Raw genomic sequence first — 57671 nt, 5'->3', positions numbered from 1 at the left:
ATCTCGGCTTCGGGTACAGCGGCTTTATCACCGACCTTTTTTAACCAGGAATCCATTTGACCACGCAATTCGGCCAGCCTGGCTTTATAGGCCGGGTTACCTGCCAGATTGGTAAACTCATTTTGATCCGTCTGGGTATCATACAGTTCCTCGGCAGATTTGGTTTTTCGGAACCACATCATCTGGGTCGCGTTCAGCTTTCCGGCATCCCGTAACTGAAGAATTTCCCGCATCATAGGGATACTCAACCGAAACTCGATATCCTGATAATAGGGCTTTTCGGGCATAAAATTCCGGTAGTATTTATACCGCCCATCCCCGATCGCTCGCACCCGATCCAACGGCATGTCCATCCGATCTCGACCGGCAAAGCTGTATTTTCGGGGTGTAGCCGCCTTTTTTTCGCCCAGGAATGCCTGACCCTGCAAGTAGTCTGGGAGAGGAATATTAGCCAGGGAAAGCACTGTTGGAGCTAAATCGACAAAGCTGATGAGTTGGTCGTCGGTCGAGCCTTTCGGTTTACTGCCTTTCACCCGAAATTTCTCTGGAATTCGAACAATCAGCGGCACCCGCAGACCCCGGTCATAGACTTCCCGTTTCACAAACGGCAACCCGTCGCCGTGATCGGAATAGAAAAAGATGATCGTGTTGTCGTAGAGGCCATCATCCTTGAGCTGCTTGATAATCGCACCCGTAATCGAATCCATCCGCATTACATTGGACAGATGACGAGCTATGTCATGGCGGACAGTTTTGGTGTCCGGATAATACGCGGGCACGATAATATCCTCAGGACGAACCAGTAAAGATTCCTTTTCACGCATCCAGATTTGCGATTCATGGGTGATCATCAGGTTGAACACCGAGAAAAATGGTTTACCCGTTCCGTCACTACGGCTGGAGCGGTTTCGCCAGTGCGCTTTTGGGCTGCTTTCATCCCAGACCGTTACCGGCGGTAAAAACTGGTAATCCTGTTTCTCGTTGTTGGTGGTGTAATACCCCGCTTTACGTAGGTACTCCGGAAAGCAACGAACATCCTGAGGGATTACTGCGGAATAGGTCTTTACGGGCGAAAACTTATGAGGATAAGGGTCCGGCTGGAGCGTTCGCATGTGCTGTGTACCGATGGAGTTCTGGTACATACCCGTGATGATTGCCGAGCGACTGGGTGCGCAGACTCCGGCCGTTGTATACGCATGGGTGTAGCGAATGCCCTCGGCCGCTAACTGATCGAGATTTGGCGTTTTCACTACTTTATCGCCGTAGCAGGCCAGATGAGGGGACATATCCTCGCAGGTAATCCAGAGAATATTCGGTTGAGCAGGTGAAACCTGAGCCGATTGTGGAATATTCAGATGACGATGCATGAAGGACATGGCAATCCCACTGAATACCAGAACAAGAAGAGCTAACTTTTTCATACAACGAACTAGTTCGCGCAAGCGCAGATCCAAACGAAAATAGCCTAAACGCAAGTCAATCAGAGCGTTCAAGTAAACCAAAGACGTTTGCGGGGTAGATTTATCCATTATACGTACTAATTATTTCTGCTTTTCTGGAAGAGTCATAACTTCAGGAAAAAAAACGAAATGTTGAAGTATTTGAAGGTTTATTTCAACTTTACAGGCAAATCCTGTCAAAAATGTCCCTGCACCTGTTAACCGACAACGAATTGTTGGCCCTACTCCGAGAAGATGACGAGCAGGCGTTCAGGGAGTTATACGATCGGTACTGGTATAAAATGTATGTGATTGCTCACCGTAAACTTCGCCGTAAAGAAGTTGCCGAAGAACTGGCACAGGAGCTTTTTGTGATGATCTGGCAGAAACGGGAATCCCTTCGGGTCATTAATTTACAGGCGTTTTTGGGCGTATCGCTCAAAAACCTGATGATCGACTACATCCGCCGGAATATTCAGGAAGAGCACTATCTGGATCAACTCCAGCGCTTTTTCCCAGCCAAAACCTTTGCTACGATGGAAGCCGTTCAACTGAATGAACTCTCCGAAGCGATCCAAAGCGCTCTGGCGAAACTGCCCGAAAAAACCCGCGAAATATTCATTCTCAATCGGTTCGAACACCTCACCATTCGCGAGATTGCCCAGCGATTGAATCTATCAGAAAAAACAATTGAGTACCATCTCTCCCGATCCACTACTTTTTTGCGTCAGAATCTGCGCGATTTCATGACGGCCTGGGTTCTGTTTCTGCTCTCCTAGGCATCGAATTCTTTCCGAAATGAAAAATAATCTAAAAAAAGCCTGATTAACCTTAGGGGATTTCTAGAGCTATTCGTCTATACCTTTTGTCGGACCGCCGATACAAACGAATGACTCAACCCGATGGACAGCACCAACTACCAGGAGCTACTGGCAAAATACCTCAGGGGCGATTGCACCGACGAAGAACGGGCACTCCTCGATCAATGGTTTGCATCCCTGGATTCTGAGGTGGAGCTACCCTCAACGGAGGATGAGCAGAAAGAGCTTCTTTCCCAGAACTGGCAGATGCTTGCCGCCCGGACTGTAAAAACTGCTCCCTTCAAACGATTCCGGGCCAGACCCTATTGGGTAGCTGCTGCGGTTGTGCTTCTGATTGGTGGCCTGAGTTGGTATTTCGTCAGTCGGTTAACGCTTGAACTTCCTGGGAAGCTGGAGCAGGTAATGGAAACACAATCGTCGTTTACAGAGCGAATTAACTCCTCGGCATTACCCGAGCGGGTGGTGTTGAGCGATCAGAGTGTAGTTACGTTGCAACCGGGTAGCAGGCTCCGGTACCCGATTGAATTCGCTGGCAACAAACGGGAAGTAACGCTGATTGGCGAGGCTTTTTTTGAGGTGCAAAAAAATCCGCATAAGCCGTTTCTGGTCTACTCGCATGACCTGATCACCAAGGTTCTGGGAACGAGTTTTCGCATTAAAGCGTACCCAACCGATCGGAACGTAACGGTAGCCGTGCGAACAGGGCGGGTGTCTGTTTATTCGCCCCAATTGGCAACCCAGACCAAACTAAAGTCTGATCCGGAAACCATCGGTGTCGTACTGACTCCCAATCAACAGGTAACGTATCTGGGGCAGGAACATCGGTTGGTGAAAACGCTGGTCGAGAAACCCCTTGTCGTGATTCGTAATGAAGAATTGGCTTCGTTCACGTTTCAGAATGCGCCGGTTTCCAAAATCATGGCGGCTATCGAGAAAACCTACGGCGTCGATGTGGTCTATGACGAAGAACTGATGGCTAACTGCTTTATAACGACTTCGTTAGATCAGGAAAATTTGTACGACAAACTGACGATTATCTGTAAGCTGCTGGGAGCTACGTATAAGATCATCGATGCGCAGATCGTCATTAGCGGGTCAGGCTGTTAATGACCGAAAAGAACAATGAATGTTAACCAGAATGCTATGAAGTGAAAGTAACCAGACGCTAAAAAAGAAGGTCGGCGATGGGTCCAAGCATCACCGACCGGAAAAGCCCCATTTCGGTTCGTATTCCGTTGCATCCTCGTCAGATGTGTAGGGGCTAATTTGTCTTTGTCTAAATCCTGTAAACAAAAACAATCAAAGGTATGAAATTACCTCGACTCAGTCACGCCTACGCACGTACCCTTATGCGTATTACCCTTGCCCAACTGTTTTGTATGGTTTTGTTCCTGAACATAACCTACGCCCGGACAGTAAAAGCCCAGGCCTTACTGGAGCAGTCCATTAGCTTATCCGTTGAGGATAAAGAGATTCGTGTTGTGTTATCGACTATTGAAAAGCTAACGAAGGTCACCTTTTCCTATATTCCACAACAGATTCAGGCCGATCGGCGCGTATCGATTAATATCTCGAATCAGCGTCTGTCTACTGTACTGGATCAGCTTTTCAGGAATTTGCCGATCACCTACGAAGTTGTGGGGAAAAAGCAGATTCTGCTCAGTGTGCGCCCGGCTGTTCAGCCGACCACTCCGACCCTACTTCCCCGGAATACGTCATTCGTGCCAGCGCAGGCAGCCGACCGGCAAATCGCGGGTACTGTTAAAAGCGAAACTGGCGAAGGCTTGCCCGGTGTGAGTGTGGTGGTTAAAAACACCACCCGAGGCACGACCACGGATGCTCAGGGAAACTATAAACTCACCATTCCGGACGACGGACGGGCCATCACACTGGTCTTTTCGTTTGTGGGTTATCTGAATCAGGAAATTTCTATCGGTAATCGCACAAACATTAATCTTCAACTTGTGCCAAATGATAAATCACTGGATGAAGTGGTTGTAGTCGGTTATGGTACGGTTAAGAAAAGTGATCTGACCGGCTCCCTGTCTCAGGTCAAATCCAAAGAGATCAATTCATACCCGGCAACGAATGTTTTGCAGGCGTTGACAGGCAGGGCTGCTGGGGTACAGGTTCTGCAAAATACGGGCGCTCCGGGCGCACCAGTCAGTGTGCGAATCCGGGGTACGAACTCCATTCAGGGCAGCAACGAACCGCTCTATGTGGTCGATGGATTTCCGCTATCGGGCAGTAACCCAACAGTACTGAACAATGCGGATATTGAAAACATGGAGATTCTGAAAGATGCCTCAGCTACAGCTATTTACGGTTCCAGGGGTGCCAATGGCGTGGTGTTAATTACCACAAAACATGGCAAAGTGGGTAAAACACGCGTAGATCTTGAGACCAGTTATAGCTCACAAACGCTCAGAAAGAAGCTGGATTTAATGAACGCCCAGGAATATGCGACCTTCTATAATGAACAGGCCACTAATGATAAACAGAAGCCCTACTTTACGCAGGATCAGATCAATGCCTTTGGGCAGGGTTTCGACTGGCAAAACCTTGTTTTTCAGAAGGCTCCAATGAAAACGACAGCACTGAACATCAGCGGAGGTAACGAAAAAACGCAGTTTTCGCTGTCGGGAAGTGCGTTCAATCAGGATGGTATCGTCAAGGGTAGCGACTATAACCGGTATTCGTTGCGGGCCAATATCAATCATGCCGTCAGCAACAAGTTCAGTGTCAATTTTGGCGGGACCTTGACCCGTTTGCAAACCGGCCGAAAAGATAGTGGGGGAGGGAGTCGGGGAAACTCGATGATTGCCGGTGCTATTTCAGCCCCACCTACACTAACACCGTATAACGATGATGGTACGTACCGGACACTGGCCATCGCCTATCCGTTTGTGGCGACTGACCTGATCAATCCCCTCAACTTTATCAACGAACAAAACAACCAGACAAAGGCCAATGTTGCCCTGCTCAATGCATCGTTGATTTTTAAGCCCATTGAGTCGATAACCATCAAAGTATCGGGCGGTGTTGAAAACCGCGACGACCGTAGCGACAACTACACGACACGAAATTTCGTGAATTCGAGTGGAGCCGCTAACGTTGCTACCAATCAATTTACCAGCCTGTTGAGTGAAAATACGATCAGTTACAACAAAATCTTCAATCTAAAGCATACCATTTCGGCCGTAGCCGGTTTCACCTATCAGGATTTTTTGAACACCTCACTGTCGGGGAGTGGGGTAGGCTTTCTGAGTAACACGCCTGAAACGTATGATCTGGCATCTGCTTCAACACCAGGCATACCGAGTTCCAATTATTCTAAATCGGTGTTATTGTCTTACCTGGCCAGGGTCAATTACGCCTATAACAGCAAATACCTGGCAACTGTCAGCATCCGGAGAGACGGTTCTTCAAAATACAGTGAAGGCAATAAATGGGGGTATTTCCCTTCAGCTGCCCTGGCCTGGCGCGTATCCAATGAGGAGTTCATGAAGGACAATACATTCATCTCTGATTTGAAAGTACGGGCAAGCTGGGGACTGACGGGCAGTCAGGCCATTAACGCTTATGCGACGCTGAATCAGCTTTATTCGGGTAAAACCGTTTTTGGCGATGCCCTCTATAACACCTACGGACCGAATACAAACTTGCCGGGTAATCTGAAATGGGAAATGACAGAGCAGAAGGATATCGGTGTTGATTTCGGGATTTTGAATAACCGAATCCTGTTCACGGCTGATTACTACATCAAGAACACCCGCGATTTGCTCAACAACGTAACGCTGCCGACTTCACTCGGCTATACCACGACAATTAAAAATATTGGCGAAATCCAGAATAGTGGAGTTGAGTTAGGGATCGACACCCGGATTTTAACCGGCGCGTTCAAATGGGATGTCAACGCTAACGTCTCCTTCAACCGAAATAAGGTCGTAAGGCTATACGGTGGACAGGATATACTGGGTGGCACAATCAGCGTAGTTGTCATTAATGATGTGACGAATATTCTGCGTGAGGGCCGACCGTTAGGTCAGTTCTGGGGCTTCGTCGAGGATGGGTACGATGATAAAGGGAAAATAAAATACAAGGACACCGATGGTGATGGAAGCATCACGATCAAGGATAAAACGTACATCGGCAACCCGAATCCCAAGTACATTTTTGGCTTTAACTCGAACATGTCCTACAAAAACTTCGACTTGACGCTCTTTCTACAAGGCGTTCAGGGGAATGATTTATTTAACGCCAGTGCAATGGGAAGCACAATCGATTATGGCTTTGGCCTGAACATGCCCCGCGAAGTTTATCTGAATCACTGGTCGACCTCCAATCCGAACGCCAAATACCCAATTATCAGCAACAGTGTCAATGCGCGGGTTTCGAATCGATATGTAGAAGATGGGTCTTTCGTCCGGCTTAAAAACATTCAGTTAGCCTACAATTTTCCGCTTCAGAACTGGGGTGTAAAATGGGTGCGAACGGTTCAACTGTATGCCAGTGGACAAAATTTATTGACCCTGACGAAGTATTCCTGGTGGGACCCCGAAGTGAATTCAAAAGGGGATGCTAACTCGACGACGCAGGGGGTAGACTCCTATAGTTACCCCGTAGCGAAAACGATCACGTTTGGTCTTCGTGTCGGCTTTTAACAAAGGCCATGTTCTCATTCCCATTCGAAAAAACTCATTCTTCTGATTAGATACTACAATGAAAATGTCCCTTATAAATCGGCCAAAACAGCCTCTCGATGGTAAATACTGGGGTATTATCGGGGTCTTGTGCCTTTGTCTGTTTTCTTCCTGTGAGAAATCACTCATTGAAGAACCAAAATCATTGGTTGTTGAATCTTTTTTCAACACCGCCACTGAAGTTGAAACAGCTACGAATCTGATTTACTCACCTTTGCGGAACAACAATTATGCGGTTTACGAAGCAACGCTTGAATGCCAGTCCGATTATGCGAACGGTCGGGGAAGCTGGGCCCCGCTACACGTTTTTCAGGGGTTGGATGATGCCAATATTACGCGCGTATCTGACCTGTGGAGGGCCTTTTATCTAAGCATTCGCAACGCCAATCTGGTCATAAAAAATGCACCCACCGGAAAGTCGATCAGTAAAGCGGATGTTACCAAATACGTAGCGGAAGCAAAGTTCATGCGGGCATTCAATTATTTTCAGCTGGTGCGCAACTGGGCGGGTGTGCCACTGCGTACGGAAAGCACAATGGATGCCATTGACCTGAAAAGAAATACCGCTGATGAGGTTTATGATTTGATTATCGCAGACCTCTCCGAAGCCGAAACAAATCTTCCCGATAATCCGGCTGTAGCCGGAAGGCCCACCAAATGGGCGGCCAAAACCATGCTGGCCGATGTGTATTTAACCCTTGGCAAGTTTGCCGAATCACGGGACAAAGCCGATGAAGTGATTAAATCCAATAAATTTTCGTTTGTGCCCACGACCACAAAAGCTGATTTTCAGACTAAAGTTTGGGGGCCTGATTTAGTATCGACTACCGAGGAGATTTTTTACCTGAAATATGCCCGCCAGGTCAATCAGGGCAATTACATGCTCTGGATAAGCAATCATCCAGACACGAAGTTGTTCAATTTCGGAGGAGCTTACGTGCTTTATCTTGATGTGACGAGTGCCTATTATAAGTCCTGGAATCCGAACGACCTGCGGAAAGGATTGTGGGATTTGATAAACTTTGGCTTGGGTGCCAATACGCTTGTTAGCTCAAAATTTGCCGATCAACTTGCTGTCTCTCAGTCTGGTGCGGGTAATGATGATCCCGTTTACGGGTATTCAGACGTATTGCTGATCTATGCGGAGGCTTCAGGCAGGGCCGGCAACGGACCCACGGCAGCGGGTATGGAAGCACTGAACAAAGTACATCGCCGGGCGTATGGGAAGGCCCCTGCCGTTGCTTCATCGATCGACTTCAACCTGACCGATTACAACGCTGCTACGTTTCTGGATTTAGTATTAACCGAACGGAGCTATGAATTTCAGTTGGGTGGGAAGCGCTGGCTGGATCTCAAACGAACGGGCAAAGTGAAGGAGGCTATCCTGGCAGCAACGGGGAAAACCGTTGCTGATAAACACCTCCTGTGGCCTATTCCGGTTTCAGAAATGAATTACAACAAAGGCCTTGATCCAACAAAGGATCAGAATCCCGGCTATTAAGCATCTATCCATTTTTGACTAGTCAAACGAACTGTTATGGAAAGAAGATCAGCTCTTGCAACGCTGGGCGCTATGTCGCTGGGCGCTGCCTCTCCTACATTAGCAACGGGGGAAATCCTGAAAGAACCCTATAAGCTCACGAAGCAAACTCTAAAAACCGATATTCTGGTTATTGGTGGTGGAACGGCGGGCGTGGTAGCCGCTATTCAGGCAGGCCGGGCCGGACGCAAAACAATACTTGTCGAAAACGGGAGTCAGCTTGGTGGCACCACCACCACTGGCGGAGTAGCTTTCCCCGGTATATTTTTCGCCTGGGGCAAGCAGATTATCAGCGGAATCGGCTGGGAAATGGTGCAGGAAGCGGTAGCCCTCAACGACGATACATTACCTAATTTTTCAATTCCTCATGGCAAAAATCACCCCAAACACCAGGTTCGGCTGAATGGACAATTATATGCTATGTTACTGGAAGAGAAATGCGTAGGAGCGGGTGTTCAGATTCGCTTCTATGAGACGCCTACCCAGATTACCTTCCAAAAAAACAACTGGATCGTCGAAACGGTCGGTAAAGGGACCATGACCCAGATAACCTGTAATCAGCTGATCGACTGCACCGGAAATGCGTATGCTACGTCAATGGCCGGGTTTGATGTACTGCGGGAGTCGGTGACTCAGCCGGGTACGCTGATGTTTAAACTAGGCGGTTACGATTTTAATTCGCTGGATGTTAAGCTGATACAGGCTCGTTATCAGGAAGCCATTCAGAAAGGAGAGTTAGTGAAAACCGATTTTCGGAACAATATAATTGGCTTGTTGCGAAGTGCCGGCGATAACATTCAGCATGTATTAGGGGCCGATTCCACAACCTCTGAAACCCATACCGTCGCGAACATAAAAGGACGGGCTTCCTTACTTCAAACGCTGCGTTTTCTGCGAACCCTGCCCGGTTGCGAAAAAACAAAACTCATCGATGTACAAAACGAAACGGCGGTTCGGGAAACCTACCGGATCGACGGTCATTATAAAATTACACAAGCCGATTACGTGACCGGGAAAGTGTTCGATGATTCGGTTTCCTATTCCTATTATCCAATTGATGTTCATGACGAAAATGGCGTCGTTCCCGATCATTTAGCCGAAGGAATCGTTCCAACAGTTCCACTTCGAGCCCTTGTTCCGAAAAACAGCCGGAATTTTCTGGTGGCTGGCCGGTGTGTTAGTAGTGATCGGCTGGCGAATTCGGCGCTTCGTGTACAGGCGTCCTGTATGGGGATGGGACAGGCAGCCGGAGCCGCGGCTGTTCTGGCCAATTTGCAGAACAAAACTCCGCTGGACGTTTCCATGAGTGATCTTCGGAAATTGCTGGAAGAACACGGCGGAATTGTACCTGGGAACGGCTCAAAAGGTTGATCAGTTTTGTTACTAGTCTGTTTCTTTAGCCTGTATTCTCACAGGCTAAAGAAAAGCTTTAAGTCTGCCGACTTGTGTTAATGTACGCCCTGAAAATCAAAAGATTAGTTGTCTGTTTAGTAACAGCGTTTCTGGCAGTGGTCTATGATAGCGCTGGGCAAATCCGGTATTTACGTACACCAGCAATTACGCTAAAACCTGATACGACGCTGGCATTTATAGCTGCTTCACAAGACTCGATTGCAAACGATACGTTGTTTCAGATTCGGTCAAAAGAGGGCTACCCGATGGCCTATTTTCGGAAAGTCAGGACGAGCGTTTGCTTCGATAATAAGTGCCGGTTGCTGAAGGTTAATCTCTACTGGACAAGCACCGGGCGTTATTTGGGGTTTAATCTTCCGAAAGGTGAATTTTTGAGTAAAGCAGAGCATAAACCATTCACACCGGCTGAGTATGAGCGGATGAGTGAGCTGCTGGCCGACCCGCTTTCGCCCCTGGCAACGTTATCATATGCCGAACTGGCTCCTCAGGCAAAGCCCGCAGACAAGGAAAATGAAGTTGATGGCGTGTCGTCGGCAACGGCGAAGAATGTATTGGAATATGTTGTTGAAGGGGCAGCGTATACCACCTATAAAATGTGGCATGTTGTCTATGGCTCAACTCAGGAGGATGTAGCTCGCTTAACTGAAAAATCATTGTCGCCTGACTTCATCCTGGCGATTTTGGATAGCCCGGACTTGACGGATAAAATCTGGGCATTAAACCATATTCGGGGATTTGTAGCGCTAACGCCAGCGCTACAAAAAGCACTTTTGGGATTGATCAGCACCACCGATTACAACCTGGCCGAGCGCGCTATTTACGCCTTTAGTGCTGGCGATTTGAAATCCGAAGTCATTCAGCGTGCCTTGCTGGCGAAGTTTCGGGAAGCAAATTACGCACTTAAAAAACTTATCATTTCCAAACTTAAGGAAGCGCCACTGCTTGACGTTCAGGTAAAAAAGGCCTTCACCGATGACTTGAAATCGTTAAATACTGAGTTGATAAGCAACGTATTGGATCTATTCAGAAAACACAAAGTTGCCGACATCGACACTTGCCGAACGATAGCTGAACTCCTGACAAATAAGAATGAATTAATTGCAAAAAAAGCGTTTGCCTATTTAGACGCTATAGTGGTCACCGATGTGCTGATCGAAAAGCATATGAAGGAGTATCGAGCGAAAAAGTGATTTACCACTGACGCAACTACTTCGTTGGGCTGATCGAATGTTGGCCGTTTATCCGGCTTCGCTATCCGTCGTCACTCGCAGGTAGCTACAAGACTGCAGGTTGCTCAATATTATTCAAATTTCTGCAAATTTCTGGATTTAACGGACATTGTCTACACGATCCACCAGCCAGATTTAGTGTCAAAGTGGGCTAAAGTCATTTTTCTATTATTTATATAGTTTATCTACCCTAATGCTTTATTTTTAGCCCCCAGCCACCCAATTAGGGTATTATGCCAGTATGTAATTCAAGGGAGTTCCCGGTTTTGATGTCTGTAGTTTAAAGGCTGAACCCCGGCAGGACACTTCTCAGGGATGCATATGGAAGACAAGGGCGTATCTCTAAAACAGTGGTTACAATCATACTTAAAAACCAAAAACATGAGCAAGATCACAGTAGCAGACGGTACCGAGATTTATTACAAAGATTGGGGAACGGGGCAACCGATTGTTTTTCACCATGGCTGGCCTTTAACAGGCGATGACTGGGATGGCCAAATGATGTTTTTCCTGAATAAGGGATTTCGTGTGATTGCTCACGACCGCCGGGGTCATGGACGATCGTCGCAAACGGCAGATGGACATGATATGGACACGTATGCCGCCGATGTAGCCGAATTGGCACGAGTGCTCGATCTAAAAGATGCCATTCACGTTGGCCACTCGACCGGTGGTGGTGAAGTGATTCGGTATGTGGCAAAATATGGACAGGGGCGGGTTGCTAAAGCGGTACTGATCAGTGCCGTTACGCCACTCATGGTGCAAACCGAAGCAAATCCGGATGGTATTCCCATGGCTATATTCGATGAAATTCGGGAAGGTACTGCCACAAAACGACCCCAATATTTTCAGGATTTTACCATTCCCTTCTATGGCTACAATCGGGAAGGTGCAACCATATCGCAGGGCATTCGGGATAACTGGTGGCGCCAGGGTATGATGGGTGGCATAAAAGCCCATTACGATTGTATCAAGGCTTTTTCAGAGACCGATTTTACGGAAGACCTGAAGAGTGTGGATGTACCGGTACTTGTTCTGCATGGTGAAGATGATCAGATCGTTCCATTCCCGCTGACCGCAGTCAGGGCTGTAAAGCTATTAAAAGATGGGAAACTCATTTCGTATCCCGGATTTCCGCATGGAATGCCAGCTACTGAAGCGGCCACAATTAATGCCGATCTGTTAGCGTTTATTAACTCATAATGAGCCAATTGGCTAGAGTATACAGTTAAAATCGGGGAAGCTATCATCGTTTCTGTTGATAGCTTCCTTGGTTGGTTAGTTATTCAAAATCAGGACTATTCGCCGGGCAAGTCAGGATTAGTACAGTTTCCCGGCAATCCATTCTCACTGCCCGACTTCTGCGGCAAAAAAAGTAAGTAAGCCCCAATTTCTGTATCTTCTTTAGGGGTTGCTATGAAATGGCAAGTCACCTTCGATTAAAGCCTTTCTGTATCGACAACCCTACACCTCTTTCCTTTACAATTCATGTTGATCAATAGCGTGTATAACTACTCGTTTGTACTGTTTAGTCAAGCGATTAGATGACTATACGTTAGGTATCTCTACTCAAATTTCCTTACTTGATTGTAAGTCCTCTAGCATGGAAAAATACAATTTTATTGAACTGATTAATGGCGGTTGAAATGACTACTGATCAGTTTGTGTGAAACTATTTTAGACTAAAAAATAGTAGTATATCCTATTCGGCAACGTTCCCGGTAACGATTGCATAGAAATAATTAAACTTATGCTTGGTAAATTTAAGTAAAGTGTGGAGATTAATAGTCAGGGAACAACTAGCTTTACTGATCTACAGTCAGGCTGTTTCTGGGAAATAGTCAAATTCTAGTATACTTGACAGCCGAAAACGAATGAATCTTAAATCGCTACCCGATGAAATATTACTTATTCGTCTTCGAACAGGCGATGAGGCTGCTTTTCGGGAGATTTATCAGCGATACTGGAAACGGTTGTATAGCTCTGCCCGGCGTAAAATCGAATCGCAGGATACGGTTGAAGAACTGGTACAGGATATATTCCTGAAGCTATGGGAGCGTCGTAATGAGCTACGGATTGAACGGCTTGATGCTTACCTCTATACAGCTGTTCGGTATGCAACAATCAATCATATAAAATCGACGCTGATTCACGAAAAATACGCGGACTACGCCTATGTCCATCTACCGGAAGCCATATCGACCACCGAAGAGCAGATGGATCTGGATGAATTGATGGAAGCCGTTGAAAAGCAGTTGAGTGATCTTCCCGAAAAAACGCGTCAGATTTTTAGACTAAACCGTCTGGAATATCAATCCGTCAAGGAAATTTCATCCCAGTTAAAAGTCCCGGAACGAACGGTTGAATATCACCTTAGTCAGGCCATTAAAGCACTGCGGGTCTACCTGCGAGACTACCTGTTACCGGGTATTATCCTGCTACTCTACATCTGACAGCCTACCAACCGACCAATTAAATCACAATAACTATATAGTACTATTTAAATAATATTTGCTCTATTTCTCCTTAAGTGTTGTAATTTTCTACTATTCAATAAAACTATTTGCGGCTTTAGGTGTGGTTGTTTGACTTAGGTACTGTAAACCCACTGCTACCGAGTCATGAGCCGAAAAAAATTTGGGCAACTCTTACAGAAATACCTTCGTGGAGAATGTACACCCGCAGAAAAGGCTTTTGTAGAGCACTGGTATGGCTTGATTGAAACCGAAGAGTCGGGGCAGGAGCTTGACATGAACGAGCTGGAAAACCGTCTTTGGGACCAGATTCAGAGTAAGATGCCTCAGGACGAACCGGGGCGTGTTATTCCGTTCAGGAGCACTTCACTTCGATGGATCGGTATTGCGGCATCGCTGCTTTTGATCGGTTGGTTGTATTTTGCACAGCGTCAGAGTAGCCCTGTCAATCCAGCAGATTCACTGATTTCACTTGTCAAGGGCGACTGGATTGAACGAACCAATAATTCCACTCATCCGCTAGTAATCCGCCTTGAAGACGGGAGTGCAGTCAAATTAGCTGCTCATAGTTCACTACGTTTTCCTGCCCATTTTGCGACCGAAAAACGAACCGTTTACCTAACTGGCGATGCCTTCTTTTCAGTGGCGAAAATGCCATCCCGACCTTTTTACGTGTATGCGGGAAGCGTGGTTACGAAGGTGTTGGGAACGAGCTTTTTTGTCAGGAGTCAATCGGCTAGCAAACAGGTGCGGGTTGAAGTGGTAACGGGGCGGGTGGCTGTTTATAAAGAAACGCCCCGCAAACTGGCAACGACCGACGGAGTTGTACTGAGCCCGAACCAGACCGCTACTTTTTTCGAAGAAGAACAGCATTTTGTAACGGGCCTTGTCGACTCCCCGTTGGTTATACGTACCTCGGAAAAGGAGCGTAAACCGATCTCCTTTCAGTTCGACGACACTCCTTTAGCGGAGGTGCTGGTTAGGCTCGAACAGGCATATGGCATCAACATCGAAGTAGAAAATGACAGCCAGAAGGGATGCCCATTAACGGCCGATTTAACCGATCAACCACTCTACACTCAGTTAGACATCATTTGTGCTGCACTGAAGGCGAACTACGAAGTGAAAGGAACAACCATCCTGCTCACTGGAAAAGGATGTAGTGACTAGCTTTCCCATTGATGAACCAATAATTAATCCATTCAGCCTATGTGTCGAACCTATCCAGATCACTGATTTTCACTAAAAAGACGCTGGCCATGCCGTGAACATGAACCAGCGCCCAGTTGATCTCTCGTTGGACAGACCGCGAATCTTGACCCAACACGAGAACTATTTTGTCAAACTCCATTTAACAAAACCCTTAAATCTATGAAAAAAAGAGAACCTGTACGTATTTGTGGCTCTCTGGGCCGACAGGTCAACGCATTTTGGTGGTTTATGAACTTCTCTGTTATTCAGCTCATCCTGATTACGGCCTGTGCCAGCTTGTCAATAGCCTTCAACGGAAATGGGCAGGAATTAATGAGCCGACCGGTTACGCTAAAAGCTGATGGACAACGGCTTCGATTGGTGCTAACACAGATTGAACAGCAAACGGCCGCCCGGTTTGTATATGGCTCAAAAACGATCAATGTAGACCATCCGGTCACGATTACCCTGACGGATAAGCGCCTGAATGAAGCATTGACCGAATTACTGAAGCCACTGAAATTAACCTATCGGTTGGTTGGCGGTTTGATTGTGCTGGAGTCCGATTCAGATGGGCATACCCAAGTGCCAACTCCGGGCACAGAAGCGGCCGATCATGTAGTAACAGGAAAAGTCCTTGATGAAAAACAGGCTGCTTTGCCGGGGGTCAGTGTTGTGGTAAAAGGGTCGACACGGGGTGCAACAACGGATGCCAGTGGCGTATTTAAACTGTCGGTACCCGATGGCAACGGGGTGACGTTAACATTTTCGTTTGTTGGGTACCAGAGCCAGGACATAGCGGTTGGAAATCAATCGACGATCAATGTGTCGATGGTGCCCGATGTGAGCGCACTGGACGAAGTTGTCGTGATCGGCTACGGGGCCGTACGTAAAAAAGATCTGACCGGGGCGGTTGTTCAACTCAAAAGCGAGCAGTTGAAAGAAGTACCGACTGCCAATGTGCTGGAAGCCGCTCAGGGCAAAATTGCCGGGGCCGACATTACCCGGAGCAGTGGACAAGCCGGGGCAAAGGTCAATATCAGCATACGCGGGAATCGCTCCATTGGGGGAAATAATGCTCCCCTGATTATTGTCGATGGTATCCAGTACAGCAACCTGGAAGATATCAATGCCAACGACATCGAAACAATGGACGTCCTCAAAGATGCCTCATCGATTGCCATTTATGGGTCGCGGGGAGCCAATGGGGTTATTCTGATTACGACCAAAAAAGGTAAAACAGGTAAACCCGATATTTCATTTAATGCGTATTCGGGTATTTCTCAGGTGACGATGTATCCGAAAGCCATGGACATTACTGGCTTTCGAGATTTCAAGCGGGAAGCCTGGCGGGCCGCTGGCGTCTGGAAAAGCCCGGCCGATGATGCATCCATTTTTACGAACGTAGCCGAATATGATGCCTTACAGAAAGGGAACTGGACTGATTATCAGGATGCGCTGATTCACAATGGTCTTCAACAGGATTATCAGATTGGCATACGGTCAGGTACCGAGCGGCTGAAATCGTATGTATCTGTCGACTACTATAACGAAAAAGGTATTCTGAAGTTAGACGAGTTGAAGCGCTACACCGGGCGGCTGAATGTCGACTATACAATTACTGACTGGATGAAAATTGGCTTACAAAGCCAGCTTACCTACTACAACCAAAGCGTCCGGCGCGACCCGCTCAATCAGGCGAATAAAATCAGTCCGCTTGGGTCGCTTTATGATGCCAATGGGAATTTTAACTACATCATGCTGGATGGGCAGACGGCCAATCCACTGTCGGATGAGCAACCGAACGTATTCAATAACTCGGTGCTGACAACCCGGATTCTAACCAACGGTTATATTGAATTGACGCCCTTCAAAGGCTTTACTGCCCGGACTACACTGGGCGTGAACCTGGCTTCGATCCGGGATGGTTCATATGCTTCCCCGAAATCCATCGATCGATCGCTGACCGGTAAATCGCTCGCTACGTACAATACCAGTAGCAGCCGTAGCCTCAACTGGGAAAATGTGATGACCTATCAACGAAGTATGGGCCAGCACGCATTTACGCTCACGGGTATTGCCAGTTATATCGGTAATACCTCCGATAACGCAGCGGCTTCGGGCGTTAATCAACTGCTTCCATCGCAGTTATTCTACTCACTGGGCAGTGCAACGGAAGAAATCAAGATCAACTCCGCCTATTCGCAGAATGACCTCATTTCGTTTGCGGGTCGGTTGAATTATTCCTTCCGCGACCGGTATCTGCTTACACTGACTGCCCGTGAAGATGGCTCTTCTAAACTGGCAACAGGCAATAAATGGACATTCTTCCCCTCGGCTGCGTTCGCATGGCGCATAATAGAAGAAAAATTTATGCAGGGTCTGAAAGGGCTTAGCGACCTGAAAGTTCGCGTCAGTTATGGGGTTGCCGGTAACGACCCCTCTGGTCCGTATGCAACCCAAACAACGCTGACCCGGCTGGCCTTTGGGTATGACGAAGTACCGGTTCCCGCCTATACTTTCTCGCGGAACGTAGGCAATGCTGAATTAGGATGGGAACTATCCAATACTAAAAATATTGGTCTGGACTTTGGCCTGCTGAACGGTCGCATTAATACGTCGATCGATTATTACGATACCCGCACATCTGACCTGCTGCTGGATCGTGGGTTACCACCAACGACAGGGGTAACGACGGTTAAGCAGAACATCGGCAAAACACGTAACCGGGGTGTTGAGGTCACGCTGGGTAGTACCAACATCCGGACGTCAAATTTCAGCTGGACCAGCAACGTCACCTTCACCAAAAACAAGGAAGAAATTACGGAGCTGGTAACGGGCGGCAACGACATTGGTAACGGCTGGTTCATTGGCTCGCCCATCAATGTCTTTTACGACTACCAAAAACTGGGTATCTGGCAAACCTCAGAAGCGGATGCCGCGGCCAAGCTTTCGCCAACCCAGTTGCCCGGAGAAATCAAAGTGAAGGACCAGAATGGCGATGGTAAGATCGATGCCGTGAACGATCGGATTATTCTGGGAACACCCCGTCCGAAATGGAGTGGTGGTTTCGATAACACCATCAAATTCAAAGGCTTCGACCTGAATGTGTTTCTCTATGCCCGGGTAGGACAGATGATTAACTCCGACCGGTCGGCCCGTTTCGACCAGCAGGGCGTTGGCAACAGCACGGCGGGGCTCGATTACTGGACCCCCGAAAATCCGACCAATGCCTATCCCCGGCCTAATAAAAACGGAGGGCTGAAATACCTCTCTACATTAGGGTATGTGGATGGTACGTATGCCCGGATTCGTAACATTACGCTGGCCTATAACGTACCCGCCAACATCCTTCGCTCAAAGGTCATTCGGGGAGTTCGGCTGTATGTGACAGGCAAAAACCTGTTCACTTTCACCAACCTGAACTATGATCCGGAGCGGGGTGGTTCCGAGAACTTCCCCATGACAAAGCTCTACGTATTTGGTCTGAACGTCAACCTATAACCCCTCAACCCATTATGAACTTATCCATTGTCAAAAAAACGGGGTTACTGGCACTATCTCTGCTAACCTTGTTTTCGTGTAAAGATGTGCTGGAAGAATATAACCCCAGTGGGTTAACCGCCGAAACCGTTTACACCACACCCGAAGGTTTTGAAACACTGGTCAATGCCGCCTATACGTATCAACGCTGGTGGTACGGTAAAGAAGAAGGGTATAACATTGCCGAAACAGGTACCGATATCTGGACGAGCGGATCGGGCGAGGTCTACCGGGACCTAACCCAATACCTGAACCTTCAGGGCAGTAATGCGGCCCTTACGAGCGAATGGCGGGAGTTCTACGCAGCCATTAATCTGTGTAACGGTGGCATTGGCCGCATCGATAAAGCGGGTTTATCGGCTGCGTTACGGCCAGTTCGCGAAGGGGAACTACGGTTTCTGCGGGCGTTTTATTACTGGCATATCGTTGAAACCTGGGGTGGTGTTCATTTCACCACACAGGAAACGAACGGTATTGTGGCGACGGCTAACCGGACTTCTGTTGAAACCATTTACAACCAGATTTTCGAAGATCTGAAGATTGCCGTAGCCAACCTGCCCGCTACGCAGCCCCAATACGGTAAAGTGACAAAGGGAGCTGCTCAGGCGTTTCTGGCACGCATGTATCTGACTCGTGGCATGAACAAAGAAGCGCTGGAAATGGCGCAGGCCGTGCTGACGGGTAATTACGGCTACAAACTGGAAGCCAGCTATGCGGACTTGTGGAAAATGAGCAATATGAAGACCAAAGAGGCCATTTATGTCGTCGATTATTCCGTGAACCTGGCCATCAATGATCTCGTAAACACAACCTTCAATCCGTATGGCCATAGCCGGGGCAGCAACAATGGGCACCTGTTGTTTTTGATGAAGTACGACGATCGGCCGGGCATGACGCGCGATATCGCCAACGGGCGGCCATTCAACCGATACATGCCAACCCGGTTCCTGCTCGATCTGTATAGCGATGAGGATGCCCGCTACGAAGGTTCATTTCAGCAGGTTTGGTTTGCTAATGCCACTTCGCGTCCGGCGGGTATGAACCTGGGCGATACGGCGGTGTATTGCACGAAAAAAGAAATTCCCGATGCGTTTGAAGCAACCCGGAAGTACCAGACCTACGACCGAAGTAAGATTTATAACGCCAACGGAACGGTTAAAGACAATCTGCGTTACCCAACCTTGTCGAAGTTTATGGACCCGACGCGGGCTAGCCTGAATGAAGCGCAAAGCGCCCGTGATGTATTCGTGATCCGGCTGGCCGAGGTGTACCTGATCGCGGCCGAAGCCCAAATGAAGCTGGGTAATTTGCAGGCTGCTGCCGATTACATCAACACCGTGCGGACACGGGCGGCCAAACCGGGTAAAGCCGCTGCCATGCAGATTGCTTCAGCCCAGGTAACGCTTGATTTCATTTTGGATGAGCGGGCACGTGAACTGGCCGGGGAGCAGATTCGCTGGTTCGACCTCAAACGAACAGGGAAGCTTTTGGAGCGTGTTCGTGCCGATGCGCCCGATAATGCAGTCAATATTGTGGATTATCATGTGCTTCGGCCTATTCCACAAACGCAGTTGGATGCCATTACCAATAAAACGGAGTTTACCCAAAATCAGGGTTATCAATAGACTGGACAGGACGCGCTGATCCGTATGATACAGCATGAATTTATTCGCGTAAATCATCTGAGTCCTACGGATCAGCATGACCTCACCTGGCTGCTGAATAAAAAAATTATGACGAAAAACCATCGATTCCTGAGCCTTGTGTTCTCAATACTGGCTCCGTTTTCTGCTTCAGCACAAACCGCACCGGCCTATAGCTGGGCCAACCTTCCTAAAATAGCCCAGCCCGTTTTTCGAAAGGACACGGTAACGATTATTGCGCATGGTGCAAAACCGGATGGCGTTACACTGAACACCAGGGCGATCAATGCAGCTATTCTGGCGTGCAGTCAAAAAGGGGGCGGGGTGGTGCTCGTACCCGCTGGATTGTGGATCACCGGACCAATCGAACTGAAAAGTAACGTCAATCTGCATCTAAAAAAGGCAGCAACCCTGTTGTTTACGACCGATAAAAGCCAATACGGCCTGGTTGAAGGCACCTACGAAGGCAAACGGTCGGCCCGTAATCAATCCCCCCTGTCTGGGGCCAATCTGGAAAATGTGGCTATTACCGGTCAGGGCATTGTCGATGGGAATGGAGACGTATGGCGAGCCGTCCATAAAGCGCAGCTCACCGAAAGCCAGTGGCAGGAAAAAGTAGCTTCGGGTGGCGTTTTGAAAGAGGATGGTAAAACCTGGTATCCGAGTGAGCAGTTCAAACGGGCCAGTACCGAAAATCGAAGCATGTTGCTGGTTGCCGGAAAAACTCCTCAGGATTTTGCGGATATGAAGGACATGCTCCGGCCGAATCTGCTGGTGCTGACGAATTGCAAAAAAGTACTGCTGGAAGGGGTTACATTTCAGAATTCACCCGCCTGGTGTCTGCATCCGCTGATGTGTCAGGATCTAACGATTCGAAATGTTACCACTAAAAATCCGGAATACGCGCATAACGGCGATGGTATGGATATCGAATCCTGCAAGAACTTCCTCATCGAAGGCTGTACACTTGATGTAGGCGACGATGCCATTTGCATCAAATCGGGAAAAGACGAAGAAGGGCGTAAACGCGGGATGCCTACCGAGAATGGTGTTATTCGGAATAATACGGTCTATAACGGCCACGGAGGTTTTGTTGTCGGGAGTGAAATGAGCGGAGGGGCACGTAATATATTCGTCTACAACTGCACGTTTATGGGTACCGATAAGGGCCTGCGTTTCAAGTCGGTACGGGGGCGGGGTGGCGTAGTCGAGCATATCTATGCAAAAGATATTTTCATGAAAGACATTGCGCAGGAAGCCATCTTCTTCGATATGTACTATTTCGTCAAGTTCGCTACCGATGGGGAGCGCGACGAGCGCCCGATCGTCAATGAAGGTACGCCCGTTTTCCGGGATATGCATTTTGAGAACATTGTCTGTAATGGCGCAAAAAAGGGCGTTTTTATCCGTGGTTTACCCGAAATGGCGGTTAAAAACATTACGATGGACAGGCTGGTCCTTCAGGCGGATAAGGGCATAGAGTTGATCGATGCGAGCGGTATTCGTTTCAAAAATGTACAGTTGATCACCAAAAGCACAAAGCCCGTTATTCTGGTAGACAATAGCAGTGATCTAACGTTCGATACGATACAATACGATCCTCAGGCCAGTTTGCTATTTTCTATAAATGGCGAGCGGACTCAGGGCATTCAGGTGAAGAACACGGATGTCGCTAAAGCCCAGACCAGGGCGGAGTTTAACAAGGGTGCCCAGGAAAAGAACCTGACCCTGTCTTCTACAAAATGAGGGCTTACACCGACGCCTGTTTCTGAGAATTTTGGTATTGAGCTATTGGCCTTTCCGTTTTTATCACCCCCCCGGCAGGATTACGACTTATCTGACCGGCGTTCAATCGTGTCTATCAAACAGTTGAAGTTAGAAAGAGTATAGGGCCTGTTTAACGTTCTATTTAATCACAAATGAAACAACTGCTTCTACTTAGTTGCCTGCTGGTCTGTACTAGTCATGTATGGAGCCAGACGACGCCACCCGCTACGTATCCGTCTTCGTTTACGGTTGCTCAGGATGGGAGTGGCAATTTCAAAACCATTCAGGAAGCAGTCAATAGCTTTCGCGATCATTCGCAGGTTCGGGTAAGCCTTTATGTTAAAAATGGCGTTTATGCCGAAAAACTCGTCATTCCTTCCTGGAAACCCAACATTCATGTCATTGGGGAAAGTAAAGAAGGCGTTGTGATCACCGGCGACGATTACTCAGGTAAAGCCTATCCGGGCGGCAAAGACTGGACTGGTAAAGACAAATACAGCACCTATACCTCCTATACCGTTCTGGTCGACGCGCCGGATATTATTCTGGAAAACCTGACCATCCGAAACACGGCCGGGCGTGTTGGGCAGGCTGTCGCACTGCATGTTGAAGGTGATCGGTTTGTCTGCAAAAACTGCATCCTTTTAGGAAATCAGGATACGCTTTATGCTGCTGCCGAGGGCAGTCGTCAGTTTTACGAAAACTGCTTTATTGAAGGGACTACCGACTTTATTTTCGGAAAATCGATCTCCGTTTTTCAATCCTGCACGATCAAAAGCCTGTCCGATTCATTCATTACGGCAGCAGCTACACCAGGGTATCAGCGCTACGGATTCGTTTTTTTTGATTGCAAACTGATCGCCGACCCAGCCGCTAAAAAAGTCTTTTTGGGTCGTCCCTGGCGACCGAACGCCAAAACGATATTCATTCGAACCGATATGGGTAACCATATTTTGCCCGCAGGTTGGGACAACTGGGGTAATCCGGCTAATGAAAAGACCGTACTATATGCAGAATACGGCAATACTGGAGCCGGAGGGAATTCATCGAAACGGGCAGTCTGGTCAAAAGTTCTAACGGATAAAGAGGCCAGTACCTATACTCTAGCAACCATTTTTTCTGAAAAATCGGCCTGGTTACCTAACGCAGCCCGCCCCTAAACATATGAATTCGGTACGTATCATTAGTTTGTTTTTTCTGTCGATAGTTTCGGCTGTAGCCCAAACGCCCCGACCAAAACCGGCTTCAACCGAGGCTGAAACACCCTATGTTTCGAAGGTTTGGGTCGCCGATTTAGGGAATGGAACGTACAAAAACCCGGTCCTGAACGCAGATTATTCTGATCCGGACGCCTGCCGGGCGGGCGACGACTATTACCTGGTCGCATCGAGTTTCGATGCCATTCCGGGATTACCCATTCTGCACTCAAAGGATCTGGTCAACTGGAGCATTATTGGCCATGCGCTGAAACGCCAGCCGCCATTCGAGCATTTCGAGAAAACCCAGCACGGTAATGGGGTATGGGCTCCTGCTATCCGTTATCACAACAAAGAATTCTACATCTATTACCCGGACCCTGATTTTGGTATCTATCTAACTAAAGCGGCCAACCCGGCTGGCCCCTGGTCGGAGCCGGTGTTGGTGGAGGGTGGCAAGGGCCTGATTGACCCGTGCCCGCTTTGGGACGACAACGGGCAGGTTTATCTGATACATGGATGGGCCGGTAGCCGGGCCGGTATAAAAAGCATTCTTACCGTCAAAAAACTGAATGGCGAAGGGACCAAAGTGCTGGATGAGGGCGTCATCGTGTACGACGGTCACGAAACGGACCCAACCATTGAGGGGCCGAAGATTTATAAACGCAATGGCTTTTACTACATCTTCGCTCCGGCGGGGGGGGTGCCTACGGGCTGGCAACTCGTGCTCCGGTCTAAGGAAATTTATGGGCCATACGAACGAAAAGTTGTTATGGATCAGGGTAAAAGTTCGATCAATGGTCCGCATCAGGGTGCCTGGGTCGATACGAAGCCGGTCAATGGTAAGCCTGGCGAAGACTGGTTTTTGCATTTTCAGGATAAGGAAGCCTACGGTCGGGTTGTGCATCTGCAACCGATGAAGTGGGTGAACGACTGGCCGGTTATCGGTATCGATGCCGACGGTGATGGCAAGGGAGAACCCGTATTGACGTATAAAAAACCAGCCATTGCGGGGCCGTCGCCAGGCAAAGAATTTCCAATTAGTACACCCGTCGAATCGGACGAGTTCAGTTCAACGATGCCGGGACGCCAGTGGCAGTGGCAGGCCAACCCGAAAGGCATCTGGCATACGACGAGTAATCAGGGGTTTCTGCGACTATATTCCTACAAGGCACCTGAGGACATCAAAAACAACTGGGAGGTGCCAAACCTGTTGTTACAGAAGTTTCCGGCCGAGCGGTTCATGGTAACCACAAAGCTAATCTTTAAACCAAATCCAAAACTGGAAAACGAACGGACGGGGCTGATCATCATGGGGTTGAGCTATGCGAATCTAGTGCTAAAAAGCAGTAAGGATGGGGTCAACCTGGTCTATGGCGTTTGTAAAAAGGCGTCAGAGGGAAAACCGGAAGTCGAAACCGTTATTGCTAAAATGAACGCCGGTAGTCCGGTGTATCTCCGTGTGGTGGTGACAGAGGGTGCCAGGTGTCAGTTCAGTTACAGCTTGGATGGGCAGAATTTTACCAAAACCGGCGATCCGTTTCAGGCGGAAGTGGGGCGCTGGATCGGTGCCAAAATGGGTATCTTCTGTACCCGTACCACCCAGATCAATGATTCAGGCTATGCCGACTTCGACTGGTTTCGGGTTGAATCCGTACCCTCGGAGAATCCATGATCAATGCCCCGATTCCAGTAGTCATTCAATACAACCGCTCGAATGGAAGACGCTACAACAAACAGGCAGGTATGCTCTGTGAGAATTTTGATTGTGTGGGTAGTGATGCTAGCCACGTTGAAGGCATCCGTTTCGGCGCAGCAAGCCAGAACACCGACTGAAACAAATGTGCCCTGGTCGGTGCGAATGGCGGATTCCGATATTGGGCGGAACCCGAAAGGGTGGATGCTTGATTTTTCGAAAGTACCTCGATGGGGTTATTGTAACGGATTGGTTTGCAGCTCGCTTGAAAAATTGTGGCGACAGACTCATACGGAAAAATACTACGACTATATCAAGGAATACGCCGACGATATGATCAATCCGGATGGCAGCATAAAAACCTACACCCTGACCCAGTACAACATCGATGCCGTAAACTCCGGAAAAATTCTGTTTGCCTTATACGAGCGCACGCATGACCCCAGGTATGAAAAAGCCATTCGATTATTACGCAGTCAGATGCTTACGCATCCGCGTACGAGTGAAGGCGGGTTCTGGCATAAAAAACACTATCCGCACCAGATGTGGCTCGATGGGTTATACATGGCATCGCCCTTTCTGGCTCAGTATGCCCAGGTTTTCAACGAACCCGAGCTATTTTCTGACGTAGCCAATCAAATCCGGCTAATTGATGCCCACAATAAAGATCCGAAAACGGGCCTTTATTATCACGGTTGGGATGAAAGCAGACAGCAGCGTTGGGCAGATAAAGAAACCGGCAAATCACCGCATGTGTGGGGGCGTGGCATGGGCTGGTACGCCATGACCTTGGTGGATGTACTCGACTATTTTCCGGCAGATCATCCTCAGCGGGAACAGATTCTGGAAATTACCCGAAACCTGGCGCAAACACTGGCGACCTATCAGGATTCGCCAAGCGGGCTTTGGTACCAGGTGATGGACATTGGCAAACAGGAAGGTAATTACGTTGAATCGTCGGCCTCGACCATGTTTGTGTATTTTCTGATGAAAGCTACCCGGAAGGGCTATCTTGACCCGAAATTCAAAGACATTGCCCAAAAGGGATACAATGGCATTTTAACGCATTTTATCAAAACACAGCCAACGGGGGTTGTAACGATCACGGACGCCTGTGCAGGAGCTGGTTTGGGTGGCACGCCTTATCGCGATGGGTCTTACGAATACTATTGTCAGGAAGCGAAACGGGATAATGATCCTAAGTCCGTTGGCCCTTTTATCATGCTGGCACTTGAGTTTGAGGGCATAAAGTAGCCAGGTATATTGCATTGTGGGAATTGATCACTCATTTCACTGTTGAATTTGATAGCTTTGGATTCAACTTATACTTTACCCGAATAACCAAGGCGTTTAACGCATGAAAAAGAACGTTACTACCAGCTTATTTTCCGCCCTTTTACTGCTGTTCTATCTGCATTGTGCCGCGCAGCCTTCCAACGGAAGTTACGCATCCCGGCAGATGCTGTTACGCGATGAGGGACTCTCCAAATTGAATTACATCGATCTGGCTCATCCCGAACGAAACTACTTTGTGGCCGTTCCGGCTGGTCGGGATCTGCAACTAATAGGGCAGGGGAGAGTGATGATCGGCACCGGCAAGGGCTACGAAGAGCGGGATATCAAGACGGGGGCAAAAGTAGCCGAGCTGACCACATACGATGGAACGATTGCCGCCCGGCGCTTACGCAATGGCCATACCATGCTGGTTGGTTTAAACTGGCAGGGGAAAAAAGGCATCGTATTGCTTGAGCTTGATCAGAACCAGACCGTACAAAGAACTATTAATTATCCAGACTTTACGTATGTCCGGCTGATTCGCGAAACGGCTGACGGCAATTTTCTGCTCACCTCTAATGACCGGGTGATTGAAGGAAAACCCGATGGCTCTATTGCCTGGCAGGCTCAGCTGACGAAACAGGACAAAGCGCAACACGCTTGGCAGGCCCAGCGGCTCGGTAATGGCAATACATTGGTGAGTGGAGGTTATTCGGCCAATTTCCAGCAATTCGATAAAAAAGGCAGTTTTGTCGATAGTCTCAGTGGCCCGCCCGTTGTCAATCCTCACTTTTTTTCTGGTTTTCAGATTCTGAAGAATGGAAACTGGGTGGTGGCTAACTGGCAGGGACACGGGCCTGAACACGGAGCCAGTGGAACGCAGATTCTGGAATACTCCCCGGCGGGTAAACTGGTCTGGTCGTGGAAACAGGATGCTAAACAGCAATCGTCCATACAGGGTGTACTGGTATTGGATGGACTGGATCTGAACCGTCTGCACGTAGAGGATGCTCAGGGACGGCTGGTGTCGAATTGATGCGTATAGTTGATGCACTGATGCTGGTTCATTTTGTCGGCAATACGCGGTTCAGAAAGTCAGAGATATAGGTCAGAGTCGGGGTGAACCAGGGATTGAAAAACATGAACGTATGGGGCGCGTCGGGAAACGTATGCACTTCTGAATAGATACGCAGGTCGTTCAGTTTTTTTATCAGATCATCACGCCCGCCGTGCATACGATCCACCGAACTGTTCAGGAATAAAATTGGGGGAGTATGCTTGTCAATGTGATTAAGCGCCGAGGCTTCCTGCCATAAATCGGGCCGCTGCGTTTTGGAATAACCGAACCAGTACGTAGCCGCCGATGTCGATTTTGAATCATCGCCCTCCCCCGATTCCGGGTGAATAAAAGCGAGAACGCCATCAATATCGACAATGGCCTGGACGGTACTTGAAGAGTGAGCATTACCCCCTGATCCCTCAAATGTTGCCTGCCCGTTTGTGGTACCAACCAAAGCGGCCAACTGGCCACCCGCCGAAAAGCCCAGCACTGCGATTCGGTTGGGGTCAATGCCATATTTCTTCGCATTGGCCCGAACCCAGCGAATTGCCGCTTTGACATCATAAACGGCGGCCGGGTATAAAGCCTCCGTCGACAGCCGGTATTCGAGGGGAATGGTCACAAATCCTTTAGCAGCCAGCTGTCCAGCCAGGGTGTTGTTATGCGACCGGTCGCCCGACCGCCAGCCACCCCCGTGAATCATGACAATTGCCGGACGAGTATTCCCCGAAACGGCTGGCCGAGCGTACACATCCAGCAGCAGATTTCTTCCTTTGGTGGGTGTACTGAACGGAATAGCTTTATCGACCCGGATTCCAGATGGCAGCGTAGAATCGGCCAATGTAATATCGGGGTGGTATTTCTTCTCACGCAGGTAAGAACCTTGCACGGTAAAGGACGTATCTTTTCCGCCAGTCGGCCTTAATTGGGCATAAGTTACGGTTGTACAAAGTGCCGTGATCAGGAGTAAAACAAAAGGGCGATTCATATCAGTTTGGTCAGGACGGTAATGACTAGTTTGGGCAACTTTACTGCCTAATTCGCATCAGAAATCAGATTCATTTCCAGGAGCCAGCTTTCACACAACGTTGTCCATTGTTGCGTTGATCCCGGATTGTTTCGTAGAGCAATCGCATGGCCTCCTTGTGGAAATATATGGAGACTGGCCGGAATTTTCTGGTCAATCAATGCCTGATAAAACAGCAAACTGTTTCGTTGATCGACAACCGTGTCATTGTAGGCATGAGCCAAAAAACAGGGCGGTGTGGTGGGGGTTACCGTGTTTTCCAGCGAATAGGCTTTCAACAAGTCGGCGGAGGGATTTTGGCCTAACAGATTTTTCCGGCTGCCCGCGTGTGCATAGTTGCCCATCGTGATAACCGGCGAAACCAGAATGGCAAAATCGGGTCTGAACGACAATCGGCTGATCGAATCGCCAATGGCCGAAACATCGGTTGTATTGGTTGCCAGCAGTGCTGCCAGATGACCTCCGGCTGATGAACCCATCGATCCGATTCGATCTGGCTTTATTCTCCATTTTTTAGCATTACTGCGGATAAATCGTATCGCTCGCTGAGCGTCCTGAAGCGGTCCCAGTTCACGCTGTTTCAGATCGGGCGAATTCGGTAGTCGATAATTGAGGACAAAGGCGCTGATCCCCATTGTATTGAACCATTTCGCCAATTGCCACCCACTAATTATATACGCCAGACGTTCGTAGCCTCCACCTGGACAAATCACCACAGCCACTCCTTTATTCTCCTGGGCCGAAGGAAAAAAGGCATACATGCCTGGCGTTCCAACCTGGTAAACGCGCTCGTTAGCAATACTATCCTTTAGCGACATACCTTTTGTATTTGGCATGTTACCCACTGGCCAAAGCGGAATAAACTCCTGTGCTTTTGCGCAGAAACCTGAGGTCAAAAGAAGGATAACTAGTAAACAAATTTTGCGCATGAGGGGAAGGTATAAGGCGATAAATGCCTGGCAGGAGGAAAACTTGTTCAAGGATAAAGAAGCCGATTAGATTAAGCAAAGGAAATATTGTGACATTTTACGCAATCGTTACCGGGAACGTTCCCGAGCTGAATTGGGTGATGGCAAACTCGACTATGTGATCAGAAATTGGCTTTTCTGCTTCTGAATTGAACAGGATAACTAGGGCAATATGACAGGTATAAAATCATTATGCATATAAAATTATGTACTTTAGAAGCAAATTCCGGTGATGCCGGGGGCTGAAATGGATTACAAAACCCTTCCTGATACTGCCTTATTGATTTACCTGAAAAAAGGGGATGAATCTGCTTTTCAGGAAATCTATACGCGTCACTGGAGGAAGTTATTCACCATAGCCAGAAATAAGCTTCCCTCGACGGATAGCCCCGAGGATATGGTTCAGGATTTATTCGTGCGGTTATGGGAGCAGCGCGAAAACCTGCTTATCGAAAATCTGGGTGCTTATTTACATACATCCCTCAAAAACGCCATTATCAATCTGTTCAGGGCGCGACTGATCCGTGAGAAATACGTGGAACATGCGCAAAATTTTTCGTCGAATGAACAAACTACGGAAGAACAAATTGCCCTGAACGACCTGATGGCTACCGTTGAGAATCAACTGAATGACTTGCCGGAGAAAACCCGTCAGATTTTCCGACTGAATCGACTGGAATATAAGTCAGCGAAAGAAATTTCAGCGCAACTGGGCATTCCCGAACGAACCGTCGAATACCATATTAACTTAGCCCTCAAGCTACTTCGGCCTTTACTGCAGGATTACTTCGTGTTAGCCGTAGTGCTCTATTACTGCTAAAAGAAGTTGCATAGCACAATTATCCGGGTTAACCCGTTGGCCAAACCTAATACAGCCATGACCACCGTTTGGCCCAATCCAGCAATGCGGCACTACGCCATTTGAGAACCGTTTTAGCACCTTGCTGTCTGCCATCAAAAAGGGATGGATCGCGCCGGTCGGTGTACCAGTTCGCACCTAGTTTAAAATCGTTGACACCCCGTTTGCCCGGCCAGCTATTGTTCACAACAAATTTTCCACTCTGTTGAGGAAAGCCCGGAATCGTTGAGTTAAGTGTATAGCTCAATGTTTCGGTCTGCTTGGGAATATACCTGATTACATAGTTACCATTCCCCAGATAATGCCCCGGCCATTTTTGCTCACCGATCTGGGCTTGAACGGTCATCGTAAAACACGCCGAATCTACCGGAATATTAACTTTGGGTCCTTTTAAGTGAAATTCCATCACCGAATAAACGCCTACCGTATCGTTAAGCGTAGTGTTGCGGTTAAAAATGTTACTCGGGCTGTGATCAAATTTTTCGAAGCTACCACCCCAGCTTTCTTTAAAGGGATCATTTGGATCGCCATCCATCATGTAAAGCAGCGAAGGCGTGTCGCCCATCTTTACGTTGCCCTTGTAATAGTTTTTAAAATCTTTGCCCAGGTGTCCGGCAGCACGGATATAGCGGTCGTAATAGTTTCGGTTATTGAGGCTATCAGGCACGCCATTACTCGAAAAGAAGCCGTTGTATGAGCCGTTCGCTTCGATGAACCATAGGTTCGGGAAGTTTTTGACGACATAGGAATAGGGGTTCGCACACCACTTTTTGTTAGGCCCACCAATCCAGTACACCTTGATCTTACTTTGAATCGAAGGATCGTCGTGCAGCGCCTGAGCCAGATCGTCCAACCCGCCCCAGACCAGTACCCAAAGTGGCTGTTCACTTTTCTTTTTGGCACATTTGATGATCCAGTCTGACCCTTCGGTGGCTGTGGAGTAGCCTTTGAACGGAGCCGCGCCCTGACGCCCCTGTTTGCAAACAGCCCGCAATGCATCCGGTGTAGGATAGTCTTTCAGGTGCTGACTCAGCTTGGTGAGATCTTTCTCGTAGAGGTCAATCATGTCCAGAATATGCCGCTTTGTGCCAAAGCCATAGGAGGGCGATGAAACAAGTCCCTCGGTCTCGAACATATTGCTGTACATCAGGAAGTGGGCCATTGACTGATTATCGTCCGGGTCCGTGCCGCCGATGTCCGTGCTGATCAGAACGCGAGGTTTCATCGGTACGGGTTTCTGGGCAATGAGCGTTAAGGGAAGTAGGGCCAAGAGGTAACTTAAAAACACTTTTTTCATAATCGGTTTCTCCTTTAACAATCGCTGATTGTCTGGATAAGGTTTAGCTAGTATGATTAATCAAATAGCAGGGAATTTCCGTAATATACCCCTTATGGAGGATGACTTTCCCATAAAACGGTATCATATCGAACAAAATCAGTTCAATAGCATTATACCGCCTTCTATATGTCAAACAACGAGGTGTTTTCCGCAACTCAACTGTAAAAAAAGCCAAAGCTTAATTCGTTTAGTCTAAAAAAATTTTGTATTATACAGAGAATTATTTGGTAAAAGTGAAATTTTATTATAAATATTTTACTATTTAATAAAACCATTTGCGGTCGGCATAGGCGAAGTCTGTCGTGTATAGGATGACTAACTCAACTCAGTATGAGCCGCAAGGAATTTGGTTTTCTTCTGCAACAGTATCTGGACGGGAAATGCTCTGAGGAAGAGAAAGCATTTGTCGAGCATTGGTACGGGATCGTACAGAACAAGGATAGAGAGCCATTGCAGGAAACGGATTTGCAGGATTTGGAACCCCTGCTATGGCAGCAAATTCAGAGCCGGACGCAATCGCCGAAGGTAATTCCGATGCCGGTTAGCAAGCCCGACCGTGAATTCTCCTTTCCCTGGCTGGCGGTTGCGGCCACGGTTGTGCTGGTGCTCCTGGCTGGCTGGTGGTTTTATCGCCAGCAATTCGGACTAATGAAATCAGAAAACGGGTTTCAGTCGGAAATTAGCCATGCCGGATGGCAACTACGGACAAACTCGTCGGATAAATCCGAAGTGATTCAACTTCCTGATGGTAGCCAGGTTCGATTGGCACCCCAAAGTTCGATTCAGTTCCCGGCTAAATTCGCGGCTGATAAACGAGAAATTTTACTGATCGGGGAGGGCTTTTTTACGGTCCAAAAAATGCCATCGAGACCGTTTTACGTGTACACCGGCACGGTTGTTACCAGGGTATTAGGAACCAGTTTTTTAGTGAAAACACAGGCGACAACAAAACAGGTCGTTGTTGAAGTGGCAACCGGCCGGGTAGCCGTTTATAAACAGACTAAGGAAATTGAAACGATCGACACGACGAACGCAATTGTGTTGAATCCGAATCAGAAAGCAATCTATTCGCCCGATAATCAGCAATTTGTAACGGGTCTTGTGGAGCATCCGCAATTGATTCAATCTGCCAAATCCGAACCCGTGGCTCGCTCGTTTGAGTTTGATGATATTCCGCTTCGTCGTGTCATTGATCAGCTGGAGGAAGCATACGGCATAACGATCAGGCTTGAAAATGAAAATCAGAATGAATGCCCACTAACTGCCGATCTATCCAACCTCCCTTTATATGCTCAATTAGATATGATTTGTGCAGCTACAAAATCCAGCTACGCAGTGCAGGGAACAACCATTGTGATTAGTGGAAAAGGATGCGCCAATCTCTAGTTAAACTCATGTAACAATCGCTAAACCTGTTGCCTATGTAAATTCATTACACCCCTCTCGAAAAAAAGAAGCTGAACATGTTTGCACCATGTTCAGCTTCAGAATCATCCCTCATGTAGCCTGGTAAGCGATTCATCTGTGGCATTGCACTGCCCAGTGAATGAGGGGTTTATTTGCCAAATCGTCCATTTAACAAACCCTTAAAGGTATGAAAAAATTTGATTCAGCTCTATTGAGTTGGTCATGCAGCCGACGTATACCGTTTTTTCTGCTGCTTATGAAACTATCTGTTGTACAACTCTTTTTGTTAATCACGTTTGTGGGCCTGTCCTATGGCTTCGACGGCAAAGCGCAGGAGCTACTGAATAAGTCGATATCGCTGCATACCGAAGGGCAACGCCTTCGATCGGTTATCGGCCAGATCGAGAAGCAAACGTCGGTCAAGTTCGTGTACAGTTCCCGCAACATCGGGGTTGACCGACCCGTTACCATCCATCTGAACAATGTGCGGCTGGGCGATGCACTGGACCAACTGCTTAGGCCCTTAAATCTGACCTATCAGCTTATTAATGGGCATATTGTTTTAGACAGTATTGTTCAGAATGCTGAAACAAAGATAGAAGATGCTTTACCCCAACCTGAAGCGGCTGATCAACTAATTACCGGTACTATTACCGACGAGAAAGGAGAAAATCTTCCCGGTGTCAGCATCGTTATCAAAGGAACCGCGCGGGGAACGACCAGCGATGCAAAAGGCCAGTTCAAACTTAGTGTTCCAGCTGGCGGGGTGACGCTGACACTTTCCTTTGTCGGCTATAAAAGCCAGGATGTGGTCATTGGCAATCAGACCACACTGACTCTGACCATGCAGCCGGATCTCAATTCGCTGGATGAAGTGGTTGTGGTTGGATACGGACAGGTGCAAAAAAGAGATCTGACCGGGTCGGTAGTATCCATCAAAGAAACCCAGATTACCTCTACTCCGGTCGTCAATGCGCTGGAAACCTTGCAGGGAAAAGTAGCGGGTATGGACCTGACCCGAAGCAGTGGCGAAACGGGCGCACCCCTCAATTTTACCATTCGGGGTAACCGGTCGCTCAATGCATCCAACCAGCCGCTGATTCTGGTCGATGGGATTCAGTATGGGTCGTATATCGATATCAATCCGAATGATATTGCTTCTGTTGACGTATTGAAAGATGCTTCGTCAACTGCCATTTATGGGTCGAGAGGGGCCAATGGCGTTGTACTGATCACCACCAAAAGCGGGAAGGTTGGCAAAACGAAAGTTGAATTCAATAACTACTACGGGATAAACGATCCGGTTGCCTATCAGCACGTTACCAATACGGACCAATATGTTGCCATGACTCGTGAAGCCTACCGGGCCGCAGGTCAGTGGAGTAGCCCAGCCGATGATGAAAAGGTTTTCAATGTGCAGCTGGAAAATATCAGAAAAGGCGTCAATACGGATTGGGTTAGTCTAATGCTACGAAGTGGGAGCGTTCAGAACAATCATATTGCCATTTCAGGTGGCAACGAAAAAACAAAATTTCGTCTGTCGTCAGAGTATTTCAACGAGCGCGGTCTGCTCAAATATGATCAGTTACGACGTTTCGTTCAGCACCTAAATCTCGACCACCAGGTTCTGAATAACCTGAAGATTGGGATGGTACTGAATTTCAATTCGTCAACGCAGCAACGGCGGAATACCAGTTTCTGGAATCTTCAGAAAAACTCACCGCTGGGAATTCCTTACAATGACGATGGCACGATCAAAACATATCCGTTTCCTGGTGCTGTGGTCTATAATCCGCTTCTGGATGAAAGCCCTGACAATTATTCCAACCTGACGTCAAGCAATCGAATTTTTATGCTCGGTTTTGGTGAATGGTCGATTTTGAAAAACCTGTCGCTCCGTTCTAGCTTTGGTATCGATATCGCTACTAGTCAGCAGGGTATTTTTGAAGGAAAGAACACAACACTGGCTGGGGTGAACAGTGGGTACTCGCGGGCTGCGTTGACGGATATCAAAAACCGTAACTGGACCTGGGAAAACGTACTGAATTATACTAAAACCATCGGCGACCACTCCCTAAACGCGATGGTCGGGACCAGTATGATCAGTTACCGGACCGTTAATTTTTCGGGAGAAGGAAAAGATCAGCCGTTTTCATCGTCGCTGTTCTACAACCTGAATACCAATACTAAAGACATTATTACGACCAGTAGCCTCATCGAAAGCTCACTCGCATCGGTGTTTGGTCGCCTGAACTATAAGTTCAAAGATCGGTATCTCTTAACTGCTTCGTTACGTGCCGATGGAGCGTCGGTACTGGCGGAGGGACACAAGTGGGCCTACTTCCCCTCCGTGGCGGTAGCCTGGCGCATGCTGGATGAGTCGTTTATGACAAATGCCGGGAATCTGTTTTCCGAAATGAAACTTAGAGCCAGTTATGGGATTTCTGGAAACAGTGCTATTGCCGCTTACCAGACACAGGGAGGGCTTAGTAAGATCGCCTATTCATTTGATGAAACACCTGCTTTCGGATATTGGCCTAAGTTGCTGGCAAACAAAGATTTAGGTTGGGAAAAAACCGCAACTGTCAACGTCGGACTTGACTTCGGCTTTTTTAAAAATCGGGTGACCGGTTCTGTCGACGTATACCGGACCAACACCAGCGATCTGCTGATGGATCGTATTCTACCCTCACTAACGGGGTATAGTACCACAGTTGCCAACGTAGGGAAAACCAAAACCAGAGGTGTCGATCTGCTTATTTCGACCCGCAATTACACATCGCCCAAGTTCACCTGGTCGACCGACCTGAATCTGGCGACTTACAAGGAAGAGATCGTGGCGCTTAGTGTTGGGGGCGACGATGTGTCAAAGGCCTGGTTTGTTGGCAAACCACTTCGGGTTTTTTACGATTATGAAAAAACCGGCATCTGGCAAACGGCTGAAAAGGATGAAGCGGCTAAATACAACAAAGTGCCCGGCGAAATCAAAGTCCGGGATCAGAACAACGACGGTAAGATTACGGCCAGCGATGATCGCGTTGTGCTGGGACAGGCATCGCCGAAATGGTCGGGTGGGATAACCAATAACTTTACGTATGGCAATTTCAACCTCTCGGTGCTGGTTTACGTACGGGCTGGCCAACTGATTTCAAGCCAGTATCTCGGCTATTTTTATCCGGGTGGCACGGCGGCAGTTGCCGACTATTGGACGCCCGAAAACCCCACCAATGCCTACCCGCGTCCGTGGCTGAGCCATACTGACCAGTACCTGTCGACGTTGGGGTACATTGATGGCTCCTTCTGGAAAATTAAGGACATCCGGCTGAGTTATAACTTACCGAAAATCCTGCTGAAAAAGACCCCGTTGAGTAACGTAACGATCTATTCGACCGCGAAGAACTTTTTCACCTTCAGTAAGCTGAAAGATTACGATCCTGAGCGGGGTGGTTCCGTCGATTTTCCGCTGACTAAACAGCTTATCGTTGGCCTTAACGTCAGTTTCTAACTCCTTAATAGACCTTGTTGATTCAAGACACTGTCTTTCCATAATCATGAAGAAAATCTTTAACTACCTATTTCTTTCCATGGTATGCGCTGGGCTTTTAAGCCTTACTGGCTGCTCCGATTTCCTGAAAGAAAACAACAAAAACACGGTGACTGCAGATGCCTTTTATAAAACTACAGAAGGCATTGAGAGTCTGGTCAATTCATGTTATGCACCCACGCGTATCTGGTACGGCAAAACCGTTGGTTATTTGCTGACAGAAGCGGGTACCGACGAAATGCTTTTCAGTAACACGGCAAACGGCACGTATCCCTATTTTGATTATAACTCCAACCTTCAGGCAACGGAAGGTGGGTTGATCTTTGTCTGGAAAAGCTTTTACCGGGGCATCAACACCTGTAATACAGCCATCGCCCGAATCAAGGATTCGCCGTTACCTGCTAATCTGAAAGCTATTCGGGAAGGGGAAGTTCGTTTTCTGAGGGCTTTTTATTACTATCATCTGGTAGAAACCTTTGGCGCTATTCCATTACGCACTCAGGAAACGACCGAGCCTGAAATAACAGCCCTTAGAGCACCTGTCGATGAAGTTTATAAGCTCATATTCAGTGACCTGGAAACGGCCCTTACGACTATAAAAGGAGTGGTAAGTCCGCAGGGTGGACGCATAACCGAACCAGCTGTGGCAGCGTTTCTGGCGCGTCTGTACCTGACCCGCGACAAAAACACCGAAGCACTGGCAATGGCTGATCGGGTTATAAAAAGTTATGACTTTAAATTGGCCGAAAATTATAGGTCGCTCTGGGATATAGCAAACAGTAGCGGTAGTACTAATAAAGAAGTGATCTGGTTTGTCAACTATTCAGAGAATAATACGCTCAATGACTATGGTCGCTATGACGATCTGGGCTATTACTGGCTCTGGGAAGGCGGCCATCATGGTCACCTGATGTTTATCCCGTATTTCAATGGGCTCAAAGGCTGGCAGTATGATCTGGAATCGGGGAGGTCACTACTGCAGTACATGCCCTCCAAATACCTGATAGATCTGTATGACGAAACGAAAGACGCACGCTGGGCCGGTTCATTCCGGACGGTCTGGTGGGCAAACGATCCGACAACCCTGACCGCTGGTATGAAACTGGGTGATACGATTGCCGTCGTTTCAAAACGGGCCGTTACGGATTCGTACCGCAAATCGAAACCCTATGCCATCTATGATGTCAACGATGTCTATCAGGCGAATGGTGTGCCTGTTATTCCACGGTGGCGCTACGCTGGACTTTGGAAATTTGCGGATCCGAGCCGTTCGGCCAAAGACGTGGTGAATAGCAAACGGGACGCGTTCGTTTTTCGGTTATCTGAAATGTATTTGATCGCAGCCGAAGCCAGCATGAAGCTGGGAAATACGGGTGCTGCAGCTGATTACGTCAATGTGGTTAGAAAGCGGGCAGCGCTGCCTGGCAAAAGCGACCAGATGATCGTGAAAGCCACCGATATGACACTGGATTTTATGCTGGACGAACGTGCTCGGGAATTCGTTGGGGAACAACTTCGCTGGTTTGACCTAAAACGAACCGGAAAATTGATCGAGCGACTGGCTAAATACAACCTGGATGCTGCTTCCAATGTAAAATCGTATCATTTGATGCGGCCAATTCCTCGTGTTGAGATCGATGTTTTACAGAATAAAACCGAATTCGTTCAGAATCCGGGTTATAACTAACAACTATTCAGGGCGTTATCGACTGCAAATAAGCGTACTCGAAAGCCCAAAATTGCTTTGCTAATTCATAGGTTGATAGTGCAAAAAGCCCTTGGGATTTCCATAAGGGCTTTTTCTGTTTACAGCCGGAAAATAGACTAAACCGACCTGGCTTACTTCACCGATTACAACTAATTCCGGTAACTGTTTTTTTAGTGTAAAAAACTAGCCTGACGTTCTATTAACTATAAAGTTCCTGCTAATTATTATAATTGCAACCGATTGCAAAACCATGTCAAAAAATATAGCTTTACAACGCGATTGCCTCGGTACGGCTGTAAACCATCTCATTTATAAACGCTCAGGCATAAGCTGACCAACTCTCTTAATCAATGCGGACCACTAGTTTAAATAACCTCTAGTTTATGTTCATCCTGAATAAATTCACTCTTGCTGCTATAACGTTTGTGAGTGTTGGGCTAAACGATGCTGTTTGCCAGTCAACCACCCGACCCGACCCGGCTAAACCCAAACCACTGGTTACTGCGCTATACACAGCGGACCCGTCAGCTCACGTATTCAATGGAAAAATTTACATTTATCCATCGCACGATATTGAAGCGAATGTGCCCCAGGATGATGAAGGAGGCCATTTTAACATGCGCGACTACCATGTTTTCTCAATGGACAACATCAATGGTAAGGTAACCGATCATGGGGTGGCACTGGATATTAAAGACGTTCCCTGGGCAGGTCGTCAGATGTGGGCACCCGATGCAGCTTACAAAAATGGAACCTACTACCTCTACTTTCCCGTGAAGGATAAACAGGATGTGTTTCGCATGGGAGTGGCAACCAGCAAATCACCGACCGGGCCTTTTAAAGCCGAACCCGCTCCAATACCGGGTAGTTTTAGTATTGACCCGGCGGTTTTTACAGATACCGATGGGAAAACGTATATGTACTTTGGCGGCATCTGGGGCGGTCAGCTACAGCGCTGGGCAACAGGCAAGTATAATAAAAACCTGAAGACCGATTTAGGCAAAGATAATGAGCCCGCGCTGAGTGCAAAAGTCGTTCGGATGAGCAAGGATATGCTCAAATTCGATGAGCCGCTCAAAGAGGTAAAAATAATTGACAAGAATGGGAAGCCGCTGCTGGCCGGTGACCATGACCGACGCTTTTTCGAAGGGGCCTGGATGCACAAGTACAACGGCACTTATTACTTCTCCTATTCAACCGGTGATACACACTTTTTGGCATACGCGATCAGTAAATCACCCTATGGTCCGTTCACATATCAGGGTACATTCATGAAGCCGGTAACTGGCTGGACGACACACCATTCCATTGTTGAATTCAAGGGAAAGTGGTACATCTTTTACCACGATGTCGAGTTATCGGGTAAAACGCATTTGCGGAATATCAAAGTACGCGAATTGAAGCGCAAGCCTGATGGTTCTATCGAAACCATTACACCTTAACATTATACTTCTACCGAATAAAAAGCTTCCATCTGAAATCAGATGGAAGCTTTTTGTTTATTGTCAAATCTATTTATGCTTCGATTGATGGGTCTTTGCGTATTGAGCTACTTCAATGAATGGTGCTACCCAGATGTCCGATTCATGCTGCTTCAGATACCGTACTAGTTTGTTGTGTTCCGCCAGCGCAACATTCAGTGAGTGTCCACCACCTACGCCATGAAACAGGAAGACGAGTAACGAATTCGTTTCCTGCGCTTTTTTTACTAATTCAATCAATTGTTCGCCGGTCTGCCCATTGATGGCATACGACCCGATGTCGGCAAAATTGATTTCAGTGATCGGTTTCATCTCACTTTTTGTCCCTCGTGCAGCCACGAAATCACCTTCTACGGTTTTGAAGTAGTCGACATCTCCAATTTTAGTGTCGCCACAGGGATAAGCAAAAGTCCGGGTCGATTGGCCATCAAGGGTTTTGAGCAGGATGTTGGTCATCCTGATTTCGTCCGTCATCCGCTGGACGGTGTATTTACTCAAATCGTTGGCAGGTTTCACCCATTCGCGGCCGGGCCGGTCGCCATCGCAGGGATGAAACAGCGTATGGTTGGCTAACTCATGCCCATGAACAGCCGCTGCTCGCCAGCGCGGAATATTGTTTACGAAGCCGGGAAAATAGCCTGATAGATAGAACGTTCCCTTTAAACCAAACGAATCCATAACCGGAATGACATTGTCCAGATGCACCAGTAAGGCATCGTCGTAGGTGAGTGCCACGGCACATTTTTTTCCGTTCCAGACGGTGGAATTTTGCGAGAATGTCAGGGTGTGGGTGAGCAGCAATAAACTGAGTACGGTTATTTTTTTCATACGATGCAATAGGTTGTTCCTTGTTTAGATAAATGGATAAGCGCTTATTGGCTGCGTAGCTCTTTATCTGTTTAATATAACAATGACACCGGAATTACCCCGGTGTCATTGTTAATCACTTGCCAAACACCTTTTGGTTAATAACCAGGGTTCTGACCCTTGAGGCCAATGTTGGGGTTATTGTCAATTTCCTGCTGGGGAATGGGTAGTAGCTCATGTTTGCCCTTCTGGAAGTAAGCAAGTGGTTCGGTTTTTAGCTTACCAAGCTTACGCCAGCGCAAAATATCCCGGTTCCGGATTTCTTCGCCATTCAGCTCGATTCGGCGTTCGTGCATAATAGCGGTGAATACCTGATCTTTTGTCGAAACCGGATAATTCGCTGTTGGGTAAACAGGCATAGCCACGCTAGCGCGATTCCGAATCATGTTCAGATAGGTAACGGCACTGGCTGTATTGCCTAATTCGTTTTCGCATTCAGCCATCGCCAGCAGTGTTTCGGCGTAACGCATAATACGCTGATTGATGCCTCCCGTTGTCGAAACACCGGCTTTGTACATCAGGGTAAACTTCCGCCAGCTTATTTTCTGCTCTTTACCATCGACCATCGAACTGAAGCCATTCTGCTGAGCGTCCGTCAGGACGCTCTGTCCGTTATTGAATTTATCGCCCGTGGTGTACACCGATTTAGCATAACGTGGGTCGGTTTTGGCATCACCTTTGCTGGTTTTTTCAAATTCAGCCAGCAGACTATTCGACGGGATGATGTTGCGCCAGCCGATGCCCGAGTACTCCTGAGTCCGAACAGTTTCTTCGCCACCCGAAGCGCCATCACCATCACCACCCCAGTTAAATGTACCGCCCGATGGTAGAAAATTAACCTCCCAGATCGACTCTTTATTGAACTCAGTTTCTTCGATGAAATTGTCGTTATATTCATCAACCAGTTGATACGTACCTGAGCTGATGATTTTCTGAAGTTCTGTTTTTGCATTGGCGTAATCGCCCTGTTGCAAATAAACGCGGGCCAACAGCATCTGAGCTGCTCCTTTCGTGGCACGGCCCTGATTGGCAGCATCATACGTAGCCGGAAGTGCATCCTGAGCCGCTTTCAGATCAGCAACGATAAACGCATATACATCAGCTTCCGGCGACCGGGGGGCTGAACCAGCCAGCGACGTAACGTAGTTTTTATACAATGGAACTCCGCCCCACAAACTAACCAGCTCAAAATAAGACCAGGCTCGCAGAAATTTGGCTTCGCCAGTAGCCTGATTCGCCACACTGGCCGTTAGGGTAGTTGTAGAAGCTGCCGCTTTGTCGATAACAACATTGGCCCGGTGAATGACCCGATAAGCACCCGTCCAAACGGAACTAACGAGGGAATTGCCCGTATCGTGCACACCGGTTAGTAACTGGTTACGGGGTGTTTCGAGCTGCCCTCCTCCAGCCGACACATCGTCAGAACGAAGGTCTTCGGTAAAAAACCACTCACGCGCAATCAGGTTAGTCGATTGAAGAGCCGCATAAATGCCATTCGTGGCACTCTTTATCTGTACATCGGTCTTAAAATAACTGTCAGTTGTAACGGCGTTGGGGTTGAGCTGGTCTAAACTCTTGTCATTACACCCAATCGCAACGCTGAGTAGCAAAGCGCTGGTTAAATAATAGTGTCTTTTCATGGAAATAATAGGAGTTGAGGTCGTCAAAAAACCAATTAAAACGTAAGCTGAAGTCCAGCCAGGAACGTGCGTGCCTGCGGATAGCTGGCATAGTCAATGCCGCTCCGTAGCAGTGTTCCATTGCGGGAACCAATTTCCGGATCGTAGCCCGTGTATTTGGTCAGTGTCAGCAGGTTCTGGGTTGAAACGTACACCCGAACTTTGCTAACGACACCGTTTGTGAGCCCACCCAGCACCTTGACCGGAATCGTATAACCAATCGTCAGATTCTTGATCCGCATGTATGAGCCATCTTCAAGGAAGCGGTCAGATGTACGGCTGTTGTTATTAGGATCACCACTAACTGCTCTGGGAACGTCGGTATTGGTGTTGGTTGGCGTCCAGGCATTCAAAACGGCCGTGCCTGCATTGAACAGACGAAGCATTCCCTGCGTAACAACCTTAGTGCCGTTGTAAATCTTATTGCCCTGAACACCTTGCAGATAGAGTGTAAAATCGAAGTTTTTATACGTACCGCTGAAGTTAGCACCGTAGTTAAATTTCGGCAGGTAGCTTCCCAGATAGGTACGGTCATTGGCATCAATTTTACCGTCGCCATTTAGATCTTTAAACTTGATATCGCCGGGCGCTGCTTTGTCCTGATACAGGGTTTTGTCGTTACCATCAACCGCATTCGCGGCATTAATGGCGGCCTGATCCTGGAAAATGCCATCGACCTGCCAGCCGTAAAACGACTGAATGGGCTGCCCAACTTCAGTTTTGGTGATATCGAAACCGCCATAATCAGCATTCTGGCCCGCATAGATGGATGCCGTTGGGGTAGCCAGACTCAACACCCGGTTGCGGGTGATTCCGACGTTAGCCGATACATTCCCCCGAAAATCTCCCTTTGCGTAATTATAACCTGCCTGGAACTCGTACCCCCAGTTTTTCATGCTCCCGATGTTCGCGACCGGCGCATTGGTGTACCCGATGGAATTTGGAATAGGAACCGCCAGAATCAGCCCGTCCGTGAACCGGTTGTACACTTCGCCGGTGAAGGTAATTCGGTTATTAAATAAGCCTACGTCCACGCCCACATTGACCATGTCGGTGGTTTCCCACTTCAGTTCGGTATTGCCTAACGAGTTGAAATAAGAGCCTAAACTGTTGGCACTGCCAAAGGGATAGGCGGTAGCATCAGCCTGCACCAGCGACTGCCAGGCGTAGTTGTTGATGCCATTGAAACCGGTTCGGCCGTAACTGGCCCGTAGTTTCAACTCCGACAGTTGGGGCATACCTTTCATAAAGCCCTCCTGGTTAATACGCCAGCCCACCGAAGCCGATGGGAAGTTACCCCACTTATTACCTGGAGCAAATAAGGAGGAACCATCCCGGCGAATCGAGGCACTCAGCAGGTATTTACCTTCGTAATCATAATTAACACGGCCGACGTAGGATATCAGGTCCGTTTCGGCCCGCGTGCTGGTTATCGAAGGATTGCTAACGCCTTGTATTACATCGAGATCGTTATTGGGCCGGGTGCCTGAACCTGTCAGGCCGGTAGACAGCACCTTTTGGGTTTCGGCCACCGCTAATACGCTGAGGGAGTGTTTCCCAAATGTTTTATCAAACGAAAGCTGATTGGTGATTACCTGAGAGATGTTTGTATTACGCACCTGCGAAACTGTGGCAGAGGTACGCTGAACGTATCCATCGTTGTAAATCGGATTAAAAGTGCTCCCGTTTGTAAAACCTAGATCGACCCCATAATTAAAGCGGTATTTCAAAAAACTGGTTAGCCTGACATCGGCATAGACCGTGGCGAAGGCTTTCAGGAATTTAGTCCGGGTAACGTCCATGGTCAGGGCTCGGAGTGGGTTTTCCGGGTCAGAACCATCGAGTGCGGTGGGGGCACTAAATCCACCTACTTTTGTAGGATCAGTCGTTGGCCAGTAGGGCATCATGCGGATGGCGTGCATCAACTGCGACCGGTCGGCAGATGGCTCCGCCCGCTGGTTGCTGTATGCGGCTGTCAGTGTCTGCCCAATCGTCAGAAATTTAGCGACCTGATGATCAGAATTTAACCGTAACGAACCCCGTTCAAAATCGGTACCCTTCATAATGCCATCCTGTTTGAAGTAGCTTCCCGACGCGAAGAAGCGGGAAACTGTATTTCCTCCCGACAAGGAAAGCTGATGCTGGGCTATTGGCGCGTTCCGGAAAAGTTCGTTTTGCCAGTTCGTTTCAGTTTGGGCAAAGGTTTGCGTTGCCCCGGCATATATCGGCTGATTCAGGTCGCTCAGACGGCCCGGTGTCGGGATACCCGCATTCGTGGTCAGGGCTTTGGCGTACTGCACATACTGATCCCGGTTGAGCACGTCGACTTTATGCCAGGCACTCTGCGTACCGACGTACGAGTCCAGCGAAATGCGCACTTTACTGTCCCGACCACCTTTTTTCGTTGTAATCAGGATCACGCCATTCGAAGCCCTCGATCCATAAATAGCCGCTGAACTGGCATCTTTTAGTACTTCAAGTGACTCGATATCATTGGTATTGAAGCTATTCAAATCCCCCGTTGGTACGCCATCGATGACATAGAGCGGACCCGATGCATAGTTAATCGACCCGATTCCCCGGATCTGTACAATAGGCGAGCTGCCCGGTCCTCCATTGTTGACAACCGATACTCCCGGTACCCGTCCCTGCAAGGCTGACGTAACGTTGGGGACTGGCAGGGCCGTTAATTCTTTCGGTGTTACAGTTGAAACGGCTCCCGTCAGCGACGACCGCCTTTGCGTGCCATAACCAACCACAACGACTTCTTCCAGTGAGCCAGCATCTCCTTCCAGCGATACATTGATCGTTGACTGATTGTTGACCGCAATTTCCTGTTTTTTATACCCAATGTAGCTGAATACCAACACCGCGTTTCCATTCGGAACATCAATTCGATAAGCGCCCCGAGCATCACTGGCGGTGCCACGCGTCGTGCCTCTAATCTGGATATTGACACCAACTAAAGGACTTCCTTTTTCGTCGAGAACGGTACCTGTAATCGATTTATCGGTTGATGCGTTTTGCGCCTTTACGCTCAAAGCAAGGGTTACTATGAGCACTAACTGGCAGAGCCCATGTCGAAAAAAAATACGCAGTAAGCCACGTAGCTGTAGTTGATTGGTCATAATTTTTAAGGTTTTTGGTTTAGTAATGGCAAATAAAACTCTGCATTCCAGGTCGGACGTTTTTCGCAGGAGCTATAAAGATGTGTTTGTAAGTCAGTGATCGTAGCGCATTGCTGACTCTTTTAGGACTGATACGTTTTTTTTCATAGGCTTTTGGAAAGGGTTTAAAAAAGGGAATTGGTTTGTTTGGATAGCGGTAGTGAGTTGAGAAGGTTAGTAGGCATGGTCTTGTATGCCGTTTAATTGTAATTTGTATTTTTTAACTCTTTATGTTAGAACCAGGGCTACTGGTAACTAAAGTCAACTACATGGGTCTATATACTAGAGAAATAACGGATAAAATTGATGAAGAAGTTTAACTAGTGACTCCCAGATTGGTACTATTATTACTTATCTAAATGCAAATAGCAGAATAAGATTTTAATTTGCAACCGATTGCATTATTTTTGTAAAAATTATGTTTTTCCTCGTTTAACAGGCATAAGGTGACTTTTTGTATTCGGTTCATATTGCGGTTTGCTCATCAGTGGATTTAGTAGCCAGGTTATACTATATTATCATTGACAACTTCGTGTTACAATCCCCGATTTAGAGCCAATTCGTGGGAAAATCAGGTGCCGAAATGTATTGATTGAATCAAAAAAACGAGTTTGTCGTGGTTCGAAATAATCAATAACGGCATAAAATATGATCTAGATCATATTTTATGCCGTTATTTGCATTTTGTTTCTCAGTAAGGATCGTTTTAGTTCATGTATTGGTACGTCTCGTTGTGAAAAAAAGAATTGAACGTCGTTATCGAATAGCCCGCTATGTCATCTATCGTCAAACTATTCTGGAACCAGTAGACCATTTCTGGACTTTCCTGGGTGCATTTACAGCTATTGCGGCAATCGGTTTACTCCAGCAATCTCACTTTACCCAGCAGGATGATGTATTTCTAATTGGTTCATTTGGGGCATCCTGTGTATTGATCTTCGGGGCAACCAATAGTCCACTGGCACAGCCCAGAAATTTAGTGGGCGGTCATCTTTTGGCTTCACTCATTGGAGTTGCCATTCATAAGCTTGTTCCAGATCAGATTTGGCTGTCATCGGCGTTGGCCGTTTCATTGTCCATCGTCTGTATGCAAATGACCAAAACCATGCATCCGCCAGCCGGGGCTACTGCCCTTATTGCTAATATCGGTTCTGAAAAAATCAAAAGCCTGGGATTTGGCTATACCCTGACACCTGTCATGACGGGGGTCATTATTTTATTGCTTATAGCGCTGATTGTTAATAATATACCTTCCAGTCGATCGTATCCGGTTGCACCCTGGCCCTGGCGGAAAATAACCGGAAAGAAAAAAAGTATCGGCATGGCCAGACCCAACAACGGGATAAGGAAAAGATGGACATAGCGCAAATGACTTCAGAATGAAGAATAGTCGGACAGAATGTGATCTGCATAGCTGCCTGTTTTGTATGGCTGGGAAGGACGATTGGCAGGCCGTTGTTCGGGCCAACCGGAAAATACTGCATGTCAAAAAAGGGGCATTGATTTTTGCGGAAGGAGATGCGGTTGCAGGAGTCTTTTTTGTGTATAAAGGGATCGTCAAAATTCAAAAGCAGTGGGCGCGCCAAAAGCAGTTGATTCTCAATTTTGCCCGATCGGGTGAAATGATTGGCTATCGCGGTCTGGGGGAAGAACCCATTTTTCCCGTTTCGGCGACAGCCTTAGAGGATGCTGCCATCTGCTACATTGAGTTGCCTTTTTTTGAATCCGCATTGGAAACAAACCATGCCCTTACGCATGCGTTGATGAAGTTTTTTGCCAATGCCTTACAAGCCGCTGAAAAACGTTTGCGCGATCTGGCGCTCATGGATGTGAAGGGACGAGTGGCCGAAACCCTGTTAATGCTGGAGCGAAAGTTTGGCATCGATGCGGGTGGCTATATCGATGTTAGCCTGAAGCAGCAGGACATGGCCGCCTATGCCGGAACAACCTACGAAACGTTTTTCCGAATGCTCCACGAACTGAAAGCGGAAACGATTATTGAACAGGACGGCAAACGGATACTCATTCTGGACCACAATCGGTTGAGTAGTTTGACCCAGATAATACCAGCATAAAACCCCTGTTCATCAATTCGTAGGCTGTTGCTTTAGAACCATTTTTATGGGTAATGGCTACCATTGACCATGTGCTATGGAAAGTAGGTCTGCTTACAATTCGATAAATACGTTTTCCAGTCATTGAGGCTAAACGGTTTAAACGTAAATGAAGCAGCACTGAATGCATAAGAAGCCACAACATCGCAGGGTAATTGAGCGACAGTCAGAATAACGACCGGTACTTGTTGCGTTTCATCACGAGACCGTAAAAAGGCCAGAAAATCCAGTTCGTTCGCACTATCCTGCATATTGATATCCAGCATAACCAGACTTATGCGCTCTAAATTGACCTCCTTCAAATACGTTTTGGCTTCGTTCGCACGTAAAAATTGCTGAAACGTAGCTTCTGGAAAGGAGGTTTCTGAAGCCTGCCCTAATGTCTCGGCCAACGCCCTATCCTCACTGATGACTATAATCGAAAATTGAGACGGCATGGGGTTAAACGATTAGAAAATTCAGGCTTCTGTATCGACTTGAAGCGAAAAAAGTAGAGCCATCAAAGAATTCAAATTTAAAAACATACCTATCTTTTCGATGTCTACTACATTTTAAGCAATGGGTTCAATTTTTTATTCACTCCAGCGTAAAGATAGCCCGGTGCGGCTAGAGATAATTGCCTGTTCGATGCTGAGAATACACCCGTGGGGACCCGTGTAGAAATGAATATTCCGATCAAAAAGCCCTGAATTAACACGAAGCCGCATATCAATCGTAATTGTTGTCGATATAATTTCGACTCATAATCGTTAGTGCTATTATATTATTGGATAGATAAGCTTTCGCTATTGATTAAATAACTAAATTGTACGGATACTATATGCGTTATAATTAAACTAAACGTATATATAGATGATCTCTAAATCATTAAAACGAATACTAACCCCGTTGGCATTCCAGGAAGACATCGTATGGGTGATCTACTTCGTTGCAGTTAAAGTTCCTGATAGTAGCAAAGCTGATAAATCGGAACACAAGTGTGGGTTTGAGATTTGTTACCTCAAAATAGACCCAGTTAACCATTAACGAAATAATTACCTGTCCTGCTGAATTTAGCTTGAATTCTTCATGTAGTACACTCTTTCGATCACTATGTTAACTTCCCCCATTTTATCCGATGACCATTTGCTGCGAGCACTGCTTAAGGACTCGTTAAATGGGCTGATCCTCTACCAGATTGTCCGGGATGAAACCGGTAGACCTATTGATTTTCGATATCAGTTGGTTAACCCGGCAGCGGCTACATTGTTGGGAGCCAGTCAGGAGGAGCTGATTGGCAGAAGCTGCCGGGAGGTATTTCCTCAGGGTGAAGAACTTCGGCATTATTATAAACTGGTAGCCATCAGTGGGCAGAACATGCGGGTCGATTATCAACTACCCCACGATGGACGATGGTTTGAGGTACTTATCACCGGCCAGGCACAGGAAACCCTGCTCTGTTTCTTTACCGACATCACTGAGCGGGTACAAGCCGAACAGGCTTTGATCAAAAACCTCACGCTGCTTCAACAGACCGAAGAGTTGGCCGGAATCGGCAGTTGGGATTATGACCGGTCAATGGATTGCTTCTTTTGGTCCGAGGGTATGTATCGGTTGTTTGGTATCGAATCAGGGGCACCTGTTTCCCTTCAAACGTATAGTAAATCTGCCATCCTGGCCGATCAGCCTGTTGCCCAGCGAATTGTTGAGCAGTTGACAACTGGCAGCCATTCTTTCGAAGAGGTACTTCGCATCTGGCGGCATAGCGAAGTGCATAGAATCAAAATTAAAGGTGTCGTAAAGGCCGACGGGAAAGAACAGCCCGACTGGGTGCTTGGCATCTGCTGGGACATTAGCTAGGCAGTCGAGTTTGCTAAGCTAACCACTAGCAAACCCTTTTGACCGCCTGCTCAAAAGTTTTGCTTTGATCGGTATAGGATACTTACCTTGGATGTATGCCTAAACGAACATGCCTGTGCTTCCCTTTGCTTGAACATTCTTTGTGGGTCTTTCCCAACAGCTCCTTGTGAGTGCTTGATTTTACGTCCCGACTGGGCTATTGGCACCCGATCAGGTTTTGGCCTGCATTGCCTTAGTGCCTTAAGCTCGCCTTACGGGCGACGAATTCCTGTTTCCATACACTGAGATTTTAATCTACAGGTCAACCTTGTTAGTAATGAATTATAGAGGAAATGAACACCATAATCAAAAATGACTGGTACAGGGATTTTTTAACGGGCCTTATCTGCCTGATGGGGGAGTGGGCTTACGCCATAAGCACAAGTGCCGGCTTGTTAAGCAAAAACAGCCATTCATCCAATTGCCGATGGTAGATAAGCGCTGTTGCTATTCCTTTGAGCCAACAAATCAGCCTTAACCATGAGCTTAACGAAAGTCCTTTTGATTTTCACCTTTTTGGTGTTTAGTGTGGTCAGTATCAGTACGATTCTGTGGCTGTTAAACCAACGAAGTGACTTTACACCAATTCTGGCCATACTGCTTCTGATCATTCATGGCTGGATATTCCTTAAAACGAAAGCTTTCACTAAAAACCCGTTTAAAAACTAATGCGAAAAACTATAATTTCAATTGTTTCAGCCCTTGGGCTCCTGCTTTTGGTCAGTCAGTTTGTTATTTCCTGTACAACAATCGACGCTAGCCACGAAGGGATCAAAGTCAGTAAAATAGGCTCCGACCGGGGAGCCTCCGACATTGAGAACGTGACAGGCTGGGTTTTCTATAATCCATTGACTTCCTTTATTGAGCAATATCCTACCTTCACCCAGACCAAGGATTATGACCCCTTTACCGTAAGTGCCAAAGGAGGTACGCTATTTAAGATTGACCCCACTCTGAACTATCACCTGGTAAAAGGACAGGGCGCTTCCGTTTATCGCAAGTATCGAAAGGAGTTGCCCGACATCGAAAATAACATCCTGCGCACTATTGTTTACAATTCGTATCGGGACGTTGCGAACACCTTTACGCCTGATTCACTGGTTAATAACCGGGTTAGTTTTGAAGATCAGGTAGAAGCTAAATTACAGAAAGCCCTGGTCAATGATGGATTTGCCTTTGAGAATATTACCTCCAATCTAACCCCGCCCGAATCGCTGCAGGCCATGATTGATGCCAAGAATACGGCCGTACAGAATGCACTCCGGCTCAACAATCAGGTAGCGGCCGAAAAAGCATCGGCTGAAATTGCCGTGACCAAAGCCAGTGGTATTGCCCGAGCCAAAATTATTGAAGCGGAAGCAGAAGCACGGGCCAATGAGCTGAAACAAAAGACGTTAACGCCTATGCTCATCCAACAGCAGTGGATTGCCAAATGGAACGGCAGCTTACCAACCACACAGCTTGGCAGTAGTTCAACAATGATACAAATGCCGATCAAATAAGGTTTGACTGGTAAGTCAGTATACAGCCAATTTGTTCGAAGGTAGTGTGACAGATCGACGGAGTCCAGTAACAAGCTAACACTAGTTACTGGACTCCGTCGATCTGTATTTTGGAAGGGTTGTAATTTGGTCTCACTTAAAAAATCAGGCGTTTAAATAAACCGCCGAATTGTGGCTTATTCAAACAATTACATCGAGAATAAGCTGAATGGGGTAAAAGTGTTTGAGTACAAACGGGCTTCACCTGCCTTTAGGAGTTTAGTGATCATCAGTAAATTCAGGAGATTTGCCCGCTTCGGTGAATCGCCAAATGGGTGAATTAAGTGGTCACTCAATGAAGCGCTTTTTCGCAGGATTAATGGCTAAGAGATTAACTAAACTTATTTGTAAAACCGTATTCCTATGGATCGTCGGAAATTCATTAAGCATACCGCTGTAGCTACCGCGAGCACGACCATCTTGAACTTTCCTATTTATGGCAAAAATGCGCCGAGTAACAAGGTCGTTGTGGCCGTAATGGGTGTCAATAGTCGCGGTTCGTACCATGCCAGGTCGTTTTCCAAACTGCCTAATGTGGAGGTGGCCTACCTCTGCGATGTGGAAGATAAGGCCATTAAAAATGGGTTGGATGCGGTGAAAGATGCCAGCCGCAAACCCACCATCATAAAGGACATCCGCGAACTGGTGACCCAAAAAGACTTCGACGCACTGCTCATTGCTGCTCCTGATCACTGGCACGCTCCGGCAGCACTGATGGGCGTAGCCAATGGCAAACACGTGTATGTCGAAAAACCCTGTAGTCAGAATCCCTACGAGAGTGAAATGCTGATTCAGGCCCGTGACAGGTACGGCAAGCTGATCCAGGTGGGTAGCCAGCGCCGGTCGTTTCCAACCCTGATCGAAGCGGTGAAAGAAGTACGTGGCGGGGCCATTGGCAACCCCTATTTTGCCAAGTCCTGGTACACCAACTCCCGCAAATCGATTGGCGTAGGCAAGAAAGTTGCCGTACCAAGCACCCTGGATTTTAACCTCTGGCAAGGCCCGGCGCCCCGTCAGGACTACCGGGATAATCTGGTGCATTATAACTGGCACTGGTTCTGGAACTGGGGTACCGGCGAAGCCTGTAACAACGGTAATCACGAGATCGATTGTTGCCGCTGGTTTCTGGGCGTTGATTTTCCCTCGAAAGTAACCTCGTCGGGTGGGCGATATGCCTTCAAAGATGACTGGCAGACGCCAGATACGCAAGTAGCTACGTTTGAATTTGACAACGGGAAAGCCATCACCTGGGAAGGACGCAGTTGCAGTTCATTTCCCATTGATGGTAGCGGCCGGGGCTTCATTATTTATGGCGACAAAGGCACGCTCGTGAATAAAGGTGGGGGCGATTACCAGATTTTTGATGAGAAGAACAAGCTTGTCAAAGAGATCAAACCCGACACTGTACTCGACCCCAACAACACCGTTAGCGCTACGGGTGATCTGGAATTGACACACTTCACCAACTTCGTGGAAACCATCCGGGAGAATACGAAACTAACGGCTCCGATTGAGGAGGGACATAAAAGCGTATTGCTCTGTCATTTAGCCAATATTGCCCAGCGGACTGGTTCTACCTTGCACTGCGACACTACAAACGGGCATATCAAAGACAATAAAGCAGGCACACAACTCTGGAAACGGGAGTACGAAAAAGGCTGGGAAATGAAGGTGTAATGGTTTTTTTTGTCAGGGTTTATCGGATAAACCAGTATTGATTTGACAAACAAAAACTGGTTTATTCGATAAACCCTGGTCCGTTTTCTTCCCCCGTTTTCATACCGGATTCTGATTATTATTTCCAGTTGCATACGAACGGTTAGCACTAAATAAATTAACCGCTAAGCGGCTAATTGCCGTAGTTCAGCCGAGAAATTGTCAAGAATTTTCTGCAACTCGCCCAAGCTTTGCTGGTCAGCCGTTGAACTACTCTAAACACGGTAAAAGACCCCATTGGTACGCACGCTCCTGGGTAAGGCACATCGACAACCCGCCAATCATGACAAACGGCTGCTTCGGTTCTTTCAATATCCGCAGGCAGCTATGCTGACTGAGTGTGTTCAACGATTCAGGTTTCGCTTACTCAGGGCCAAGTCAATTAGCTCGTATTAGAATCAACCAATCCCCCAATTGGTTAGAAATGCTAGGACCCAGATCAATCACTGTTCAAAAGAGGTATTTAAGAAATCAGCACATAGCTCTCGGATTTCAAGCGGTTTTGAGACAAGCACAGATCTGGTTTGATGGTCGTCTCTAAAGTCAAATGGCATTTCGTTTAGTAGTCTGGCGAGTATAGTCCAACTGAGTCACTACTCCTAAGTGATTGATTTTTAATAAATTATTTGATTTTGATCGGAAATTGGCACCATTAAAGTTTAATAAAAAATAAAAATAGTCAAAAATGCTTGACTTCCTGAAATCGGCTTTTACCTTTGTATTCAACATTGTTGAATTTTAATAAACTCTGTTATGGGGCTGGCCTGATTGGTTCGCCATTTTCTCAAATGCACATGCCTTAAACCCAAACCTTACTCGTTCATGAAGAAAACTATCCGAAATCCGCATGGGGATTTAACAAGATTCCTATGCCCTGTTCTCTCTATAGCTTTCCTGTTTCAAGGGGCTTTGGAGACGTATGCAGCAGGACCTGTTGAGCGACTTGAAACGTACACTATTTCAGCCTCCGGGCTGGTAATGCCTCTACTTAAGCGATCCGGAAAAAAGCCTGACAAAGAAGCGAAAAGTGTGGATCGGACCATTTCGGGAAAGGTGACTGATGAGAATGATCAACCCTTGCCTGGGGTCAGTATTGTGGTAAAAGGCTCGACCATTGGTACGGCCAGCAAAGCAGATGGGACGTTTTCGCTAAATACAAAAGAGGGGTCTGTTACGTTGGTTTTCTCGTTTATGGGCTACGTGGCGCATGAAGTGGCTACTGGCAATAAAACTTCCATCGACGTGAAGCTTCTGCCCAACGCCGAGCAGTTGAAAGAGGTTGTCGTTGTGGGCTATGGCACGCAGCAAAAGAAGGATCTGACCGGATCGGTTGGCTCCATTTCCGCAAAAGATATTGAAACCTCGACCATCAATACACCGGACAAAGCCTTACAGGGAAAAATCGCGGGTGTGCAGGTTCATACGAACTCGCACGCACCGGGCGGTGGCATTGCCGTTCAGGTGCGCGGAACGGCGTCTTTGTCGGCGGGTGGTTCTCCCCTTTATGTAATCGACGGGATGCCGATCAGCAGTGGTACGCAAACGAGCGCCAGCACGGACGCCGGTTCGTTTGGGGGCGCTCCGAATCCGTTAAATTCGATTGATCCATCGGATATTGAATCAGTACAGGTGCTTAAAGATGCCTCAGCAACAGCTATTTACGGTTCTAGAGCAGCTAATGGTGTTGTTCTGATCAGCACCAAACGAGGTAAGGCGAATCAACACAATGTCGATTTCGACATATCAGTTGGCGTCCAGCAGGCCCGGCGCAAGCTTCCCTTTCTGAATGCGGAGCAATGGGCGCAGCAAGCCAATGAACGTTCTACGTTGCTGGGTCGACCCCCAACTTACACGCAGGCTCAGGTAGCCGCTTTTGGGAAAGGCACCGACTGGCAGAATGAAGTATTTCAGGCCGCTCCCCGGCAAGCCTATAAACTGGCGTTTTCGGGGGGAGGGCAGAACCTGCGTTATTTGATTGGAGGGAATTACACCAACCAGAATGGTATTTTGCCCGGCTCCAGCTTCAAGCGATACGGTACGACAATCAACCTGGATGCCGACGTCAGCAAACGGTTACGCATTGGCGAAAGTTTGCTTTTTAGCGTAACGGATCAGTATACGGTGCCAACGGATACGAAGGGCTACGAGGGTATCTCCAATGTGATTAATGCGATCTATCAGGCTCCGCCAACCATTCCGGCGCGGGATAGCCTCGGTTTGCCCAATAACCTACGCAACTTCCCGCTGGGTAGCGGTCTGGAAAATCCGTTGACCATGACCGAACAGTATAAGCAGTTGAGCAACACGCTACGCTTGATTGGTACGGCCTATGCCAACTACAACATCATGGACGGCCTGGATCTGGACATTCGGGTAGGGGCTGACATTCGGGACTGGCGCTACCACGAATATTATCCAATCGGCTCAGAAGCGGCAGCGGGCGCGAGTGGGAAAGCCCGCCAGATTGCGGTTCGAAACATCAACATTACCAACGCCAATACACTGACCTACACCAAAACGATCAATAACCTCCATAAACTTAAAGTGCTGGGCGGGTTTACCTACCAGCGGGAGAAAAATGAAACGATGGATGCATCGTCGTTTGGCTTTCCCAGCGATGTATTTCAATACTACAACCTGGGCCTGGGTAGCAGTCCCCAAACGCCGGGCAGCAATCAGAATGAATGGACGCTGATTTCGTATCTGGGTCGGGTAAACTATACGTTCAACGACAAGTATCTGCTGACGGCGTCGATTCGGGCCGATGGCGATTCGAAATTTGGGGCCAATAACAAATACGGTATTTTCCCATCGGTTGCGTTGGCCTGGCAGCTGGGCGACGAACCCTTCATCCGAAATCTGGGCGTGTTCGACCTGTTGAAATTGCGGACCAGTTTCGGTCGGACGGGCAACGAATCCATCGGCGTATATAGGTCACTGTCACTGCTCGGTACGTCGTTTGGTACGCGTAGTTCCTATATTTTCGGCGGCTCGAAGGTACCAATTGCGTATCCTAACAACATACCCAATCCTGACCTGAGCTGGGAGAAAACGCAGGAATACAATTTGGGGCTTGATTTTTCACTATTCAAAAACCGACTCAGTGTTTCGGTCGATGCCTATTACAAGAAAACAACCGATCTGCTGCTCGATGTGCCGATTTCGTCCCAAACGGGCTTCAGCAGCGTATTGAAAAATACGGGCGCAATGCTCAATAAAGGCATTGAAATTGGCGTGAATAGCACAAATCTGGCGGGCAAACTGGGCTGGACAACAAATTTTAATATTGCCTTCAACCGCAATGAGATTTTATCATTAGGAGGTGCACCTTATCAATATACCGGCTGGGTTGGTGGTGGTAATGTAACACCCCACGACAAGAACACGGCCCGCCTGGAGCCGGGACATTCGGTCGGGGAGTTCTACGGTTCGATTTATGAGGGCGTCTGGAAATCAACTGAGGAAATTAAGCAGGTGGGCACAATGCCAGCCGCCAAACCCGGCGACATTCGCTACAAAGACGTGAATGGCGATGGTACGTATAACACCGAAAGCGACGACGTATTTCTGGGTAACCCGAACCCAAAATTCAATTTTGGACTGACGAACGATCTGAATTATGGCCCGCTCAGTTTGCATGTGTTTATGTATGGTGAATATGGCAACTCAGTCCTTAATCTGGCCAAGCAGCAGTGGTTATTAGACGGATTGGGCGTTTCGGCCATGCGGCTTGATCGCTGGTCGCCCACGAATCCGAACGGAATTTATCCGGGAGCGGGGGCATCGAATCCGCAGCGCGTTAGCTCGATTATGGTCGAAGATGGGTCGTTTCTGCGTATCCAGACCATCGCACTGACCTACAAAATACCTTCGTTCTCCAAGTTTGTCAAAAATGCCCGGATTGGCATCGGGGTTGATAATCTGGCTGTACTGACGAAATACACAGGCTACGATCCTGAGCTGAATTCATACGGTTCCAGTAACACGACTAAAGGGATGGATCGCTATGGTTATCCATCGGCCCGCACCTTCCGCCTTGATCTTAAACTGGGTTTTTAACTCCTAACCAGCCATTTCCATGATTACCCTAGTTAAAACCAATAAAGTCGCAGCCATCTGCGTGGGGTTACTCCTCGCCGGAAGCACTGGCTGTCAGGATATATTAGACGAAAAAGTATATAGCCAGGTTGCCGTCGATGCCTTTTACAAAACCAGTGATCAGGCGCAGCTGGCATTGAACGGCGTATATACCCGATTGTGGGACGATACGTATCGCGATGGTCAGTGGGTGACGCTGGGCGACGTAACGGCGGGAATTCTGATTGGGGGCGGCTCGGCCAACGGTTCCGGCGATCGCTCAGGCGTTACCAACGATTTCAACACGTTCTCCTGGAATTCCGACGCGCTTGAATTATCGACGGCCTGGGATTATTACTATGCCGCCATCAACCGGGCGAACGTGTTGATAGATAAACTGGCGGCTTCTACGATCCCGAACAAGGCGAGGCTGGATGGTGAAACCCGGTTTTTACGGGCGCTTTTTTACTTTAACCTGGTCCGTATTTTCGGTGGGGTTCCGCTCCAAACGCAAGGCACTTCGGACTTGAGCGAAGTAAACAAACCGCGCAACACGGCCGAGGAAGTCTACGCATTTATTGGTAAAGATCTGGAAACGGCCGCCAGCGAATTGAGCCCCTATAGCGAGGGCGATCATACAGCGGGCAAGGCGACCTCGCTGGCTGCTACGTCTCTGCTGGCGAAGGTGTACCTGCAACAACGGCAATGGCAAAAAGCCGCCGACGAAGCCAAAAAAGTAATCGATTCGAAAGCGTTCGACCTGATGGCCGATTATGAAAACATTGTGAACCCTGACTTTCGCAATGGCAAAGAAATGATCTTCTCGATCCAGCACGGCGGTAATGCCAATAGTACATCGCAACTGTATCAAACCCGGATGATTTACCTGTTCGGGCCACCCGCGATGTCGTTGTCCAACGGGACCAGCATTCAGTTTCACTTTCTGAAAGACCTGGTTATTTTTCAGGCGCGCAAAGAGTTCTTTGCCAACTCGCCCGATACATACCGCAAGTGGTGGTCGGTACGGGACAAGATGCCGTACTACTATAAAAATGGCATCAAAGACCTGGTGCGTGATACGGTGAAAATGTACGCGCCATTCCTGACCAAATTCAATCGGGTCGACTTTTCGACAGGTATCCTGAAGGAAGGGGTTGACTATCCTTTGATTCGGTACGCGGATGTGCTGCTGACCTACGCCGAAGCGATCAATGAACTGGGTAACCCCACTCCGGCCGCCTACGAGGCTATCAATAAAGTCCGGCAGCGGGCGCGGGCTGTGGGAACGGCCAATGCGCAGCCAGCCAGT

The 57671-nt window shown here is 47.9% G+C and carries 38 protein-coding genes (2 of these 38 only partly in view); 30 read left to right on the top strand and 8 right to left on the bottom strand.

Annotated elements, in window-relative coordinates; all coding sequences use genetic code 11:
• Positions 1-1421 carry the 5' portion of a sulfatase family protein gene (locus G8759_RS22700; RefSeq protein ID WP_167212894.1) on the bottom strand. It extends 262 nt beyond the left edge of the window, so 1421 of the gene's 1683 nt are visible here — the first part of the coding sequence; its start codon is at positions 1419-1421; the stop codon falls past the left edge of the window.
• 221 nt (positions 1422-1642) lie between these two features.
• Between G8759_RS22700 and G8759_RS22695 the strand changes: the two genes are divergently transcribed.
• The 16 genes from G8759_RS22695 to G8759_RS22620 all read left to right on the top strand — a co-directional run bounded on the left by G8759_RS22695 (position 1643) and on the right by G8759_RS22620 (position 26966).
• Positions 1643-2218, top strand: coding sequence for an RNA polymerase sigma factor (locus tag G8759_RS22695; protein WP_167212891.1), 576 nt, complete (start codon positions 1643-1645; stop codon positions 2216-2218).
• Between the two features lie 123 nt (positions 2219-2341).
• Positions 2342-3367 (top strand): FecR family protein, encoded by a 1026-nt coding sequence (locus tag G8759_RS22690; protein ID WP_167212888.1) that lies wholly within the window; start codon positions 2342-2344, stop codon positions 3365-3367.
• A 242-nt stretch (positions 3368-3609) separates the two neighbouring features.
• Positions 3610-6924 carry a TonB-dependent receptor gene (locus tag G8759_RS22685; RefSeq protein ID WP_167212882.1) on the top strand — a complete coding sequence of 1105 codons (3315 nt, stop codon included), beginning with the start codon at positions 3610-3612 and terminating at the stop codon, positions 6922-6924.
• 58 nt (positions 6925-6982) lie between these two features.
• On the top strand, positions 6983-8464 hold the full coding sequence (locus G8759_RS22680) for a RagB/SusD family nutrient uptake outer membrane protein (RefSeq protein ID WP_232073911.1): 1482 nt from the start codon (positions 6983-6985) through the stop codon (positions 8462-8464).
• 36 nt (positions 8465-8500) lie between these two features.
• Positions 8501-9874 carry an FAD-dependent oxidoreductase gene (locus G8759_RS22675; RefSeq protein WP_167212879.1) on the top strand — a complete coding sequence of 458 codons (1374 nt, stop codon included), beginning with the start codon at positions 8501-8503 and terminating at the stop codon, positions 9872-9874.
• Positions 9875-9954: 80 nt separating this feature from the next.
• Positions 9955-11106, top strand: a complete 1152-nt coding sequence (locus G8759_RS22670; protein ID WP_167212877.1) for a hypothetical protein — start codon at positions 9955-9957, stop codon at positions 11104-11106.
• Positions 11107-11526: 420 nt separating this feature from the next.
• The gene (locus G8759_RS22665) at positions 11527-12348 is read left to right on the top strand and encodes an alpha/beta fold hydrolase (RefSeq protein WP_167212873.1); all 822 of its coding nucleotides are present in this window, start codon (positions 11527-11529) and stop codon (positions 12346-12348) included.
• Between the two features lie 671 nt (positions 12349-13019).
• Positions 13020-13598 (top strand): RNA polymerase sigma factor, encoded by a 579-nt coding sequence (locus G8759_RS22660; protein ID WP_167212868.1) that lies wholly within the window; start codon positions 13020-13022, stop codon positions 13596-13598.
• 168 nt (positions 13599-13766) lie between these two features.
• Positions 13767-14789, top strand: coding sequence for a FecR family protein (locus tag G8759_RS22655; RefSeq protein WP_167212866.1), 1023 nt, complete (start codon positions 13767-13769; stop codon positions 14787-14789).
• A gap of 201 nt (positions 14790-14990) precedes the next feature.
• The gene (locus G8759_RS22650; RefSeq protein WP_232073910.1) at positions 14991-18314 is read left to right on the top strand and encodes a TonB-dependent receptor; all 3324 of its coding nucleotides are present in this window, start codon (positions 14991-14993) and stop codon (positions 18312-18314) included.
• A 14-nt stretch (positions 18315-18328) separates the two neighbouring features.
• The gene (locus G8759_RS22645; protein ID WP_167212863.1) at positions 18329-19978 is read left to right on the top strand and encodes a RagB/SusD family nutrient uptake outer membrane protein; all 1650 of its coding nucleotides are present in this window, start codon (positions 18329-18331) and stop codon (positions 19976-19978) included.
• 24 nt (positions 19979-20002) lie between these two features.
• Positions 20003-21742: a glycoside hydrolase family 28 protein gene (locus G8759_RS22640; RefSeq protein ID WP_232073909.1), complete on the top strand. Its 1740-nt coding sequence runs from the start codon at positions 20003-20005 to the stop codon at positions 21740-21742.
• Positions 21743-21915: 173 nt separating this feature from the next.
• Complete coding sequence (locus G8759_RS22635; protein WP_167212861.1) at positions 21916-22923, top strand: pectinesterase family protein; 1008 nt, start codon at positions 21916-21918, stop codon at positions 22921-22923.
• A gap of 4 nt (positions 22924-22927) precedes the next feature.
• On the top strand, positions 22928-24634 hold the full coding sequence (locus G8759_RS22630) for a glycoside hydrolase family 43 protein (RefSeq protein ID WP_167212858.1): 1707 nt from the start codon (positions 22928-22930) through the stop codon (positions 24632-24634).
• 42 nt (positions 24635-24676) lie between these two features.
• A complete protein-coding gene (locus G8759_RS22625) occupies positions 24677-25909 on the top strand; it encodes a glycoside hydrolase family 88/105 protein (RefSeq protein WP_232073908.1) in 1233 nt (410 codons plus the stop codon).
• A gap of 103 nt (positions 25910-26012) precedes the next feature.
• A complete protein-coding gene (locus tag G8759_RS22620) occupies positions 26013-26966 on the top strand; it encodes a hypothetical protein (RefSeq protein WP_167212855.1) in 954 nt (317 codons plus the stop codon).
• Between the two features lie 28 nt (positions 26967-26994).
• On the opposite strand, the gene G8759_RS22615 is transcribed toward G8759_RS22620, so the two are convergent.
• On the bottom strand, positions 26995-27978 hold the full coding sequence (locus G8759_RS22615) for an alpha/beta hydrolase (protein ID WP_167212851.1): 984 nt from the start codon (positions 27976-27978) through the stop codon (positions 26995-26997).
• 47 nt (positions 27979-28025) lie between these two features.
• Entirely contained in the window at positions 28026-28946 is a 921-nt protein-coding gene (locus G8759_RS22610) for an alpha/beta hydrolase (RefSeq protein WP_167212847.1), read from the bottom strand.
• A 286-nt stretch (positions 28947-29232) separates the two neighbouring features.
• On the opposite strand from G8759_RS22610, the gene G8759_RS22605 reads away from it, so the two are divergent.
• On the top strand, positions 29233-29805 hold the full coding sequence (locus tag G8759_RS22605) for an RNA polymerase sigma-70 factor (RefSeq protein ID WP_167212844.1): 573 nt from the start codon (positions 29233-29235) through the stop codon (positions 29803-29805).
• A gap of 46 nt (positions 29806-29851) precedes the next feature.
• Here G8759_RS22605 and G8759_RS22600 read toward each other — a convergent pair whose 3' ends face one another.
• Entirely contained in the window at positions 29852-31141 is a 1290-nt protein-coding gene (locus G8759_RS22600) for a nucleoside hydrolase-like domain-containing protein (RefSeq protein ID WP_167212841.1), read from the bottom strand.
• Between the two features lie 372 nt (positions 31142-31513).
• On the opposite strand from G8759_RS22600, the gene G8759_RS22595 reads away from it, so the two are divergent.
• The 4 genes from G8759_RS22595 to G8759_RS22580 all read left to right on the top strand — a co-directional run bounded on the left by G8759_RS22595 (position 31514) and on the right by G8759_RS22580 (position 39284).
• Entirely contained in the window at positions 31514-32569 is a 1056-nt protein-coding gene (locus G8759_RS22595) for a FecR family protein (RefSeq protein ID WP_167212837.1), read from the top strand.
• A 277-nt stretch (positions 32570-32846) separates the two neighbouring features.
• Positions 32847-36095 carry a TonB-dependent receptor gene (locus tag G8759_RS22590; protein ID WP_167212834.1) on the top strand — a complete coding sequence of 1083 codons (3249 nt, stop codon included), beginning with the start codon at positions 32847-32849 and terminating at the stop codon, positions 36093-36095.
• Between the two features lie 46 nt (positions 36096-36141).
• Entirely contained in the window at positions 36142-37821 is a 1680-nt protein-coding gene (locus G8759_RS22585) for a RagB/SusD family nutrient uptake outer membrane protein (RefSeq protein WP_167212831.1), read from the top strand.
• A gap of 404 nt (positions 37822-38225) precedes the next feature.
• Positions 38226-39284, top strand: a complete 1059-nt coding sequence (locus tag G8759_RS22580) for a glycoside hydrolase family 43 protein (RefSeq protein ID WP_167212828.1) — start codon at positions 38226-38228, stop codon at positions 39282-39284.
• Positions 39285-39353: 69 nt separating this feature from the next.
• On the opposite strand, the gene G8759_RS22575 is transcribed toward G8759_RS22580, so the two are convergent.
• From G8759_RS22575 to G8759_RS22565, 3 genes are all read right to left on the bottom strand, one after another.
• Positions 39354-40151 carry a polysaccharide deacetylase family protein gene (locus tag G8759_RS22575; protein WP_167212825.1) on the bottom strand — a complete coding sequence of 266 codons (798 nt, stop codon included), beginning with the start codon at positions 40149-40151 and terminating at the stop codon, positions 39354-39356.
• Positions 40152-40288: 137 nt separating this feature from the next.
• On the bottom strand, positions 40289-41830 hold the full coding sequence (locus tag G8759_RS22570) for a RagB/SusD family nutrient uptake outer membrane protein (protein ID WP_167212822.1): 1542 nt from the start codon (positions 41828-41830) through the stop codon (positions 40289-40291).
• Positions 41831-41865: 35 nt separating this feature from the next.
• Positions 41866-44997 (bottom strand): SusC/RagA family TonB-linked outer membrane protein, encoded by a 3132-nt coding sequence (locus tag G8759_RS22565; protein WP_167212819.1) that lies wholly within the window; start codon positions 44995-44997, stop codon positions 41866-41868.
• Between the two features lie 772 nt (positions 44998-45769).
• Here G8759_RS22565 and G8759_RS22560 point away from each other — a divergent pair.
• Positions 45770-46399, top strand: coding sequence for an HPP family protein (locus G8759_RS22560; protein WP_232073907.1), 630 nt, complete (start codon positions 45770-45772; stop codon positions 46397-46399).
• A 64-nt stretch (positions 46400-46463) separates the two neighbouring features.
• Positions 46464-47111, top strand: coding sequence for a Crp/Fnr family transcriptional regulator (locus G8759_RS22555; protein ID WP_167212810.1), 648 nt, complete (start codon positions 46464-46466; stop codon positions 47109-47111).
• 74 nt (positions 47112-47185) lie between these two features.
• Here G8759_RS22555 and G8759_RS22550 read toward each other — a convergent pair whose 3' ends face one another.
• A complete protein-coding gene (locus tag G8759_RS22550) occupies positions 47186-47587 on the bottom strand; it encodes a response regulator (RefSeq protein WP_167212805.1) in 402 nt (133 codons plus the stop codon).
• A 655-nt stretch (positions 47588-48242) separates the two neighbouring features.
• On the opposite strand from G8759_RS22550, the gene G8759_RS22545 reads away from it, so the two are divergent.
• The 7 genes from G8759_RS22545 to G8759_RS22515 form a co-directional block, all read left to right on the top strand.
• Positions 48243-48989, top strand: coding sequence for a PAS domain-containing protein (locus tag G8759_RS22545; RefSeq protein ID WP_167212801.1), 747 nt, complete (start codon positions 48243-48245; stop codon positions 48987-48989).
• 519 nt (positions 48990-49508) lie between these two features.
• Positions 49509-49697, top strand: coding sequence for a hypothetical protein (locus G8759_RS22540; RefSeq protein ID WP_162390439.1), 189 nt, complete (start codon positions 49509-49511; stop codon positions 49695-49697).
• Positions 49697-50530 (top strand): SPFH domain-containing protein, encoded by an 834-nt coding sequence (locus tag G8759_RS22535; protein WP_162390440.1) that lies wholly within the window; start codon positions 49697-49699, stop codon positions 50528-50530. Before G8759_RS22540 ends, G8759_RS22535 begins: the two co-directional genes overlap by 1 nt.
• 171 nt (positions 50531-50701) lie before the next feature.
• Positions 50702-50848: a hypothetical protein gene (locus G8759_RS22530; RefSeq protein ID WP_167212794.1), complete on the top strand. Its 147-nt coding sequence runs from the start codon at positions 50702-50704 to the stop codon at positions 50846-50848.
• An 84-nt stretch (positions 50849-50932) separates the two neighbouring features.
• On the top strand, positions 50933-52246 hold the full coding sequence (locus G8759_RS22525; RefSeq protein ID WP_167212786.1) for a Gfo/Idh/MocA family protein: 1314 nt from the start codon (positions 50933-50935) through the stop codon (positions 52244-52246).
• Positions 52247-53107: 861 nt separating this feature from the next.
• On the top strand, positions 53108-56344 hold the full coding sequence (locus tag G8759_RS22520) for a SusC/RagA family TonB-linked outer membrane protein (protein WP_167212781.1): 3237 nt from the start codon (positions 53108-53110) through the stop codon (positions 56342-56344).
• 19 nt (positions 56345-56363) lie between these two features.
• Positions 56364-57671 carry the 5' portion of a RagB/SusD family nutrient uptake outer membrane protein gene (locus G8759_RS22515; RefSeq protein WP_167212777.1) on the top strand. Its footprint extends 243 nt past the window's final position, so 1308 of the gene's 1551 nt are visible here — the first part of the coding sequence; the start codon lies at positions 56364-56366; the stop codon falls past the right edge of the window.

Source organism: Spirosoma aureum, from assembly GCF_011604685.1.
Taxonomy (GTDB): Bacteria; Bacteroidota; Bacteroidia; order Cytophagales; family Spirosomataceae; genus Spirosoma; species Spirosoma aureum.
Note: the sequence above shows the minus strand (reverse complement) of the source record. Positions and strands in the feature narration are given on the sequence as shown.

Coding starts and splice junctions, on each gene's coding strand:
- G8759_RS22645 (WP_167212863.1), top strand. CDS start 18,329: ATGAACTTATCCATTGTCAAAAAAACGGGGTTACTGGCACTATCTCTG.
- G8759_RS22695 (WP_167212891.1), top strand. CDS start 1,643: ATGTCCCTGCACCTGTTAACCGACAACGAATTGTTGGCCCTACTCCGA.
- G8759_RS22680 (WP_232073911.1), top strand. CDS start 6,983: ATGAAAATGTCCCTTATAAATCGGCCAAAACAGCCTCTCGATGGTAAA.
- G8759_RS22655 (WP_167212866.1), top strand. CDS start 13,767: ATGAGCCGAAAAAAATTTGGGCAACTCTTACAGAAATACCTTCGTGGA.
- G8759_RS22615 (WP_167212851.1), bottom strand. CDS start 27,978: ATGAATCGCCCTTTTGTTTTACTCCTGATCACGGCACTTTGTACAACC.
- G8759_RS22570 (WP_167212822.1), bottom strand. CDS start 41,830: ATGAAAAGACACTATTATTTAACCAGCGCTTTGCTACTCAGCGTTGCG.
- G8759_RS22580 (WP_167212828.1), top strand. CDS start 38,226: ATGTTCATCCTGAATAAATTCACTCTTGCTGCTATAACGTTTGTGAGT.
- G8759_RS22630 (WP_167212858.1), top strand. CDS start 22,928: ATGAATTCGGTACGTATCATTAGTTTGTTTTTTCTGTCGATAGTTTCG.
- G8759_RS22620 (WP_167212855.1), top strand. CDS start 26,013: ATGAAAAAGAACGTTACTACCAGCTTATTTTCCGCCCTTTTACTGCTG.
- G8759_RS22660 (WP_167212868.1), top strand. CDS start 13,020: ATGAATCTTAAATCGCTACCCGATGAAATATTACTTATTCGTCTTCGA.
- G8759_RS22675 (WP_167212879.1), top strand. CDS start 8,501: ATGGAAAGAAGATCAGCTCTTGCAACGCTGGGCGCTATGTCGCTGGGC.
- G8759_RS22525 (WP_167212786.1), top strand. CDS start 50,933: ATGGATCGTCGGAAATTCATTAAGCATACCGCTGTAGCTACCGCGAGC.
- G8759_RS22520 (WP_167212781.1), top strand. CDS start 53,108: ATGAAGAAAACTATCCGAAATCCGCATGGGGATTTAACAAGATTCCTA.
- G8759_RS22595 (WP_167212837.1), top strand. CDS start 31,514: ATGAGCCGCAAGGAATTTGGTTTTCTTCTGCAACAGTATCTGGACGGG.
- G8759_RS22600 (WP_167212841.1), bottom strand. CDS start 31,141: ATGAAAAAAGTGTTTTTAAGTTACCTCTTGGCCCTACTTCCCTTAACG.
- G8759_RS22545 (WP_167212801.1), top strand. CDS start 48,243: ATGTTAACTTCCCCCATTTTATCCGATGACCATTTGCTGCGAGCACTG.
- G8759_RS22670 (WP_167212877.1), top strand. CDS start 9,955: ATGTACGCCCTGAAAATCAAAAGATTAGTTGTCTGTTTAGTAACAGCG.
- G8759_RS22585 (WP_167212831.1), top strand. CDS start 36,142: ATGAAGAAAATCTTTAACTACCTATTTCTTTCCATGGTATGCGCTGGG.
- G8759_RS22665 (WP_167212873.1), top strand. CDS start 11,527: ATGAGCAAGATCACAGTAGCAGACGGTACCGAGATTTATTACAAAGAT.
- G8759_RS22625 (WP_232073908.1), top strand. CDS start 24,677: ATGGAAGACGCTACAACAAACAGGCAGGTATGCTCTGTGAGAATTTTG.
- G8759_RS22565 (WP_167212819.1), bottom strand. CDS start 44,997: ATGACCAATCAACTACAGCTACGTGGCTTACTGCGTATTTTTTTTCGA.
- G8759_RS22640 (WP_232073909.1), top strand. CDS start 20,003: ATGATACAGCATGAATTTATTCGCGTAAATCATCTGAGTCCTACGGAT.
- G8759_RS22535 (WP_162390440.1), top strand. CDS start 49,697: ATGCGAAAAACTATAATTTCAATTGTTTCAGCCCTTGGGCTCCTGCTT.
- G8759_RS22540 (WP_162390439.1), top strand. CDS start 49,509: ATGAGCTTAACGAAAGTCCTTTTGATTTTCACCTTTTTGGTGTTTAGT.
- G8759_RS22605 (WP_167212844.1), top strand. CDS start 29,233: ATGGATTACAAAACCCTTCCTGATACTGCCTTATTGATTTACCTGAAA.
- G8759_RS22590 (WP_167212834.1), top strand. CDS start 32,847: ATGAAACTATCTGTTGTACAACTCTTTTTGTTAATCACGTTTGTGGGC.
- G8759_RS22650 (WP_232073910.1), top strand. CDS start 14,991: ATGAAAAAAAGAGAACCTGTACGTATTTGTGGCTCTCTGGGCCGACAG.
- G8759_RS22685 (WP_167212882.1), top strand. CDS start 3,610: ATGCGTATTACCCTTGCCCAACTGTTTTGTATGGTTTTGTTCCTGAAC.
- G8759_RS22555 (WP_167212810.1), top strand. CDS start 46,464: ATGGCTGGGAAGGACGATTGGCAGGCCGTTGTTCGGGCCAACCGGAAA.
- G8759_RS22635 (WP_167212861.1), top strand. CDS start 21,916: ATGAAACAACTGCTTCTACTTAGTTGCCTGCTGGTCTGTACTAGTCAT.
- G8759_RS22690 (WP_167212888.1), top strand. CDS start 2,342: ATGGACAGCACCAACTACCAGGAGCTACTGGCAAAATACCTCAGGGGC.
- G8759_RS22610 (WP_167212847.1), bottom strand. CDS start 28,946: ATGCGCAAAATTTGTTTACTAGTTATCCTTCTTTTGACCTCAGGTTTC.
- G8759_RS22575 (WP_167212825.1), bottom strand. CDS start 40,151: ATGAAAAAAATAACCGTACTCAGTTTATTGCTGCTCACCCACACCCTG.
- G8759_RS22550 (WP_167212805.1), bottom strand. CDS start 47,587: ATGCCGTCTCAATTTTCGATTATAGTCATCAGTGAGGATAGGGCGTTG.